This is a genomic window from Ensifer aridi, assembly GCF_002078505.1.
In the GTDB taxonomy this organism is placed as follows: Bacteria; Pseudomonadota; Alphaproteobacteria; order Rhizobiales; family Rhizobiaceae; genus Sinorhizobium; species Sinorhizobium aridi.
The window spans coordinates 7,689-64,418 of sequence record NZ_LUAV01000002.1 but is presented as its reverse complement, the minus strand read 5'-3'; the positions used below and the strand labels follow the sequence as shown (position 1 = coordinate 64,418).

Here is a 56,730-nt window from a genome sequence, read left to right as displayed (position 1 = left end):
CTTGGTCAAGCGATCAAGCACCATGACGAGCGAGCGCAGCGAGTTGCCATGGGCGGCGACCAGCACTTTCTCGCCTGCGAGCACGCGTGGCAATATGTCGGTGAGATAATAGGGCCAGACGCGGGCGCCGGTGTCGCGCAGGCTTTCGCCGCCGGGCGGCGGCACGTCGTAGGAGCGGCGCCAGATGTGCACCTGCTCCTCGCCCCACTTCGCACGCGCATCGTCCTTGTTGAGGCCGGAAAGATCGCCGTAGTCGCGCTCGTTCAGCGCCTGATCGCGGATCGTTTCCAACGACGATTGGCCGACCGCATCGAGCACGAGCTGGCAAGTGCGCTGTGCGCGGACGAGAGCGGAGGTGAAGGCGATGTCGAATTTGATGCCGTATTCAGCGAGTGCCTTGCCGCCGGCCATTGCCTCCTCGATGCCGAGCTCGGTGAGGTCAGGATCGCGCCAGCCGGTGAAGAGGTTCTTCAGGTTCCAGTCGCTCTGGCCGTGCCGGACAAGGACGAGGGTGCCGCTCATTTCGTTTTCCTCTTGAATATGTAGATGTTCAGTTGAGCCCGAGAACGTCGAGCATGGTATAGAAGCCCGGCTTCCGGCCGCGGCCCCAGAGGGCGGCGGCGATCGCGCCGCGCGCGAAGATCGAGCGATCCGTGGCGCTGTGCGAGAGCGTCACCATCTCACCCTCGCCGGCGAGGATGACGGAGTGCTCGCCGACGACCGAACCGCCGCGCAGCGTGGCAAAGCCAATCGTCCCTCGAGACCGCGCGCCGGTATGGCCGTCGCGCACGCGCACGGAATGTTGCGCGAGGGAGATGCCGCGTCCCTTCGCCGCCGCCTCGCCGAGAAGCAGCGCCGTGCCCGATGGCGCATCGACCTTGTGCTTGTGGTGCATTTCGAGGATCTCGATGTCCCATCCTGCGGCCGGAAGCGCGCGCGCCGCCTTTTCCGTGAGGACCCCGAGCAAGTTGACGCCGAGGCTCATATTGCCGGACCTGATGATGCGGGCATGGCGGGCGGCGGCGAGAATCTTCGCATCGTCGTCCGCCGAGCAGCCGGTCGTGCCGATGACATGGACGATGCGCGCCTGCGCCGCGAGCGCGGCAAATTCGACGGAGGTCGCCGGCGACGTGAAATCGAGCACGCCTTCGGCATCGAGAAAGGCTTCGAGTGGCTTATCGGTGACGGGAACGCCGATCGGCCCAAGCCCCGCGATCTCGCCTGCGTCGCGGCCGATGACGGGCGAGCCGGGCCGCCCGATTGCGGCGTGGAGACGCACGCCGTCCATCTCATGAACGATCCGGATCAGCGTCTGGCCCATACGGCCGGCCGCGCCGACCACCACGAGCTTCATGTCCGTTTCGCTCATCGTCGAATTCCTTCGTTCTACAGGATTTGGACCTCGGCGGGCGTGTCGGCGCTGCCCTGAAGATTGTGCAGGCGAGCGTAAAGACCGTCCGGACGCCGCGCAAGCTCCTCATGCGTGCCCTCCTCGACGACGGTGCCGTCCTTCATGACGACGATCTTGTCCGCGTTGACGACGGTCGAGAGCCTATGGGCGATGACGATAACTGTGCGGCCGCTCATCGCCTGTTCGAGCGCCTTCTGCACGGCCGCCTCCGACTCGGTGTCGAGCGCCGAAGTGGCCTCGTCCAGAAGCAGAATGGGCGCATCACGCACGAGCGCACGAGCGATCGACAGGCGCTGGCGCTGGCCGCCCGAAAGCGTGATGCCATGTTCGCCGACGGGAGTGTCGTATCCCTCCGGCTGCGCCAGAATGAAATCATGCGCGTAGGCGAGCCGAGCCGCTTCCTCGACTTCTGCATCCGTCGCCTCGGGCCGGCCATAACGGATGTTGTCCCGGATCGAACCCTCGAAAAGATAGGGCTGCTGCGAGACATAGGCGAGGCCGTTGCGCAGCGACTGCTTGGTGACGCCGGCGATATTCTGCCCGTCGATGAGGATCTCGCCCGCGTGCGGATCATAGAAGCGCGGGATGAGGCTGATGATCGTCGACTTGCCGGCGCCGGACGGACCAACGAGCGCCGTCGTCTTGCCGCCTTCCGCCCGGAAACTGACCCCTTTGAGGATTTCCTCGCCGTTTCCGTAGGCGAAGCGCACGTCGCGCAGCTCGACCGTCGCCTCGCCGAGCTTGATTTCGGTCGCGTCGGGCCGGTCACGCTGATGCGGCACCGTGTCGAGGATCTCGTAGATCATCCGGGCATTGACGACGGCGCGCTCGAGCGACACCTGCAGGCGCGCTAGGCGCCGGGCCGGGTCGTAGGCCATGAGGAGCGCGGTGACGAAGGCGAAGAAGGCGCCCGGCGGGATATTGCTATAGATCGTGCGGAAAGCCGCGTAGGCGAGCACGCTCGAGATCGCGAAGCCAGCGAAGGTCTCGGTCATCGGCGCCGTGCGCTCGCTGAGGCGAGCGATGCGGTTGGCGCGGTTTTCTGCGCGCTCGATGATTGCCTCGACCTTGCGGCGCAGCTCCTCTTCCATCGTAAAGGCCTTGACGATGGTGATGCCCTGGATGGTCTCCTGCATCGCACCCAGGACGCGGCTGTTGACCTCGATCGCCTCGCGCGTCGCCAGGCGCAGACGCTTGGAGATGTAGCGCAGGCCGAGGAGCAGTGGGGGAGCCACGAAGAAGACGATCAGCGACAGGAGCCAGTCCTTGCTGAACATGACGCCGACCAGGGCGACCAGCGTCAGGAAGTCGCGGGCAATCGACGTCACCGTCATGTTGAGCACGTCGCGGATACCGCCGACGTTCTGGCTGATCTTGGCGGCGAGCTGGGCGGAGCGTTGCTCGTGGAAATAGCCGACGCTGAGCGCCATCAGGTGCGCATAAAGGCGTCGCTGATAACGCGCGACGATGTTGTTGCCGATCTTCGAAAGCGCGACGGCCTGCCCGTAGGTCGCAAGGCCCCGGAGAACGAAGGCGGCGAAGATCGCTACGCAGATCACCAACACGATGTCCGCGCGCCGGTTGGCGAAGGCCTCGTTGATCACGGTTTCCATGATCCAGGCGGTGAAGCCCGTCGTTGCCGCCACCACGACAAGGCATGCGATGGCGAAGGCATAGCCCCGGATGTGGTCGCGGCCGTTTTCGGCGATAACGCGCCGCAGGATTCCGGTGATTGTTTCGGAATCGACTGCGCGCTGGTTTCTATCCTTGGCGTTCAATAAGCCCGTCTTCCCTGAGCCCGTGTGCCGGATGCCGGCGTCGTCTGCCGGGCTCTATAGTGGTTTGAAGCCGCTTTGGCGAGTCTTTGCCGTGAGCGGCGCTTTAGCTTCTCCAGCGTCGTCCCTCCAATGCAACACCGAAGTCGCTCGGCGCACGTGCGAAGGCGGCAAGGCCGGAGAGCGCCGCCATCGGATGAATGACGGCGAAGGTCGGAATCGTCCGCATCAGCGCCGAATGCGGCGCCTTGTCCTCGAAGGCGACGCGGAATTCCGGCTTCATCAGCGCCGGCAGGATCTTCTGAGAAATGCCGCCGGACAGGAACACACCGCCACGCGCCATGAAGATCAAAGCCATATCGCCGGCAACGCGCCCAAGATAGGTCGAGAAGAGCGATACGGTCTCCACCGCCGCCGCATCGCTGCCCGTAAGCGCGCTCGTCGTCACTTCGGCCTGATCCGCGAGAGCAGGCTCCTCGCCATTGGCGGCGCAGACCGCGCGATAGAGATTCATGATGCCGCGGCCGCACAGGATCTGCTCGCCTGCCATGCGCCCCTCGATCGGCTCGAGGAAAGGCCATATGCGGAAGTCGCGCTCGGTGCGCGGCCCGATATCGACATGGCCGCCCTCGCCGGGCACCGGAATCCAGGTGTTTTGCGCGAAAACGAGCCCCGCGACGCCGAGACCTGTCCCGGGGCCGAGGACGACGCGGGAACTCATCGCGCGGACGCTGCCGCCGCCGATCTGCACGACGTCCCCCTCGGCCGGCGTGGCGATCGCGAGCGCCTGGGCCTCGAAGTCATTGATGATCAGCACGTCCTCGAGCCGGAGGCTCGCCAGCATGTCCTTCGGCCGGATGACCCAGCCTGCATTGGTGAGCGGGATCTCGTCGCTCTTGATCGGCCCGGCCACCGCGAGGATCGCCGAGCGCGGCCTGACTGGGGTCTTGTCTAGGATGCATTTCTGCATCGCTTCTTCGATGGTCGCGAAATCCCCGGTCTTGATCGGCGGAAGCTGCTGCGGCAGGGCATCAACATCGACAAGCAACGCGAAGCGGGCATTCGTGCCGCCAATATCGCCGATCAATATCGGAAAGGGGAAGCTGGGGTCACTCGCATTGAGCATGGCAAATCCGTCCTGATCGCGCCGTGGGATATTCAGGGTTTAAAGCGCCTCGCATTTCTTGCAACGCGCTTTAGGTCCTTGTCTGTGCATGTTGTTGACCCAAAACCGCTGCACACTTTTGGGCGACATGCTTAGTATCAGTTGCGCCTGAAGGCGATCAACTCTTCGGCGGTCGCGCGATTGAGCGCCATGGGGATGTCGTAGACGATCGCGAGCCGCATCAGCGCCTTGACGTCGACATCGTGCGGCATCGGCGTCAGCGGATCGACGAAGAAGATAAGGCAGTCCACGTCGCCCGTCGCGATCAGCGCGCCGATCTGCTGGTCGCCGCCGAGCGGACCGCTCTTCAGCCGCGTGATGTCGAGCCCGGGGCAGACGTCGAGGACGCGCCCGCCGGTCGTTCCCGTCGCGACGATCTTGCAGGTGGCGAACACCGCCTCGTTCGCCTTGACGAAGGCGGCAAGGTCATCCTTCTTCTGATCATGGGCGATCAGGGCGAGACATTTCCGATCTGCCATGCGAGAGCCCCCGACAAGGATTTCATGATGCGCGAAGCCAGCGAGACGCTCCCCGCATCGACATTAAATCGATTTGATCGCCCTATACATGAGCGTCGTGAGATTGGGAAGGCTCGGCTTAGCTGCCGCTATTGCAGGCCGGGCCTGGGAGAGGGAACTGGTACGTTTGCGAGCGGCTCCTCCGCTGCCGCGCCGATCACCGCCTCGATGCTGGTCGCCGCGGCCGGGATCGCGGCCGGAGCGCGATAGGCGGTGCCGAAGGTCGCCTCCTGTTCGGTAGCCGGGGCCGGACCGTTCAGCACCAGGGCGCAGGCCTTCGGCAGATCGGCGAGAGTGGCGAATTTCGGCTTTACCGGCTTTTGCGGCTTCTTCGGCTTTGCCCAGGGCTCGTCCGTAAACCACCAGGCGAGCGATTTGTCGCAGCCATCGCCCGTGGGGACCGAAGCCTGATCCTTGCAGCCCTTGGAGCCCGGCGGGCACTTGATGCGGATGTGGAAGTGGTAGTCGTGACCGTAGATCGGCCGGACCTTGCCGAGCGCCGCGCGATCGCCTTTCCAGGTATCGCAGAGCTTCTTCTTGATGGCGGGATTGACGAAGACCCGCTCGACTTCCGGGTAACTCGCCGCCAGCATGATCAGCCTGGCGTGAGACGGCGTCCAGATGGAGCGGTCGATCGTCAGGAACTTGTTTTTGTCCAGCATCGACGTGGCGGAAATCGTCTCGCGCTCCTGGTAGCTAAGCGTCCTTTGCGGCATCGGCGTCAGCCAGATGTCGGCGTCGAGGCCGATCTGGTGCGAGGCATGGCCGGAGAGCATCGGACCGCCGCGCGGCTGCGAGATGTCGCCGAGCAGAAGCCCGGGCCAGCCGATCTTTTCCACCGCGTCATGAGAGAAGCGCTCGATCAGCGCGATCATCGCCGGATGCCCCCAGCGGCGATTGCGCGACAGGCGCATCGCCTGCCAGGTCGGACCATCGGTCGGGATGGCAACGCCGCCGGCGAGGCAGCCCTTGGAATAGAACCCGAACGAGGCGGGTGCGGCCTGCATCGGCAAGGCCTTGGCGCCGAAGAGTTCCTTGGCCGGCGGGCCGTCTGCCGCTGTCGCATCCGCTGAAAGGAGGCTCGCGCCCATGACCAACGCCAAGAGCGCTGAACCGCAACGTCGAAGCGCAGCACGCCCGAAAAATCCCATTCCATTCCCCTCAAGCAGTGACGAGCGGCAAAACAGCCGCCGACCTCTCCTACCCTGATTCGCCGCAGTTGCATCAGCCTTGCGACTCACCCGGATGTGACTCAAAAATTTCGCCTGATTTTGGGCAAGCCCTGTCAATTGCCCTGATTTGGCCTATTCTGGTTTTCAAGAATAATCGAAAACACAAGGAGAAGCGGCCGGGATGCAGCATGATAGCGCAAGGAAAGTGGGCAAACTGGCGTGTGCGCTTCTGGCATTGAGCCTCTTCCTTCCCTCGTTCGCTGCAAGCCAGGACGTGCAATGGCGCAGTGGCGTCTCGATGTTCGGGGAGCCGAAATATGACGACGGTTTCCCCCATTTCGACTACGTCAATCGCCACGCACCCAAGGGCGGAGAGCTTCGACTCACGGCGCTGGGCACCTTCGACACATTGAACCCCCTCCTTGCCAAAGGCGAGGCCGCCTCTGGCATCACACTCGTATTCGAGACGCTACTCACGCGCGCATTCGATGAGCTCGGTACGGATTACGGCCTCCTGGCTGAAGCGGTCGCCTTTCCCGACGACATATCCTTCGCCAAGTTCCGGCTGCGGCCTGAGGCAAAATGGGCCGACGGGAAACCGGTGACACCGGAAGATGTCGTCTTCAGTTTCGACAAGGCGAAGGAACACGACCCGCAGCGGCAGTTCTATTATCAGCACGTCGTAAGGGCGGAAAAGACGGGCGACCGCGAGGTCACTTTCACGTTCGACGAGAAGAACAACCGTGAACTGCCGCGGATCGTCGGCGAACTCGTGGTCGTGCCGAAGCATTGGTGGGAAGGCAAGACGGCCGACGGCAAAGAGCGCGACATCAGCAAGACGACGTTGGAAATTCCCATGGGGTCGGGGCCATATAAGCTGACGCAAGTCTCGCCCGGTTCGACATTGCGCTACGAGTTGCGAGACGACTATTGGGGCAAAGACCTCAACGTGAATGTCGGCAGCCACAACTTCAGTGCCATCACCTACACCTACTTCGCCGACCTCGACGTTGCATTCGAGGCATTTCGGTCGGGCAATGCCGACTTCTGGTCGGAGAACTCGGCCCGTCGCTGGGCGACCGCCTACGATTTCCCGGCCGTCAAGGATGGGCGCATCAAGCGCGAGAAACTCGAGAACGATTATCGCGACAGCGGCGTCCTCGTGGGCTTCATCTTCAATCTGCGCCGGCCGAAATTTCAGGACATCCGTGTACGGCGGGCAATCAACTATGCCTTCGACTTCGAGGAACTGCAGCGCACGATCTTCTTCAACGAGTATACGCGGATCGACAGCTTCTTCTACGGTTCCGAGCTTGCCTCGCGCGGCCTTCCCCAAGGCCGTGAACTGGAGATCCTAAACGAAGTAAAAGACAAGATACCGCCTGAAGTTTTCACAACGGAATACAAGAATCCCGTTAACGGGGAGCCGAAGAAGCTGCGCGACAACCTGCGCAAGGCGATAGCCCTGTTCAAGGAAGCCGGCTACGAACTCCGCGACAACCGCATGATCAACGTCAAGACGGGCGAACCGTTCGCTTTCGAAATACTTCTCGATGGACCGACGATCGAGCGCGTCGCGTTGCCCTTCGCGCAGAACCTGAAGAAGATTGGAATCAACGCCGCCGTGCGAACGGTCGATTCTTCGCAATACACTAATCGATGGCGTTCGCGGGACTTCGATGTCCTCTATCTTGGATGGGGGCAATCGATCAGCCCGGGCAACGAGCAGGCCGAGTACTGGGGCTCGGAGGCCGCCAAGCGCGAGGGCTCACAGAACTATTCCGGTATCAGTGACCCGGGAATCGATGCCTTGATCAACAAAGTCATCTTCGCCAAAGATCGCGACGACCTCGTTGCAGCAACGAAGGCTCTCGATCGCGTGCTCCTTGCCTATCAGTTCGTCGTTCCGAGTTACACCGCCCGACATGGTCGTATCGCCTATTGGAACACCGTTACCCGGCCAGAGACATTGCCACAGTACTCCACCGGATTTCCGACAATCTGGTGGTCGACGAAGGCGGGGGCCAAATGAAGCCCTTGCGCTCGGGCGGCGTCTCGATTCCAAATGCGGGAAACGAATCACGAAACACGAAAGGCTCCGCCGAGGCCGCAGCCGACGGGAGATGCAGGGATTGAAACACAATAAAGGGCATGCCGAGGCTTCGCGGGTCCGGTTCGCCGGCAACACGTCGATCCAGAGGTTCGCCTGATGGGTGCCTATATCCTGCGCCGGCTGCTCCTGATGATCCCGACGATCATCGGGATCATGGCCATCTCCTTTGCCGTCGTGCAGTTCGCGCCGGGCGGCCCGGTTGAACAGGTGATTGCCGATCTTACCAATGCCGCCGGGTCCGACAGGCTGTCCGGCGCCGGAGGCGATCTCGTGCAGGGGGGCGGCGAGGGCGGCCAGTATCGCGGCGCGCAAGGGCTCGATCCGGAATTCATCGCCAAGCTCGAGAAGCAATTCGGCTTCGACAAGCCGCCACTCGAGCGCTTCGTCACGATGATGTGGAACTATGCCCGCTTCGATTTCGGCGAGAGCTTCTTCCGCAACACGTCCGTCATCGACCTCATCATCGAGAAGATGCCGGTGTCCATCTCGCTCGGAATCTGGATTCTCATCTTTTCCTACGCGATCTCAATCCCGCTCGGCATCAAGAAGGCGGTGTCGGATGGCTCGACCTTCGACGTGTGGACCTCCGGCGTCATCATCGTCGGCTACGCGGTGCCGAGCTTCCTCTTCGGCATTCTCCTGATCGTGCTTTTTGCCGGTGGGTCCTTCTTCGACTGGTTCCCCTTGCGCGGCCTCGTCTCCGATAATTTCCACGAGCTTCCCTGGTACCAGAAGATTCTCGACTATTTCTGGCATATGACGCTGCCGCTGATCACGCTCCTGCTCTCGGCCTTCGCGACGACGACGCTGCTCACCAAGAACTCCTTCATCGACGAGATCAAGAAGCAATATGTCACCACGGCGCGGGCCAAGGGGCTCGGCGAGCGGCAAGTGCTCTACGGCCACGTTTTCCGCAACGCCATGTTGATCATCATCGCCGGCTTCCCGGGTGCTTTCATCTCCGCCTTCTTCACCGGCTCGCTGCTCATCGAATATATCTTCTCCCTCGATGGGCTCGGCCGCCTCGGCTATGACGCGGTCGTCAAGCGCGACTATCCGATCGTCTTCGCGACGCTCTACATCTACTCGCTGATGGGCCTCGTCGTCAGCCTCATCTCGGACCTCATCTACACCTGGGTCGATCCCCGCATCGATTTCGAGCGGAGGGACGTCTGATGAGCACCGTCGCGACCTATGCCAAGACACCGGAAAAAGGCTGGTTGACGCCGATCGGGCGCCGCCGCTGGCAGAATTTCAAGGCGAACCGCCGCGGCTACTGGTCGTTCTGGATCTTCCTCCTGCTCTTCGGCCTCAGCCTGTTTGCGGAATTCATCGCCAACGACAAGCCGATCCTCGCCTCCTACAAAGGCGAGATCCTGTTTCCGGTGCTGATCGACTATCCGGAAGAGAAGTTCGGCGGGTTTCTCGCCGAAACCGACTACCGCTCCGACTTCATCCGCGACGAGATCGAGGCGAACGGCTGGGCGATCTGGCCGCCGATCCGCTATTCCTACCAGACGGTCAATTCCAACATCCCGCATTCGGCGCCAACGCCGCCCTTCTGGCTGATGAGCGAGGAAGAACGCTGCTCCGCCTACCCGCAAGGAGCGGCCGATCCGAACTGCATACTCGGCAACCTCAACTGGCTCGGCACCGACGACCAGGCGCGCGACGTTATGGCGCGGATGATCTACGGCTTCCGCATCTCCGTTCTCTTCGGCCTCGCTCTGACGATCGCCTCCGCCGTGATCGGGGTTTCGGCTGGCGCCGTGCAGGGCTATTTCGGCGGCTGGACTGACCTCCTCCTCCAGCGCTTCATCGAGATCTGGTCGTCGATGCCGGTGCTCTACATCCTGCTCATCATCGCCGCCATCCTGCCGCCTGGCTTCTTCATCCTGCTCGGCATCATGCTGCTCTTCTCCTGGGTCGGTTTCGTCGGCGTGGTCCGTGCCGAATTCCTGCGCGCCCGAAACTTCGAATACGTCAACGCTGCACGCGCGCTCGGCGTCGGCAACGGCACGATCATGTACCGGCACCTCTTGCCGAATGCGATGGTCGCGACGCTCACCTTCCTGCCCTTCATCCTTTCGGGCTCGATCACCACGCTTACCTCGCTCGACTTCCTCGGCTTCGGCATGCCGCCGGGATCGCCCTCGCTCGGCGAGATGATCGCCCAGGGCAAATCGAACTTGCAGGCGCCATGGTTGGGGCTCACCGCCTTCTTCGCCATGTCGATCATGCTGTCGCTCCTGATCTTCGTCGGCGAAGCAACGCGCGATGCCTTCGACCCGAGAAAGACGTTCCGGTGAGCGCGACGATGACAGACACCCTTCTCTCCGTGCGCGATCTCTCCGTCGCCTTCCACCAGGGCGGCGAAACCTCCATCGCCGTCGACCATATTTCCTTCGACATCCGCCGCGGCGAAACAGTCGCGCTCGTAGGCGAGTCCGGCTCCGGCAAATCGGTCTCGGCCAACTCGATCTTGAAGCTGCTGCCCTATCCGGCCGCAAGCCACCCCAGCGGGGAAATCGTCTTCAACGGGAAGGACCTCCTGAAAGCGAGCGATGCGGAACTCAGGCACGTGCGCGGCAACGACATTACGATGATCTTCCAGGAGCCGATGACGTCGCTCAATCCGCTGCACACAATCGAGCAGCAGATCGGCGAAATCCTGGAGCTCCATCAGGACGTCAAGGGTGCCGCCGCCCGCACGAAAACGCTGGAACTCCTGAACCAGGTCGGCATTCGCGAAGCGGAAAAACGCCTCGGCGCCTATCCGCACCAGCTTTCCGGCGGCCAGCGCCAGCGCGTCATGATCGCCATGGCGCTCGCCAACCGTCCGGAGCTCTTGATCGCCGACGAGCCGACGACGGCGCTTGATGTGACCGTGCAGGCGCAGATTCTCGAGCTCCTGAAATCGCTCAAGGACCAGCACGGCATGTCCATGCTGTTCATCACGCATGACCTCGGCATCGTCCGCAAGATCGCCGACCGCGTGTGCGTCATGACCAAGGGCAAGATCGTCGAGGCCGGCCCGACCGCCGAGATCTTCGCCAATCCCCAGCACGCCTATACCCGTCATCTGCTCGCCGCTGAACCCAAGGGCGAGCCGCCGGCTTCCGACGTTTCGAAACCGATCGTCATCGAAGCGAAGGACATGAAGGTCTGGTTTCCGATCAAGGCCGGCCTCCTGCGCCGCGTCGTCGACCATGTGAAGGCGGTCGATGGCGTCGATCTGACGCTTCGCTCCGGCCAGACTCTTGGGGTCGTTGGCGAATCGGGCTCCGGCAAGACGACGCTCGGTCTGGCGCTGACGCGGCTCATCTCATCGCAGGGCCGAATCGCTTTCGTCGGCAAGGATATCGACGCCTACAGCTTCCGTGAGATGCGGCCGCTCCGCAACCGGATGCAGATCGTCTTCCAGGATCCTTACGGGTCGCTCAGTCCGCGCATGTCCGTCGCCGATATCGTCGGCGAGGGGCTGAAGATTCACGAAAAGGCGCTCTCGGATGAAGAGCGCGACGCCCGCGTCGCCGCCGCTCTTCAAGAGGTCGGGCTCGATCCCGCCACCCGCTGGCGCTACCCGCACGAATTCTCCGGCGGTCAGCGCCAGCGCATCGCGATCGCCCGGGCGATGGTGTTGAAGCCGCAATTCGTCATGCTCGACGAGCCGACCTCGGCGCTCGACATGAGCGTGCAAGCGCAGGTGGTCGACCTTCTGCGTGACCTGCAGCGCAAGCACAATCTCGCCTATCTCTTCATCAGCCACGACTTGAAGGTCGTGCGGGCGCTCGCCAACGAGGTGATCGTCATGCGGACGGGGAAAGTGGTCGAGCAGGGTCCGGCCGAGCGCATCTTCAACGCGCCTACGGAAGATTATACCAAAGCGCTGATGGCCGCCGCCTTCAACCTCGAAGCCGTCAACCTCGCCGCCGTTCGTCAGTAGAGTATCCCAATGCCCGTAAAGAGCCCCGTGATCGTCGACCTGAAATTCATTCCGGAGGAGGTCGAAGCGGCGCTCCTCGGCGCCTTTCCCGATCGCGAGGTGATCAATCTTGCCGATTCCGCCCATGAACGGCGCGATCTTTCTGGCATCGACTACGCAGTCGTGTGGAAATCTGCGCCCGACCTCTTCTCCCGTGCCCCGAACCTCAAAGTCGTCTTTTCCGGCGGTGCCGGCGTCGACCACGTGCTGACGCTGCCGGGCCTGCCCGACGTGCCGCTCGTTCGCTTCGTCGACCGGACGCTGACGACGCGCATGAGCGAATGGGTCGTGATGCAGTGCCTCCTGCATCTTCGCCAGCATCGGGCCTATGAGGCGCTGGCGAGAAAGCACGAGTGGCGCGACCTCATCCAGCCGGAGGCCGCCGATGTGACCGTCGGCATCATGGGCATGGGCGTGCTCGGCCAGGATGCCGCGCGCAAGCTCCCAATGATGGGCTTCAAGGTGATCGGCTGGTCGCGCACGAAGCGCGCCGTCGAAGGCGTCGAGACCTATGACGCCGCCGGATTGGATAGATTTCTCGGCAGGACGGATTTCCTCGTCGGCCTCTTGCCGCTGACGCCGGATACCAGAGGGATCTTCAATGCCGACCTCTTCAAGAAGCTGAGCCGCAAGGGTCCGTTCGGCGCTCCGGTCTTCATCAATGCCGGCCGCGGCGGCAGCCAGGTGGAAAGCGACATCCTGCAATGTCTCGATAACGGCACCTTGCTCGCGGCTTCGCTCGACGTCTTCGAACGGGAGCCGCTCTCACCGGAAAGCCGCTTCTGGGACATGCCGAATGTCTATGTGACACCGCACGTGGCGGCGGCGTCAGATATCAAGGCGCTCTTTGCGCATGTCGAACACCAGATCGAGCGTTTCGAAAGCGGCCTGCCGCTGGAGCATGTGGTGGACAAGGTAGCCGGCTACTGACCTGCCTCCGCCGAGAATCACTACGAAGGCAATCGCGAGCGCGCCCCGAGCATGACTGTGCGAAGGATTGCCCCAGGCCCCTAGGGGCGGCGATACCCCGTCGGCTGATCATAAAGCCAGCCGATGCGGCGGATGGCGTCTTCCAGCCCTTCGCGCGCGACCGTCATCGTGTGGCCGTTGGCATGCACCAGCGTCTTCTCGTCCTCCATGATGGCGACGTGGCCCTTCCAGAAGATGAGATCGCCGCGCCTGAGTTCGTCGCGGCTGATCACCCGGCCGAGGCCGCTTGCCTGCATGTCGGAATCGCGCGGCGCGTTTCCCCCCGTCATCTGCATCGCGAGTTGCACGAGGCCCGAGCAATCGATGCCGAAGCCGGAGCGGCCGCCCCAGAGATAGGGGGTTTCGAGAAAACGGGTCGCGACCGCAACGTAATCGTCGCCGAGCGGGCTTCCTACGGGCACGCAATGATTGGCGACGATGGCCAAACCGCCGTCCAGCAGAAGATAGCGTGTGCCGCGCTTCTCCGCTTCCCCGGCAACGCTGAGCCGGCTTCCCATCGAGAGCGCGAAGGCCTGAGGAAAGCGCAAATCGGCACCGCGATAGATGAAGGTGCGCGGCACCGCGACGATATGGGTCGCCGGAGCTTGCGGCGGCTTCACCGTATCCTCAGGCACGTAGCCGACATAGCCGTCGAGATCGGATTTGACCCACGCCCATCCGTCGGCGACATCGAGCACGCGAACGGTTTCGCCATAGAGCAATTCCGTGTCCGTGCCGCAGGCAAGCTCGGGCCTAGCCCTGAGCGGCGTCACCGGCGCCGCCATCTGCGCCGGCGTGCCTTCGACAAAGCGCTTTGCCTCTACCAGACCGCGCAGACGCTCCTCCGCGAGGTCTTCGCGATAGGCATTGAGACGACGATCAAGCGTTTCGGGCATGGCAGGTCTCATAGTTTCCGGCCCTGATTGATGATCAGATCGCCAAGTTTTTCAAGATAAAGCGCGCCTTCAACTGTGCGCTTAATGATGACATTACGCCTGTCGCGCTCGTCGCGCACGCGATCGACGAGCCCGAGCGATCCCATCGTATCGAGCGCGCGCGTGATCACCGGCTTCGTCACCCCGAGCGTTGCGGCGAGACCGCGCACTGTATGTGGAGGCGGCACGAGATAGATCTGCAGGAGAATCGCCATCTGACGCAAGGTCAAATCGCGGCTGTCGACGCGCACCTGCTCGAGCGAGACGGCGTGCCAGAGCCTCAGCGCTTGGGAGGGCGTCAGTTCGACCGGCAAGGGAAACTCCTGCGTAAACCACGTCGCCGCACCATAGCGAGACGATCGTTACGCAAGCGTTTCTTTTGCCAGTCGATTTGCGGCGGAGAAGCTTACCCCGCGATCCGCCCAATATGATGGTAGAGCGCCCGGATCGCCTGCGCTTCGCCACCAACCAGGGAATGCGGGCGCTCCGATTGTGCCCAGCCGAAAATGTCGAGATGCACCCAGCTCTTCGCATTGGTGACAAAGCGCTTGAGGAAGAGCGCCGCCGTGATCGAGCCCGCCATGCCGCCGGAAGGCGCATTGGTGAGGTCCGCAATGCGCGCGGATATATCCTTGTCGTAGCCCATGTAGAGCGGCATTCGCCAGATCGGGTCGTCGACGTCAAGGCTCGCCTCGGCAAGATCGTGGGCCAGTTCCTCGTCGTCTGTGAAGAAGGGCGGCAGATCGGGGCCGAGGGCGACGCGGGCAGCACCCGTCAGTGTCGCCATGTCGATGATGAGATCGGTCTTCTCCTCGTCGGCATAGGCGAGCGCGTCGGCAAGGATCAGGCGACCTTCAGCATCGGTGTTGTCGATCTGCACCGTCAGACCCTTGCGGCTCCGGTAGATGTCGCCCGGCCGGAAGGCGTTCCCCGAGACCGAGTTCTCGACGACCGGGACGATGACACGCAGATCGACCTTGAGCTTCGCGTCCATGATCATCAACGCGAGACCCATCACATTGGCCGCACCGCCCATGTCCTTCTTCATCAGAAGCATCGAGGCTGCCGGTTTGATATCGAGGCCGCCGGTGTCGAAGCAGACGCCTTTGCCGACAAGCGTCACTTTCCTGTGCCCCTTTTTGCCCCAGCGCATTTCGAGGAGCCGCGGCGCCTCGGCGCTGGCGCGGCCGACAGTGTGCACCAGCGGGAAGTTCTGGGTGAGCAGAGCTTCGCCGGAGATGACCGAAACATCGGCCTTGTAGTGGCCGGCGAGCGCCCGGAAGGCGGCCTCCAGCGCTTCCGGGCCCATGTCGTTGGTCGGCGTGTTGATCAGGTCGCGCGCGAGGAACACGCCGGCAAGCTGCCGTTTGATGTCTGTCGCGTCGGCGTCGGCCGGGATCAGCAGCGTCGGCGCCTCCGCCTTCGCCGCCTTGTAGCGCTCGAACCGGTAGGAGCCGAGACCATAGCCGAGCGCCAGGCGGTTGGCCGTAAGCGGCGCCGTTTCGATATGCCATTTACCGGCCGGCAGCGCACGGGCGAGCTTGCCGGTGAGGAAGGGCGCTTCGGAAGGATTGGCGCCAAGCCCGAACAGGGCGCCGCCGAGATGGCCGTCGGCCGACGGGATGAGCAGGACGGCGCCGGATTCCGCCTTGAAGCCCGCCTTCTTCGCCCAATCGAGCGCGATCGGATCGATGCTCCCCGTTTCGATATGCGCCGGCGTCACCGCGAAGATCGGCAGCGTCTTGCCGTTGCTGGTGTTGAACGGCGACGGCCGTTCGATGAACTGATAGGGAGCCATGGGAGTCCTCGACTGACGGATGCGGATTACTGCACGGATTGCCTCGACCGGACTCGATCGAGGCAATCCGTGCAGCGATTCAGAGTGCTGCAGCGACCTTTGCGCGTCCGATCAGACGCGGGGCGCTGTAGGTATTAACGCTCTGTTAGGGTTAACAGATTATTGCTGGAGTGAAAGTTGCGCCGCTGGTGTTCGGAGTTCCGGTGCGAATGCATGCTGGGGCTCGATTATTATGCAACACACTCCCTCCTCCCACCTGCGTCGCCTCGCACTGGGTACCGCCGTCGCGCTGATGGTGCTGACGCTTGGCGGCTGCGCCGGTCAGCAGGGCAAGAAGGAACTGACGACAGGCTCGATCCCGAAGCTCTCGAGGCCCGTGCAGTCGATGAATGCGACCGAGCTTGCCGCCGCAGCCGAAAGCATCGGCCAAGCCTATGAGCGCAATCCGAAGGACCGCGAGGCGGGCCTCAACTACGCCAACCTCCTGCGCATGACCGGGCGCAACGAGCAGGCACTTGCGGTTATGCAGCAGGTGGCGATCAACCATCCGACGGACCGCGAAGTGCTCGGCGCCTATGGCAAGGCGCAGGCCGCCGCGGGGCAACTGGAGCAGGCGCTTGCGACCATCAACCGGGCGCAGACGCCCGATCGGCCCGACTGGAAGCTGAAATCGGCGGAAGGCGCGATTCTCGATCAGCTCGGCCGCTCCGGCGAGGCACGCCTGCGCTACCGCGAGGCGCTCGATCTCAAGCCCAACGAGCCCTCGGTGCTCTCCAACCTCGGCATGTCCTATCTCCTGACGAAGGACTTGCGGACGGCCGAGACCTATCTCAAATCGGCGGCAAGCCAGCCGGGCGCCGACAGCAGCGTCCGGCAGAACCTCGCGCTCGCGATCGGCCTGCAGGGGCGCTTCCAGGAGGCCGAGACGATCGCGCGTGCGGAACTGACGCCCGAGCAGGCGGAAGCGAATGTCGCTTATCTGCGTTCGATGCTGTCGCAGCAGGGCGCCTGGAAGCAGCTCGCAAAGGCGGACGACGCGAATACGAATTAGGTCGGTTTAGGTCTTCCGCCCATTGCCATTGGCAGCAATTCCACCGTTATCGTCGGTCTCGGCTCGAGGCTTCAATTACAAGCCCCTGCATGGCGTATCGGATATGGCGCAAACGGCATTTCGAGCCTGCAGGGTCCGTACGTGGATCCTCGGGTCAAGCCCGAGGATGACAGCGCGGGAGGGACGCTCCAAACACACCTCTCGCGCCGGAATATGTCGCTGCTCTCGAAGGCCCTTGCGTGAATTGGCTTCCTCTGCATTCGTCATCCTCGGGCTTGACCCGAGGATCCACGCACAAGCATTGAAACGGCAAACACTCTAAAACTTATCCGCCACTTGTATCCCCGCCGGGCCGAGAATGACGGCGACGAGCACCGGCAGGAAAAAGAGGATCATCGGCACGGTGAGCTTCGGCGGCAGCGCTGCGGCCTTTTTTTCCGCCGCGGTCATTCGTTGGTCGCGGCTTTCCTGAGCCAGCACGCGCAAAGCTTGCGCCACCGGCGTGCCGTAGCGGTCCGCCTGGATCAAGGCCTGCGTCACCGATTTCACCTCTTCGAGGCCTGTGCGCAGGCCGAGATTCTCGAGGGCGACGCGCCGGTCGGGCAGGAAGGAGAGCTCCGCCGTCGTCAGCACCAACTCCTCTGCGAGCGGCGGCGATTGCGCGGCGATCTCATCGGCGACGCGGCGCATGGCGACCTCCATCGAGACGCCCGATTCGACGCAGATCAGCAGGAGATCGAGCGCGTCCGGCCAGGCGCGGCGGATGGAATGCTGACGCTTGGAAATGGCATTCGCGATGAAGATGTTCGGGGCATAGAAGCCGACATAGGCGAAGCCGATGGCGAAGCACAGCCTCAGCATGAACGGTTTCTCGGCAAAGGTCCCGAGGACGAAAATATAGAGGACCGCGAGGATGAGAAACAGGAACGGCAGGCAGAAGCGGGCGAAAAGGAAGGTGTTGAGCGCGTTCTGCGAGCGGTAACCGGCCGTCTTCAGGCGGTTGACGGTATTGTCGTCGACCAGCGCCTTTTTCAGGTTCAGCCGGTCCACGATCTCCCTGACCGACGTGTTGTGCTGCGTCCTGAGGCTCGCCCTGCCGTTCGTGACCTCGGCATTCAGGCGCGCGCGTTCACGGGCGCGGATCTGTTCGCGTTCGGTCGCGACCGATTTCATCCGCTTCGCAAGATCCCCGCGCTCGAAGAACGGAGTGACGAGCGAATAAAACGTCGCCAGCACGGCCAGCGACACGAGCGCGGCCATGATGACGTTCGGATCGGTGAGTGTCTCTATCCAGCCGTCCACCAGTAGCTCGCCCTTCAAATATCGAAGTTGATCATGTTGCGCATCACCCAGATGCCGATGCTCATCCAGACGGCAGAGGCGCCCATGATGATATGGCCGCGCGGGTCGGTGAAGAGGATCGTCATGTAGTCGGGCGAGGTCAGGTAGACGAGCGTCGCGACGATGAAGGGGAGCGCGCCGATGATGCAGGCGGACGCCTTGGCCTCCATGGAAAGCGCATTGACCTTGGCCTTCATCTTCTTGCGTTCGCGCAGCACCTTGGAGAGATTGCCGAGCGCCTCGGAGAGATTGCCGCCCGCCTGCGCCTGGATCGCGATGACGATCGCGAAGAAATTCACCTCCGGCAGCGGGACACTATGGATCATGCGGGCGCAGGCTTCGGGAACGTTGAGGCCCACCTGCTGGGATTCGACGACGCGGCGGAATTCCGTCCTCACCGGCTCCTGCCCATCGCTGGCGATCAGCCGCAGCGCGTCGTTAAGCGGCAGACCGGATTTGATCGAACGGACCATGACGTCGAGCGCGTTTGGAAATTCCTCCAGGAACTTCTTGCAGCGACGCTTGATCATCGAGCCGACGACCCAGCGCGGCAGGCCGGCGGCACCGACGAGGGCGACGCCCGCGGCAATCAGCGGCCCGGCGCCCGTCAAAAGGACCACGACGAAGGCGAAGAGGCCGAAAAGCGCGCTCACGACATAGAACTGCGTGAGCGACATCGAGAGATTGGCCTGGGCCAGGCGCTTCTTCATCGAAGTCGCCGTATTGGCGGATTTTTCCTGCTGCTTCTTTTCGAGTTCCTTCAGCGAATCCTGAACGGATTTCCGCCGCTTCGACATCTCGTTGACACGGTCACGCGCCGCTTTGATCTTGGTCCGGTCGGTTTCCGCGGCGCCGACGCGGCGCAGCCGGCCCTCGGCCTTCTTCTCGTTCTCGATGCGGGAATAGAGCAGACCATAGGCGAGCGCCGCCGCCGCCAGCGCGACGAGGCCGGCCAGTGCCAGGACGGTGATGTCTATGCCGAACATCGCTCGGTCTGTCCCTTCGGTCCATTGGCCGGCGCGGACGAAAGGCCGCGTAGGCTCAAGCCTGTTCTATTGCTTTTCCATCGCATCGAGGGTCGCGGCGAGCCGCTTGTCCTCGTTGAAATAGCGGGCCCGATCCCAGAAATGCGGCCGGCCGATGCCGGTCGAGACGTGGCGGCCGATGATACGGCCGTTGGCGTCCTCGCCGTCGATTTCGTAGCGCATCAGGTCCTGGGTGATGATGACGTCGCCTTCCATGCCGACCACCTCGGTGACGTGGGTGATGCGGCGCGAGCCGTCGCGCAGGCGCGAGGCCTGGATGATGACGTCGACCGAGCCGGAAATGATCTCGCGAACGGTCTTGGCCGGCAGCGTGTAGCCGCCCATGGCGATCATCGATTCCATACGGCTCAGGCACTCGCGCGGCGTATTGGCGTGGATCGTTCCCATGGAGCCGTCGTGACCGGTGTTCATCGCCTGGAGCAGGTCGAAGACCTCCGGGCCGCGCACTTCGCCGACGATAATGCGTTCCGGTCGCATGCGCAGGCAGTTTTTCACGAGGTCGCGCATGGTGATCTCGCCCTCGCCCTCGATGTTCGGTGGACGCGTTTCGAGGCGAACGACGTGCGGCTGCTGCAATTGCAGTTCGGCCGAGTCCTCGCAGGTGATGATCCGTTCGGTGCTGTCGATGTAGCGCGTCAGGCAGTTGAGTAGCGTCGTCTTGCCGGAGCCGGTGCCGCCGGAGATGACAATGTTACAGCGGACGCGGCCGATGATCTGCAGGAGGACGGCGCCTTCGGGCGTGATCGAGCCGAAGCGCACCAATTGCTCCAGCGTCAGCTTGTCCTTCTTGAACTTGCGGATCGTGAGCGCCGCGCCATCGATCGCGAGCGGCGGAGCGATGACGTTGACGCGCGACCCGTCCGGCAGGCGCGCGTCGCAGATCGGGCTCGATTCGTCGACGCGTCGGCCGACCTGGCTGACGATGCGCTGGCAGATCGACAAGAGCTGCGCGTTATCGCGGAAGCGAACCTCCGATTCCTCCACCTTGCCGCCGACTTCGATGAAGGTCTGGCCGGCGCCGTTGACCATGATGTCGGCGATGTCGTCGCGCGCCAAGAGCGGTTCGAGCGGCCCGTAGCCGAGCACGTCGTTGCAGATGTCGTCGAGCAGTTCCTCCTGCTCAGCGATCGACATCGCGAAATTCTTGATGGTGATGATGTCGTTGACGATATCGCGGATTTCTTCGCGGGCGCTCTCGGTGTCGAGTTTTGAGAGCTGCGAGAGGTCGATCGTGTCGATCAGCGCGGAAAAGACCTGCGACTTGGTATCGTAATAGTCCTCCGCCCGCGGTGCACGCCGGCGCGCTGGCTGCGCGGCCGGTTGCGGCCGCGACGGTTGAGCAGCCGGCTCACTCAGGACCGGCGCGGCGGAACGCTCCATGATCGCCGTCGGTGCGGCCGGCGGCGCAGCCACGGGAGCTTTCGCGCCGCCCTTGCCAAAACCCTCGTTTCCGCGTTTGCCAAACATCACTTAATTCCGGTTGCTTCAGATGGAGCTCGAGCAGATGCGGGCGCCTACCGCCTGCCGAGCTTTGCCAAGACCTTGCCGAGGCCGCCGCGGCGCGCCTTCTTGATTGCAGTACGCCCGGTGAGGAGATGGGCGAGCTGCGAGAAGGTTTCCGCCGCCGGCGATTTCCTATCGATTTCCGCGATCATGCGGCCGCTGTTGGAGGCATTGCCGAAGAGCACCGCGTCGAAGGGGATGATCGCCGCTGCCTCCACCTCCAGCGATTCGCAGAACTCATTGGGAGCGATTTCCGGACGCTTGGGCATGCCCACCTGGTTCAAGACGAGATGCGGGACCCGGTCGTTCGGCCGGAGCTTTTTGAGGGCATCGAGCAGGTTCTTCGTGTTCCTGAGGGTCGCAAGGTCGGGAACGGCGGTGATCACGACTTCGTCGGCTTCGCCGAGGACCGTGCGGGTCCAGTCTGACCAGGCATGCGGAATGTCGAGCACCGAAACCGGGGCGCTACGCTGGAGGACTTCGAGAATCGGATGAAAGGCGCCGGCCTCGAAATCATAGGCGCGGTCGAGCATCGAGGGTGCGGCGAGCAGCGACAGATGCTCGGAGCACTTGGTGAGGAGCCGGTCGACGAAGACTTCGTCCAGTCGCTCCGGCGCGAAAACCGCCTCGGCGATCCCCTGCGGCGGATCCTGGTCGAAGTCGATGTTCGCAGTGCCATAGGGCAGGTCGAGATCGGCGAGGATCGTCTCGGTCGAAAACAGGTTGGAGATGCCCCAGGCGCAATTGTGCGCGATGACGGACGAACCGCAGCCGCCCTTCGCGCCGATGAAGGCGAGGCTGCGGCCAAGCGGCTCGGCCTCCGGATCGACGAAGATCGCCGAGACCGCCGTCAGGATATCGGCCATTCCGACCGGCGCGACCATGTATTCGGAGATGCCGTTCTTGATCAGCTCGCGATAGAGCGCGATATCGTTGTGACGGCCGATGATGACGACCTTCGTGCTCGGGTCGCAGACTTGGGCAAGCGGCGCGAGTTCGGAAAGCAGCAATTTGGGCTCGGTCCCGGTTTCGAGGATGATCAGGTTGGGCGTCGAGACGCTCGCAAACATGTTCGCCGCGGCAGCGATGCTGCCCCCGGTGATGCGCAGGCTCACCTTCGCCATGCGGCGGTCCTGGCCGCAGCGCTCCATCAACCGCTGTACTGCCTCGCTCTCGCAGAAGGCATGAATCGAAATGCGCGGCAGCGGCCGGAGCTGGTCGAGATCGCCCGGACGCGTCGCGTCCGCGGAAAAGTCGGCCGCTCCGCCATTGTCGATCGTGTATTCAATAGCGCTCATCGCTTTTCCTCGAAGAAGCTTCGCATCAGTTGAAGACGATCGTCGTTCCGCCGTCGTCCGTATCGGTGCCGCGCCAGGTCTTGATCACTTCGCCGCGCTGCTCCGCGTCGATCGGCGACATCTGGCGCGGACCGATGAGGTCCGTCGGATTGGCAATCTGGGCGGCGAGATTGGACTGCGAGGCGCAGCCGAAATTGTAATAGTTACGATTCTCCAGCGTATTCAGCGTCACATCTTCCGGCCATTCGCCACAGGGCGCCGTCTGTGCAGTAATCGCGACATAGCTCAGGCGGATAGGCGCGGCGTCACCCGTCGCGCCGGCATCGTAGCTGGTTTCGAGGATCTTCTTCGGCGACACGCCCGTTGCCGCGAGCAGACGCCGGATTTCCTTGCGGACGATCTGCGCAGCATGGCTGTTCACCGATCCGCGCGGCAGCATGATCTGGATGACGCCGCTCGACGCGTTTCGGTATTCGGCGGCAAAACCGCGGATCACATCGCGCGTGCCCTGGGTGAGCCGTGTGTCGCCGGAGGCGACGGGTATGTCGATCGTCCGCTCTCCCTCGGCAATGACGATCGGGTGGCGCGTACGGTAGTCGTCGGCGATCGAGCCGGTCGCGAGCTTGTCCTTGTTGGCGCAGCCCGCAAGCAGGCCGGCGAGAATGGCGACTGCGGCCACGCGGAACGGAAAGCGGTTCAGGGCCATTGGACGCTGCCTTTCAAGGCTGTTTGGAGCTGCGCTTCGCTTCTTCATGACCCGACCTATTTGTAGATGAAGCCGACATTGCCGTGATAGCGGCCGACGGGGGGCTGGACTTCCGGTCGACCATAGATCCGGTTGACTCGGCCAAGGAAAAAGCTCTCGACATCATTGGCCGGATTGAAATTGTCGTCCGGACGAGAAATCGCGCTGCGGGCGACCGGGCGCACGAGATAGGGTGTCGCGATGATGACGAGCTCCGTCTCGTTGCGCTGGAAGTCCTTGCTGCGGAAGAGCGTGCCGAGGATCGGGATCTTCGAAGCGGCAGGCAGGCCCGACATCGCCTGACGGATATTGTCCTGCACGAGACCGGCGATGACGATCGAGCCGCCGGACGGCAGTTCGACGCTGGTGGAGGCTTCGCGTCTGCGGATGCCGAGGAAGGTATTGCCGGGGATGCTGGCCGTACTGTTTCCGGTGACGACCGAGCCTTCATAAGTCGGCTCGGACACATCCGTCTGGATCTGCAGGCTGATGCGGCCAGGGCCGAGAACGACCGGCTTGAAGTTCAGCCTGATGCCATATTCGACGTCGTTGACCTCGCGCGCGACAGTGGGTACGCCCGTGTCTTCATCCGTGCTGACTTCCTGAACGCCCGCAAGCCGAAATTCGCCGCCAACGTAAAACTTCGCCTCCTGGCCGGAGATCGCCGTGAGACTCGGCTCGGCCAGAGTGCGCATGACCCCGGCCTGCTCCATCGCGTTGATGTAGCTGGAAATAGTGGTGGGGCCGATCGAGCCCTTGATGAGCGCGTTCGTTCCGACTGCGATCGCGTCGCCGAGATTGGCGGGGTTGCGGAAACTGATGCCGCTTTCGCCGTCGGAGACGCGTCCGTTGAAGCCGAGCTGTTTCAGCACCTGACGGCTGACCTCTGCCACGGTCACCTTCAACGTGACCTGGTCATCACCCTCGATCGTCAGCAGGTTGACGATCTGCGAGGTCTGGCGATCTTCGGCGAAGATGTCGGCGTCGCCGTTGTTGCCTTGGGCAGTGATGTTGCGGGTCGTCGCCTCGCCGCCTTTCAGGAAGGCGCGGGCGAGATCGACTGCCTTGGTGGAGTCGAGCGGCGTGCGCACCGTGCCGGTCAAGACGACGTTGTCGGAGATGATCTCGACGTTGATGTCGGAATCGGGGATGAAACGGCGCAGGTTCGTCTCGAGGCCGGAGACATCGCGCTCGACGGCGACCTCGAGGCTGACGATCTCCTCGCCTTGAGGACCGAAGACGAAGATATTCGTCTGGCCGACCGACTTGCCGAAAAGATAGATTCGCCGGGAGGTGCGTGTGACCGCATCGGCGAGCGACGGGTCGGCAACGAGGATATCATGGGCATCCGCCGGCAGGTCGACGACGACCGCCTTGTTGAGGCCGAGATTGATGATCTTCCGTGCGCCCGGCCCGCTTTCGACAATCCGGACGACAGACGAGGCCGCCGCCTCGGCCGTCGGAATCCTCATGCCCGAAAACGCCAGGCAGAAGGAGAGGCCGGCTGCGAGTGTGGCCCGAAATTTATGTCCGTTCCGCTTCACCTTACGACCCGCCTGTTCTTATTGCTGGTTCTGGACAGCGGCGCCGTCGCTTTTGACGATAGAGCCCGATTTGATGAGCTGGATGCTCGGCCGGCCGTCGCCACTTAGGAGGTGGTCGGCAACGTTGGTATCGGGTTCCTGTGCATCGGCGACGCTGCGAAGTGCCAGCGAGATGCGCTCCGCCATCTGCTGCGCGACCGTCATGACCTTCGATTGATCCGGCGTCAGTTCCAGCGTCGCCGTGGTGCCGACGACCGCCTTCGAGCCGTCCTCCTTCTCCTCGACCTGCTGGTCAATCGCGAGAACCCGGACATTGCTCAGCACCGTTTCGGTCAGGTAGAGGTCGCCATCGGACTTGCGCACCATGATCACGTCGACGCGGTCGTTCGGCAGGATGAAGCCGCCGGCACCGGTCGCCACCGTGATCTCGGTGGCGACCGCGCGCTTTCCGGCCGGCAGCAGCGACGACATGATGCGGTTCGAGGCGTCGGCGATCTTCTCCTGCCGGACCGGTTCGCCGGTGAAGAGCGGCAAGCGCACGACGGCGCCGGCAAGATCGTCAACGGCGGCGGGCCGGGTTTCCTCGGTGATCATGCCCTCGACCACGCCGTCCTTCGGCCAGGCTCTCCAATGGATCGAATCGGCGCCGAGGCGGGAGCCCACGGGCAGGCTCTTGGTGGCGACGAGAACATTGACGGTCGGCGCCTGCTCGATGACAGGTTCCGCCATGTGCGGCGCGGGCGCGCGGGTGAGCTTCATCGCCAGCAGCCCGGCCAGGGCGGCCGAGCCGACGGCCACCGCCAGAATGAATATGCGCACCGGTTTCATGATCGCCCCAAACCCGAAGAATTGCCCAGGGCCAGATTGATCAGGAATTGGTGTAATTATGGTTAACGGATTGCTTATGTACGTGGTTAACGAAAGGCTTCGCGCTAGTTCGACACTTACAACCGCCTATTTTAGAAAGAATTGCGGAATGCGGCCTGCATTAGCGGCGAAGATGGATAGGCCGCAAAGCCGCCGAGGGCGATGGCAATGCCATAGGGAATTTTCTTTGCGGTCAGCAACAGGCGCGGAACTGGGATACGAGCTGCGAGGATCACGTTCTCCTGGCTGCGCAACAGCAGAACGACCAGCGTCAACAGGCCGCCAAGAACGGAAACGTACAATAGGAAAGTGGCGAGCGACGTGTTGAGACCGAACCATATCGCACTCGCCGTCAGGAGCTTTGCGTCTCCGCCCCCCATCACGTGTGCCGCGAACAGGCAGAAGCAAACGGCAAAGACCACCACCGCCGCCGCGACGTGAAGGCCAATCTGCGCCAGATCTAATCCGGCGAGGGGTGCCACAAGAAGGAAGGACGCAAGCAGAACCGCGGAAACGCGATTCGGAATCGTCATCGTGAACAGGTCGGAAAAGGCGGCCAGCGCAAGGCAAAAGGGGAAAACGATAAGGATGACGGCATAGATCATCGGTACGCCTCCGCTAGTAGATTCGATAACGAGAACACGATAATGAGAAACCGCGCCGGCGGGGCGCGGTTTCTTGTCTTAGTAGGCGAGAGATTACTGCGTGCCGCCGGTGCCGCCGGTGCCGCCTGTACCAGACGTAGTAGCGGTGTATTTCAGCTGCTTACCAAGCTCCTCAAACTGAGTGTTCAGCTTGCCGCCGAGGGTCGTTGCGCCGCCGATCAGCGCCACAGAGATCAGCGCTGCGATCAGGCCGTATTCGATTGCGGTTGCGCCGGATTCGTCCTTCTTCAGACGGGCGAAAATGGTCTTCATGGCGATTCTCCTACTTCACGTGATTGTTGTTCAGCACTTCCGCCAACTGTTGCCGTTGATCGGATACCCTGAAATTAGCGGGGCCTAATTTCTTTCCGCTTAAGGAAACCGGTTACCGTGACGTTAAAGCCGCACCGCTCTTTCTTGGGTAAATGTGCGGAAAACGGACGAGTTAAATTGCAGCGCTTCGGCGTAACCTTTCATTCACCAAAAGGCGCCAAGATGGGCAATATTCGCCATCAGGACGCGCCATGAACACGCCCTTTACGACCAAGCGGGTCGCCACGCTTACCGTCGCTGCCCTTCTCGGGCTTTTCGCACCGGCGATCGCGGAGGCGGCTGAGGAAATGATGCGCGTCTATATGGATCACGCGCGCGTGCTGAAACTCGACAGGCCGGTCAGCAAGGTGATCATCGGCAATTCCGATGTGGCGGATGCGACGGTCGCGGATGCGAAGACGATCGTGCTCACGGGACGCAATTTCGGCACGACCAATCTCGTCATCCTCGACCAAGACGGAAACGCCATCGTCGACGAGCGCATCCTGGTATCGATCGACGAGGGCAATACGCTGCGCGTCTACAAGCAGACGGCACGCACCGTTCTCTCCTGCACGCCCAATTGCGAGCGTGCCGAGCGGCAGGCATCCACCTCAAACAGCAGCAACTAACCGATCACGCAATCCAAACCACTAAAATTCTTCGGGTTGTTGAAAACGATTTTTCAACAGTCCCGGCGTATTTTGCACCGATCCAGTTGACATGACGGAACGGCGCAATGTCGATCGAAGAGAAAGCATCCACCTCTCGGGCGCGCTCATTCCGCGGCCCGTTTCGGCGTCTCCTCGGCGATCGGAAGGGCGCGACCGCGATCGAATTCGCGATCCTCGCCCTGCCCTTCTTCATCGTGGTCTTCGCATCGATCGAGACATTCGTCGCCTTTGCCGGCGAGCAATTGCTCGCGAATGCGACGGACACGTTGGCACGCAAGATCCGCACCGGCGAGATCACCTTCAATCAGGGCAAGCCGACGGATGTGACCGAGGCTCAATTCCGCCAGGCTTTCTGCGACGAGATCGCCATCATGATGACGTGCTCGACGACCGAAGCGACCGAGCCTACCAAGCTTTATCTCGACGTCCGCGAGATCGCCGATCTCGGCGATTTTCCGGACGCCGTCCCGCGCGTGGGCTCCGATCTCGACACCAGCGGCTTCCAATTCGCTCCCGGCGGTCCCCGAGATTTCACCATGGTGCGCGCCTACTACCGTTGGGAGGTGATCACTGATCTCGTTCGGCCCTATGTCACCAAACTCAGGGCCGCCGGGGACAGCATGCCGCGGGACTATCTGATGGTCGCGACCGCCACCTTCCGCAACGAAGACTATTGAGGACGCCATGAGACGCTTCCACGGATCTTCGCTCGTCCGGCGCACTCGCCGCCCGCTTCGCCGCCTGCTCAAGGACCGGCGCGGCGTCGGTGCCGTGGAATTCGCGATCATCGCGCCACTGCTGATCGGCGCCTATATCGGCGCCTTCGAGCTTTCGCTCGGCTTCACCGTCGCGCGCAAGGTCGCACGCGCTTCGAGCGCGGTGAGCGATATCGTCACGCAGCAGCAGGGCGTGGACAAAGCCTTTCTGGACGACATGCTGAACGTCGCGAAGAACATGCTCGTGCCCTATGACGGCTCGGACTACGATTTGAAAATCACGGGCATCCAGGTAACCGGCACGACGGAAGGCAAGGTCGTCTGGTCCCGCGGCTGGTCGGACGGGAACGAGGGCGCGACGGTGCCCTATGCCTTCAATTCGGTCACGAACGTGCCCTCGGAGCTCGACGCCTTGAATGCATTCGTCGTGCGCACCGAACTCACCGTCAATCACCAGCTTACGCTTTTCGGCTCCGACACGACCACGATTCCGCTTTCCAAGACCTCCTATTATCGTCAGCGCTTCGGCACGATGATCGAGTGCACCGACTGCTAAGGTCGACTCCTCGCTCAATTGCAATGGAGGGGATGGCGCGCTATTTCTGCCGGGCTGCGCGGGACTTGCCCGCGTGAGCTTAGCAGCACCGGGTTCGTCGCCCTTTGGGCGCGCCGGTCATCAGGTGTTTCATGGCGCGTGCTTTTCTCTTCGTCCTCGATTCCTTCGGCATCGGCAACGCGCCCGATGCGGAGGCCTTTGGCGATCTCGGCGCCGACACGCTCGGCCACATCGCCGAGTTCTGCGCGGCGGGTGCCGCCGACCGCGCGGGACTGCGCGAAGGGCCGCTCCATCTCCCCAACATGTCCGCGCTCGGTCTCGTGCATGCGGCGAAGCTCGCAACGGGCCGGATTCCGGCGGGCATGGTACTGCCGGAGCGCGTCTACGGCATCTACGGCGCCGCGAGCGAAGTCTCGCGCGGCAAGGACACACCGTCCGGCCATTGGGAGATCGCCGGCACGCCGGTCATGTTCGACTGGGGTTACTTTCCGGCGGAGGGCGATGCCTTCCCCCCGGAGCTCGTCGAGGCGATCTGCCGTGAGGGCAATGTGCCCGGCATCCTCGCCAATTGCCACGCGTCCGGCACGGAAATCATCGCGCGCCACGGCGAGGAGCACATGCGGAGCGGCAAGCCGATCTGCTACACCTCGTCCGACTCGGTCTTCCAGATCGCCGCGCATGAAGAGACCTTCGGCCTCGAACGATTGCTCGAGCTCTGTCAGACCGTTCGCCGGCTCGTCGACGACTACAATATCGGTCGCGTCATCGCCCGACCCTTCATCGGCGACAATGCCGGCAATTTCATCCGCACCGGCAATCGCCGCGATTATTCGGTACTGCCGCCGGAGCCGACCATCCTCGACCGGCTGAAAGAAGCGGGCCGCACGGTCCACGCGATCGGCAAGATCGGTGATATTTTCGCCCATCAGGGCGTGACGAAACTCACCAAGGCGAACGGCAATATGGCGCTCTTCGATGCGAGCCTTGCGGCGGTCGAGGAAGCAGAGGACGGTGATCTCGTCTTCACCAACTTCGTCGATTTCGACATGCTTTACGGCCATCGCCGCGACGTGCCCGGCTATGCCGCCGCGCTCGAAGCCTTCGACGCCCGCCTGCCCGATCTCGACCGTCGGCTCAAGCCCGGCGACATGGTGATCCTCACCGCCGACCATGGCTGCGATCCAACTTGGCGGGGCACCGACCACACCCGCGAGCGCGTGCCGGTCCTGATGTTCGGCCCAACGCTCAGGAGCCGCTCCTTCGGTATCGCCGACAGCTTCGCGCATATCGGCGAGACCGTCGCCAGACATCTCGGCATCGCGCCGGGCCCACATGGGAGAAGCCTTATTTGACCGCACATCTGAAGAAAGCCGAACTGCATTGCCACATCGAAGGCGCCACACCGCCGGAACTGGCGCTCAGGCAGGCGCGGAAATACGGCATCGACACCAGTTCGATCATCCGCGACATGGCCTATGTCTGGGAGGATTTCACCAGCTTCGTCAGATGCTACGACGCCGTCGCCTCGCTGTTTCGCACCGAGGGCGATTATGCGCTGCTCGCCGAGGCCTATCTGACGGAGCTCGCGGAAGCGGGCACGTTCTATAGCGAGATCATCGTCTCGCCCGATCATGGCGAGACGATCGGGCTCGGAGCCGACGCCTATATCGAAGGCCTTGCCGCCGGCATGGAGGCGGCGAGAGCCAAGACCGGGATCGAATCCCGCATGCTGATCACCGGCATTCGCCATCTCGGACCGGAATCGGTGATCAGCACCGCGCAATATGCCGCCATGCGCCGCCACCCGCTCGTGACCGGTTTCAATCTCGCCGGTGAGGAGCGCATGCACAGCGTCGCGGAATTTTCTCGCGCCTTCGACATCGTCCGCGACGCCGGGCTGGGCTTGACCATCCACGCCGGCGAGCTTTCCGGCGCCTTCAGCGTGCGCGATGCGCTCGATCACGTGCGGCCGAGGCGCATCAGCCATGGCGTGAGGGCGATCGAAGACGCGGATCTGGTGAAACGCCTTGCCGATGAGGGCGTCGTGCTCGAAGTCTGCCCGGGCTCGAACATCTCACTCAAGGTATTCCCCGACTTCGCCTCGCACCCGCTGCGGCCGCTCTACGAGGCCGGCGTGCGCGTCACGCTCAATTCGGACGATCCGCCCTTCTTCCACACGTCACTCGCCCAGGAATACCAAATCGCCTTCCACGTGATGGGGTTCGAGGACGGCGATCTCAACCGGATGACGAAAACGGCGGTCGAAGCCGCCTTCGTGGACGAGCCGACGAGAGAGAGATTGCTGGCGGCCTTGCATGTCTAGCCGGGAGGGGGATTGCTCCTCACCCTAGCCCTCTCCGCCTGGGGGGAACTTGGGAGCGTGCGCGAGTCCCTTCTCCCCGTCAAAAAGGGGAGAAGGTCGCGGCAGCGGGATGAGAGGCGCAATCCGCAACCAAGTGGACGAACACCCTTGCAGCCCCGCCCTTTCCATGGAAAAGAGGGCGGATAATGCCAAAATTTGTGCGGGGAAGGTGAGCCATGGACGGCGTTACAGTGATCGATCATCCGCTGGTGCAGCACAAGCTGACCATCATGCGCAAGAAGGAGACGTCGACCGCAGGCTTCCGCCGGTTGCTGAAGGAAATCTCGACGCTGCTTTGCTACGAGGTGACGCGCGATCTGGAACTGACGACCGAGCGGATCGAGACGCCCCTTCAGGAAACGGACGCGCCGGTGCTCGAAGGCAAGAAGCTTGTTTTCGCCTCGATTCTGCGCGCCGGCAACGGCCTGCTCGAAGGCATGCTCGAACTCGTGCCGTCAGCACGCGTCTCGCATATCGGCGTCTATCGCGATCACGAGACGCTGCAGCCGGTCGAATATTATTTCAAGGCGCCGGAGAGCCTCAACGAGCGGCTCGTCATCGTCGTCGATCCGATGCTTGCGACCGGCAACTCCTCGATCGCGGCGATCGAGAAGCTCAAGGAGCGCGGCGCGAAGAACATCCGCTTTCTCTGCCTGCTCGCCGCCCCGGAAGGCATCCGCAATTTCAGGAACGCACATCCGGACGTGCCGATCTTCACCGCCGCGATCGATAGCCATTTGAACGAGAAAGGCTATATCATGCCCGGCCTCGGCGACGCGGGCGACCGCATGTACGGTACGAAGTAAGTTTTCGCTTTCTTAACCAGACTGACAAACAGCGGCAAAGCCGCCGGTCTTTCCGGCGGCTTTTTTGCATGGCGTTAGCGATGATCGGCTTAGGCTAGACTCGTTTCCGCTTGCTCCGCCGGAGCCCCAATGATTACACGCCTCCTCGCCTTTGCGGCTGGACTTGCCGCTCTCGCACTCGTCGTTCCTGAGCTTGCCTCGACCTATCTCGCTCGGCAGAGCGAAAGCGCAGTAGAGCGCTCGGTAGGCGCCGCGGCGCCGGCGGCGACGGCACGCTACGCGGGCAGCAAAGGTGTGGTGCTCGAAGGGGATCGCGCCGGCCACTTCTTCGGCACGTTCCGGATAAATGGGCGATCGGAACGGGGGCTCGTCGACACCGGCGCGAGCACGATCGCCATCAACGCCTCGGCGGCCCGGCGCTTCGGCATCGCCGTCGGCAGCCTCGCCTTCAATGCACGCGTGCAGACGGCCAACGGCATCGTAGAGGCTGCCCGCGTCAGTCTGGACCGCGTCGAGATCGGTAACATCTCGCTCAAGAACATCGATGCCATGATCCTGCCCGACAAGGCACTCTCCGGCATGCTCGTCGGCATGTCCTTCCTGAGCCGGCTATCATCCTATCGCGTCGAGGGCGGCGCGCTCCATCTCGTCAGGTAATCCCGGATATGACGACGGGGCGCGGATCGGGTGCAACGTCCCCGATCGTGTAGAGGCCCCCAATCCTCTCCCGCATCGCTTCCGCTTGGCTCAGATCGGCAGCATGCACGAAGGCGACCGGCTCACCTTTCTGCACCTCGGTCCCAAGTGGCAACAAATCGGAGAGACCGACGCGGTGATCGATCCGGTTATCGGGACGGCTGCGCCCGCCGCCAAGTGCGATGACCGCCATTCCGATCTCGCGCGTCTCGCAAGCCGTCAGGTAGCCCTCCCGCGCGGCCGGCACCGGTACGACGGCCGGCGCCTTTTCGAGGTAGGCCTCGGACCGATCGACGAAATCGGCGGGCCCGCTAAGCCGATGGACCATGAGCGCGAAACGCTCCATCGCGGCACCACTCTCTAGAGCGCGGCGGACCAAGGCCTCGGCCTCGACCTTGTGTGTCGCAATGCCCGCTGCGACGAGCATTTCCGCCGCGAAAGCCACGACGACCTGATCGAGGCGGGTTCCCGCCTTCTCGCCGCGCAGATAAGCAAGGCAGGTCTCGATTTCGAGCGCGTTTCCGGCCGCGTCCGCCAGCGGTTCATTCATGTCGGTGATCAATGCGGACGTGCTCACGCCCGCACCGTTTGCCACGTCGACGAGCGAGCGCGCGAGGATCTTGGCTTCGTCGGGATCCGTCATGAAGGAACCGTTGCCGAGTTTGACGTCGAGCACCAGCGACTGGAGGCCGGCGGCGAGCTTCTTCGAAAGGATCGAAGCCGTGATCAGCGGCACCGAGTCAACCGTCGCCGTTACATCGCGGATCGCATAGAGGCGCTTGTCGGCCGGAGCCAGATTGGCCGTCTGGCCGATGATGGCGCAGCCGACCTCGTCGACGACCTTGCGAAACAGCTCGGGCGATGGCTGGATATTGTAGCCGGGGATCGATTCGAGCTTGTCGAGCGTGCCGCCGGTGTGGCCGAGGCCTCGGCCCGAGATCATCGGCACATTGGCACCGCAAGCGGCGACGATCGGCGCGAGCATAAGAGAGACATTGTCGCCCACGCCGCCCGTCGAGTGCTTATCGACCACCGGGCGCCCGAACTCGCTCCAGTCGAGCGTCTCGCCGGAATCGCGCATCGCCAGCGTCAGCGCGACGCATTCGTCGCGATTCATGCCGGAGAACCACACGGCCATGGCGAAGGCGGCGGCCTGCCCTTCCGAGATCGAACCGTCGGTCACGCCCTTGATGAAGCCGGCGATTTCCGCCGGATCGAGCTCTCCGCCATCCCTCTTCTTCCGGATCACTTCCTGAGGGAGCATGGCCATGTCAGCCTCCGCTCGCGATCATCTCTTTCAGAATCGCTGCCAGGCGCTGACCGCCGAGCGGCGCCATCTGCTTCGTCTCCTCATGGCTGAGCTCCGCCCCGGTCATGCCGGCGGCGAAATTGGTGATGACGGAGGCTGCCGCCACCCTGAGCCCGAAGAACCTCGCGAGGATCACCTCGGGAACCGTCGACATGCCGACCGCATCGGCACCGAGAATGCGCGCCATGCGGATTTCCGCCGGCGTTTCGAAGCTCGGGCCGGAGAACCACATATAGACGCCGCGCGCGAGCGGGATGCCGAGGCGCTCGGCGGCCTCCTCCATCCCTATGGAAAGCGCCGCATCATAGGCGTTCGTCATGCCGACGAAGCGCTCGTCGCTTTCGACGCCGATCAGCGGATTGGCACCGGCAAAGGCGATGTGATCGGCGATGCGCATCACGGAGCCCGGCGGCATGTCCTCGCGCAGCGAGCCGGCCGAATTGGTGAGGATCAGGTTTTCGACCCCGATCCGCTTCATCGTCTCGATCGGCACGCGCATCGCATTGGCGTCGCCGCGCTCGTAAAAATGGGCGCGGCCGGAGAGCACGGCGACGGGAATATCGCCGAGCCTGCCCGCGACGAGTTCGCCGGCGTGGCCGGAAACGCTGCTCACCGGAAAACCGGGTATCTCCGCATAGGGAATGCGGACCGGTTTCGCCACCGCCTCGACGAGCGAGCCAAGCCCGGAGCCGAGCACGATGCCGTAACGCGGCATAAGCGCGCCGAGTTTGTCTTTCAGGAATTCCGCCGCCGCCGTCATCCGAGGATCTCGGTCTCGAAGCTGTGCGGCAAGAGATCGGAGAGGGCAAGCGTCTTCTTGATCCCCGTCTCGTCGCAGAGATAGATACGGGTGCTCGCGCCGGAAAATTCCGCTAAGCGCTGACGGCAGCCGCCACATGGCGGGCAGAGCGCGAGCTTCTCGGCAACGACGGCCACTTCCATGATCTTGCGCTGGCCGGCCATCACCATGTGGCTGATCGCTGTCGTCTCCGCGCACCAGCCTTCCGGAAAGGACAGGTTCTCGATGTTGGCGCCCGTGTAGATCTTGCCGTCCTCGGCACGGATGGCGGCGCCCACCGGAAACTTGGAATAGGGCGCATGCGCCCTTGCCATGGCTTCACGTGCCGCGACGAAGAGCTCGTCCTTGGACATTGTCTAGCGCTCCTTCACATAGGGTACGCCGCCGGCCTTGGGCGGTATCGCCTTGCCGATGAAGCCGGCAAGCAGGATCACCGTGAGAATATAGGGCAGCGCCTGCATGAATTGCACCGGAACCTGTCCGATAAGCGGCAAGGGCGTGCCTTGCAGACGGATCGCCAGCGCATCGAGGAAGCCGAAGAGCAGGCAGGCGAACATGACGTTCTTCGGCCGCCACTTGGCGAAGATCAACGCCGCGAGCGCGATATAGCCCTTGCCCGCCGTCATGCCCTTGACGAAGCCGGCCGTCATCGCCAGCGACAGATAGGCGCCGGCGAAACCACAGAGAATGCCGCAGCAGATGACGGCGCGGTAGCGCAGCCAGATCACCGAGATGCCGGCGGTGTCAACGGCACCCGGGTTCTCGCCGACGGCCCTGAGCCGGAGGCCGAAGCGGGTGCGATAAAGAATCCACCAACTGATCGGCACCATCGCGAAGGCCAGATAGGTAAGCAGAAAATGCCCGGACAGGAGGTCCGCATAGATCGGACCGAGCAGCGGCACCTCGCGGATCATGTCCGCATCCGGGAAGCTGATCGTCTGGAACCTGGCGCCTTCGGCGAGCGCCGGTGTGCGTCCGCCCTGGCGGAACCAGGCCTCGCCGAGGATCACGGTGGAGCCGGCGACGATGAAGTTGATCGCGACACCCGAGACGATCTGGTTGCCGCGCTGGGTGATCGAGGCATAGCCGTGCACCAGCGACAGGGCCACGGAAATGAGGATCGCCGCGATCAGCCCGATCCAGACCGATTGGGTGACGGCGGCCGCGGCGCCGGCCGCGAAAGCGGCGCCGAGCATCTTGCCTTCGAGGCCGATGTCGAAGACGCCGGCGCGCTCGGTGAAGAGGCCGGCGAGCGCCGCGAAGACGAGCGGCACCGAGACGCGAATCGTCGATTCCAGGAGCACGACGAGAACGTGGAAGAAATCCATGACTCAGGCTCCCCTGGTCTGAACGACGGCAGCCGCACGCTGGCCGCGCATTGCGAAGGCGCGCGCAATGGCTGGGCGGAACATGTTCTCGAGCGCACCGGCAAAAAGAATGACGAGACCCTGGATGATGACGATCATGTCGCGCGAGATCGACGGCATCTCGAAGGCGATTTCCGCGCCGCCCTGATAGAGCACGCCGAAGAGGATGGCGGCGGGGATGATACCGCCCGGATGTGAGCGGCCCATCAGCGCTACCGCGATGCCGACGAAGCCCGCGCCCTGGACGAAATCGAGCTGCATGCGGAATTGCTCGCCCATGATCGGGTTCAAGGCCATCATGCCGGCAAGGCCGCCGGAAATCATCATGGTGATGACCGTGATGCGGCTTTCGCGAATGCCGGCGTAGCGCGCGGCTGACGGGCTGTGGCCCATTGTGCGCATCTCGTAGCCGAGCCTGGTGCGCCAGATCAGCGCCCAGACGCCGAAGGCCGCCACCAGCGCCAGCAAGAAGGAGATGTTGAAGGGTGCCGTTCCGACATCGAGACCGAAGATCGAGAGCAGCCAGTCGAGCTTCGGCAATTGCCCGCCTTCGGCGAAGGTCCGCGTCTGCGGCGCCATCGACCCGAGCGGCTTCAGGACGCGCGTCAGGAGATAGACCATCAGGCTCGACGCGATGAAGTTGAACATGATGGTGGTGATGACGATGTGACTGCCGCGCTTGGCTTGCAGCCAACCGGGCAGGAAAGCCCAGAGCGCGCCAAAGAACACCGAGCCGAGGATGGCGAGCGGGAAGACCACATACCAGGGCATCGTCTGGTCGAGCCACAGACAGGCAAGCGCCACGCCGATGCCGCCGACATAGGCCTGGCCTTCACCGCCGATGTTGAAGAGCCCGGCATGGAAGGCGACCGCCACGGCAAGCCCGGTGAAGATGAAGGTCGTCGCGTAATAGAGCGTGAAGCCGATATATTCGCCGCGGCCGAAAGCGCCGTTGATCAGGTGATAAGCCGCCTCCAGCGGATTTTCGCCGACGAGCAGCACGACGAGACCGGCTACGAGGAAAGCAACGGCGAGATTGATCAGCGGGATGAGGCCATATTCGACCCAGCCCGGGAGTTTCGCATAAGGGGTGCTCATTCTGCGGCCTCCTTGCGGCCTTCGACGCCGGCCATCAGGAGGCCGAGCTCGCCTTCCGTCGCATCCGGGCTGCGCTCGCCGACGACGCGACCCGCAAACATCACGAGAATGCGGTCGGAAAGGGAGCGGATCTCGTCGAGCTCGACGGAGACGAGCAGCACGGCCTTACCTTGGTCGCGCATCTCGATGATCCGCTTGTGGATGAATTCGATCGCGCCGACGTCGACGCCACGGGTCGGCTGACCAATGATCAGCACGTCCGGATCGCGCTCCATCTCGCGGGCAAGGACGATCTTCTGCTGGTTGCCGCCGGAGAAATTGGCGGTTTTCAGCCGCGCATTCGGGGGGCGGATGTCGTATTTGGCGATCTTTTCCTCGGCATCCTTGCGGATCGCATCGATGTTCAGGAAGACGCCGTTGAGGTACCGCGGATCATGGTGGTAGCCCAGAATGGCGTTCTCGCTTTCCTCGAATTTGAGGACGAGCCCGACATGATGCCGGTCTTCCGGTACGTGCGCCAGGCCACGAGCCCTGAGTTCGGCCGGATCCCTATGGCCCATGACATCGACGGACTTGCCGTTCAGAAGCACCGTTCCTGCGGTTGCCTTGCGGATGCCGGCGATCGCCTCGAGCAGTTCCGACTGGCCGTTGCCGGCGACACCGGCAATGCCGACGATCTCGCCGGAGCGAACCTCGAAGGAGACGTCGTCGACCATGGTGACGCCGCGGCTGTCCTTGACCGTCAGGCCTTGGACCGCGAGCTTCACGTCGCCGGGGCTCGCTTCGCCCTTATCGACGCGAAGCAGCACGCGGCGGCCAACCATGAGCTCGGCCAGCTCCTCGACCGAGGTTTCGCGCGTGTTGCGCGTGGCGACCATCTCGCCGCGGCGCATCACCGAAACTTCGTCGGTGATCGCCATGATCTCCCGCAGCTTATGAGTGATGAAAATGATCGTCTTACCCTGCGACTTGAGCTGGCCGAGAATGCGGAAGAGATGGTCGGCTTCGGCCGGCGTCAGCACGCCTGTCGGCTCGTCGAGGATCAGGATATCGGCCTTGCGATAAAGCGCCTTCAGGATCTCCACGCGCTGCTGGAGACCGACCGGCAGCTCCTCTATCAGGGCGTCGGGATTGACCTCCAGCGCATATTCGTTCTCGAGCCGCTTCAATTCCGTGCGCGCCTTGGCGATGCCCTTGTTGAGGACCTGGCTGTCCTCGGCGCCGAGCATGACGTTTTCGAGCACCGTGAAATTTTCCACGAGCATGAAGTGCTGATGCACCATGCCGATGCCGACGGAGATCGCCGTATTCGGATCGCGAATGGCAACCGGCTTGCCGTCGACCAGGATCTCGCCGCTATCGGCCTGATAGAAGCCGTAGAGGATCGACATCAGCGTCGACTTGCCCGCGCCGTTTTCGCCGATGATGCCGTGGATCGTGCCCTTGCGAACCTTGAGATTGATGTCCTTATTGGCGTGGACCAGTCCGAAGCTCTTGTCGATCCCATGCAATTCGATGGCAATATCGTCCATATTGGCTTGCGATCCCCTTCCTGCCCGCTTCGGCTCATCGCAGGAACCGTGCCGACAATTTTTTTACCATTTGGTATAAGTTTATCATCGATTTCCGGGCGTGAAAGCCCTCAATCGCGATCTCCTTATACTCTCCCCGGATCACTGGTGAGAGTCCAGCGCGAATATACACAGGGAGATTGTGCGTGAAATGAGCACGGGGAATGGAGTTGCGCTCGCGTTTCTCGGCCTTCCTGCCGGCATCCATCGGCCGTTTACTTCTCAGGCAAACGCAGCAGCCGCAGCGCGTTCATCGTCACGAGCACGGTGGCGCCGGTGTCGGCGAGGATGGCCGGCCAGAGGCCGGTTACGCCGGCGATGGTCGTCACCAGAAACACGGCCTTGAGCCCGAGCGCGGCCGTTATGTTCTGATAGATGTTGCGCAACGTTGCCCGCGACAGCTTGATCATCGCATCGATGTCGGCAACGCGCGCGTGGAGGCTTGCGGCATCCGCCGCTTCAAGCGCGACATCCGTTCCGCTGCCGATAGCGATGCCGACATCCGCTGCCGCCAGTGCCGGCGCATCGTTGATGCCGTCGCCAACCTTCGCAACGGCAAAGCCTTCGGCCTTGAGTTCGCCGATGATGCGCTGCTTGTCCTCGGGCAGGAGTTCGGCGCGCACCTCAATGCCGCCGAGCCGGTCGGCGATGGCGCCGGCGGTGCGCCGGTTGTCGCCGGTCAGCATCACGACGCGAAGCCCAGCCTCTGTCAGCGCCTTCACGCCCTTGACGGCATCGGCGCGCGGCTCGTCGCGCACGGCGAGCGCCCCGGCGACGGCGCCGTTCGCGAGAAGCACAGACACGGTTTTGCCCTCGCCTTGCAGGGCCTCGATCCGCGCCTGCTGCTCTCCGGTGAGCGGCGCGCGCGCGCCGGCGGCCTGAGGCGAGCCGAGGAAAAGTGCCGTGTTGCCCACCGAACCGGACATGCCCCTGCCGCCGAGGGCCTTTGCGCCTTCCACGGCAGGCAGCGTCAAGCCGTCGGATTCGGCACGCGCAAGGATCGCCTGCGCCAGCGGATGGCTGGAGACCTGCCCGAGCGCGGCGGCGTGAGCGATGACCTCGGATTCCGGCCGGTCGAAGCCGATGACATCGGTAAGCTTGGGCTTGCCCTCGGTAAGCGTCCCGGTCTTGTCGAAGGCGACCGCCGTGATCTTGCCGATCGTTTCAAGCACGGCGCCGCCCTTGATCAACAGGCCACGGCGCGCCCCGGCCGACAGGCTCGCGGCGATTGCCGCTGGCGTGGAAATGACGAGCGCGCAGGGGCAGCCGATCAAGAGAAGCGCCAGCCCCTTGTAGATCCAGTCCTGCCAAAGACCGCCGAATAAAAGCGGCGGGACGATCGCAACCAACGCGGCGACGAGTACGACGGCCGGCGTGTAGTAGCGCGAGAACCGGTCGATGAAACGCTCGGTCGGCGCCTTCATCTCCTGCGCTTCTTCGACGAGCCTGATGACGCGGGCGATGGTGTTGTCCGCCGCGGCGGCAGTAACGCGCACGCGAAGCGCACCCTCGCCGTTGACCGTGCCGGCGAAGACGCCATCGCCCGCTTCCTTCAGGACGGGCGTGCTCTCTCCGGTGACCGGCGCTTCGTCGACGCTGCTGTCACCGGCGACGACTATGCCATCGGCCGGGAGCCGGTCGCCGGGGCGAACGAGGATGACGGCGCCGACGGAGAGGCTTTCCGCCGGCACTTCGACCATTTTTCCATCCATTTCGATGAGCGCCGATTTCGGCACGAGGGCCGACAGCGCCTGAATGCTCGCCCGCGCCTTGCCGGCGGCGACCCCTTCCAGCAGTTCGCCGATCAGGAAGAGAAAGACGACCATCGCCGCTTCTTCGCCGGCGCCGATCACAACGGCACCGGCGGCCGCGACGGTCATCAGCATCTCTATCGAAAACGGAGTGCCGAAACGCGCCGCCATGACCGCCCGTCTCGCGATCGGCAGCAGGCCGACGAGCATGGCAAGCGTGAATACCCAAGGCTCGGTTGCAGGCATGAGCTTGCCGATGCCGTAGGCGGCTGCAATTGCGATGCCGCAGGCAATGGTGAGCCTGCCCTTTGTCGTCTGCCACCACGGCGCGGCTCCGTAAGAGCCAGCGGGCTGCGAAGCGGAAATGCTGACCGTGTTTGTCGGGGACCCGGAAGGCCCGTCATGCGAATGCGCGTGACCATGCCCATGACTATGCAGGGCGTGATTGCCGTGATCGTGGCCGCAGCAAGCATGGTCGTCTAACTGCGCCGGATCCGGCTCCGGCACGACCGAGAGCGGAGCCAGCCCATAGCCGAGGCTGCCGACCTTCTTAACGATCGCCGGACCGACATCGCCGCCGTCCGCATGCAGTACCGTCAGCGTTCCGACAGTCACCGAGACCGTGACGTCTTCCACGCCGGCGACACGCCTGACGGCGGTATCGATCTTCGCTGCGCAGGATGCGCAATCCATGCCGTCGACGCGATATCTGGTTTCCCGAATGCTGCTGCTTGCCATGCCTTGCTCCTTGGGGACTTCGAGAGCAAGCTACGACCTCTAGTGACTAGAGGTGCAAGACGAAAATTGCGTCAGGCGGATTCCTTCGCGGCGTGGCGTCGGCGCCAGGCAAGCTCGGATGCGGCCGGTTGGCGGCATCAGCCCGCATTCGCCGCGACCTTGCGCACCGCCGGAACCCCCTCGGTGAAGAGCTCGGGCATCAGGCTGGCGAGGCGCACGAGCCTGCCCGTGCGCGAACTTTCAAGCGCCGCGATGCCGCAGAGGACGGACATCGCGCCGGCGCGCGCTCCCGCCCGCTGTCCGAGCGGGTCGCTCGCGTCGGGCTTGAACAGCATGTTCCGCAACCTATCGTCGCCGCCATAATGCCCGCCCGGGAAATGCGGCACCGTGATGCGCTCCATCGCCGGCTTGCCTTTTGGAAAGTTGCGGACGAGCAGGATAACGTCCTCCGGCGGCGTCTCCCACGGCTGGTCCTCGTATTGGCGCAGCTCGATCCGGCCCTTCGTGCCATTGAAGGCGATGTGGTGGCCCTCGATCGGCTGGAAAGTGTTCAAGGAATAGGAGACGTGAACGTCGTTGCGGTAGCGGATATTCGCGACCATCGTGTCCGGAATGTCGATGTCTTCGCGGAAGACGCAGCCGTCGCGGAAATAGCCGTCGATCTCGGAAGGCTCCTCGTAAAGCGCATCGAGGAACGGATCGGCTTTGAGGTCGAGATAGAAGTCGCACTCGCCCTTGTGGGGACAGAGCTTGCAGCGGGGCCCACGGAATGGACCCTTGCGGCCATACATCTGCAGGTCGGCAAAGGCGGTGACCGCTTCCGGATCGCTATCGAGATACCAGTTCAAAAGATCGAAATGGTGCGTCGCCTTGTGCACGAAGAGGCTGCCCGAGCGCGCCGTATAGGCGTGCCAGCGGCGGAAATAGTCGGCCCCGTGCCGCGTGTCGAGATACCAGTGGAAGTCGACGGAAGTGACGCGGCCGATTTCGCCGGCGGCGAGCAGCTCCTTGATGCGCGCAGCCGTCGGCGCGAAGCGGTAGTTGAAGGAGACGTCCACTCGCCGGCCGGTGCGCTTCTCCGCTTCCAGGATGCGGCGGATCTTTTTCACGGTGGTGGACATCGGCTTTTCGGTGATGACGTCGGCGCCGGATTCGAGCGCCTTGACGACAATGTCATCATGCGTGTCGTCCGGTGTGCAGACGATGACGAGATCCGGGCGCGCCTCGGCAAGCATCCTGTCGACATTGCCGTAGATCGGCGCATTGGTGGCGATCATCGTGCGGGCCCGCTCGGCCCTCAGCGAATTCGTGTCGGCAATGGCGACGAGATCGACGAGGCCGCGCCAGCCGGCCAGCAGATCCTTGCCCCACATGGTGGTTCCGCGATTGCCGGTGCCGACCAGCGCAAAACGACGCTTGTTGTCCATCATTTCCTCACGCAATCCTGTCTGGGGTGAAGCCGCGCGACCGGCGGTAACGGTACTGGCATGTAAACTTATAATACATGTTAGCGATCAGATTTCACGAAAGTCAAGGCGATCTCCGGCAATCTGGCGAACCGACTTGTAAGGAACATAGCCATCATCCATCTCAACAGCAGCTTCGATAACGCTCTACACAGGTGGCGATCACCTCTTCGGCCGGACGCTTCCACCAGTTCTCGGCCGAAAAGATCTCCACCTCCTGAGGTCCATGGAAACCGGCGGCTTCGACCCGGCGCCGGATGCCTTTGAGGTCGATGACCCCGTCGCCCATCATGCCGCGGTCCGTGAGCATATCCTTGGTCGGAACCAGCCAATCGCAGATGTGGTGGGCAAGGATCGCCTCCATTCTGCCGGCGCGCGCGATCTGATTTGCGAGGTCGGGATCCCACCAGACATGATAGACGTCGATCGCGACACCGACGCCTCGGCCGAGCGCTTCGCAGATATCGAGCGCCTGGCCGAGCGTGTTCACGCAGGCGCGGTCCGCGGCGTACATCGGGTGCAGCGGCTCGATCGCGAGCGGCACTTGCGCCGCACGAGCATGCGGCAGGACCGCGGCAATGCCCTCCTCGACCATGCGGCGGGCCGCATCGATATTCTTCGAGCCGCCGGGCAAGCCGCCGACGACGAGCACGAGACAATCCGCGCCGAGCTCCGCCGCCTCGTCGATCGCGCGCCTGTTATCGTCGAGGGCCTTTTCCCGGCCCGCCGCGTCGCCGGCCAGAAAGAAGCCGCCGCGGCAGAGCCCGGTGAGCTTGAGCCCGTTGGTCTTGACGATGCGAGCCGCCTCCTCGAGACCGATCGCGGCCACCTGGTCGCGCCAGGGAGCAATCGCCGTGATCCCGTGCTTGAGGCAGATATCCACGGCCTCGGCGAAGCTGCACTGCGCGCGGATCGTCGCCAGATTGATCGAAAGGCCCTCGACCTGCATTGGATTCCCTCCCCCATTTCTCATGAGCGCAACATAGCCGCCCAGTCCGGCTCGACCGCGGAGCCGAGGCCGGCTGCTCGCAGCACGGACGCAAAGCTGATCTCGCCCGCTTTGATCGCGAGTCGCGCGCGGCCATTCCCGTTCTCGTAAAGATCGCCATGCGCAGCGAGATAGGCGGCCTGCTCGCTCGCCGGGGCTCCGGCCATGCCGTCGACATAATGATGGCCGTTGCGTTCGACGTGCCCGGCGCCGACGAGCGCGGCGAGGACAAGGTCCTGCTGCAGGCCGATGCCGCCTTGTGTCGTCAGATCCTCGGCTGAGACGAAATAGCGGGAAGAGCCGACCTCGCTATTCCACTTCTCGACCCGGGCGCGATTGAGCAGCGACCGATAGAAGCCCTTGCAGGACTTCGACGAAATGCCCGCATAGCCGAGTTCGCGGGCGCGCAGGAAGGCTCCGACATCGCCGTCGGACTCGTCTACCTCCAGCGGTATTCGTTCGCTTACGGCGGCGACCGATCGCGACAGCGCCTCTGCCCGCGCTATCGGCTGTTCGAAGAAGAGAAGCGAATGGCGGAGCCTTGCGAGGCGCGGTTCTCTTTGCACACGTTCGAGGAAATCAACCGCGACATCGGCGCTCTCGAACTGCTCGTTGCCGTCGAGCGTCGCCCGGTAGTCGCCAATGGCACGGTCGAGCACCGCCGTGACGGCAAGCAGTCGCTCCACGTCCTGTTCGGGCCGGCCGGACACCTTGATCTTGAAATAGCGGTGACCATAGGCCGCGATCACCTCCTCCAACGTCTGCGGCAGGCCGTCCTCCAGCCACTGCGCCGGCTCGACATCGGCGGCCGTCAGCGCGTCGGCGAGACCGATCGTATGCCGTACCGCAAGGCGCGGCGAAGGCTCCAGCCGCGAGAGGAAACCCGGCAGGTCGAAGCCCGCGAGGTCGGGCGCGGTCGCGTCGGTGATACCAAGGAGATCGTTCCGGACGGCCGCGGCAGCACTCGTTGCCTCGAGCCGGCACAGCGCGTCGATAATGGCGCGGTCGACGAGCGCCAGCCCATAGGAGGCGACCAGCGCCGGAAGGCCCTCATGCGCGGCCATGCGGTGATGATCGGCCTCGGCGGCGGCGTGAAGGCCGAAAGCGGTATTCGCGGGCAGGGATTTGAGCCCTTCGATCGCCAGATGCAGCGACCTGCGAAGCTGCCCGACATTGTCGTCCGGCGAAAGCGTCGGGCTCTTGTCGAACCATTTCGGCATCATCATCTCGGCCGCCCAGCCGGCGGCGGAGCGGCCGCCTTCGTCCTCGATCCGCACCCGAACGAAAGCCTGCGGTGCGCGCTCGACACGCGCCGCACCGAAACGGAAGGGGAAGCGAAAATCGACCGGACGCTCAAATATTTCCGCTTCGACGAGTCTGACGCGCGGCGCTTCGCTCATGCCGCGCCTCACGCAACACCGTGAACGGCGAGAACGCGCTGCATCCTAGCAACCGCGAGGTCCGGATCGGCGAGAGCACCGGCTTTGTCCGCCAGGCGGAAAAGCTCGGCGAGATGGGCGAGCGAGCGGGCGCTCTGCTGGCCGCCGATCATGATGAAATGATCCTGCAGGCCGTTCAGATAAGCGAGGAAGACGACGCCGGTCTTATAGAAACGCGTCGGCGCCTTGAAGATATGGCGCGAGAGCGGCACCGTCGGCTCGAGCAGCTCGAAGAATTCGCCGTTCCGCCCCTTGCCGAGCGCCTCGAGCGCCGCAGAGGCGACCGGCGCAATCGCATCGAAAATGCCGAGCAGCGCATCCGAATAGCCTTCGGCATCACCGGCAATGAGCTCCGCATAGTTGAAGTCGTCGCCCGTATACATGCGCACGCCCTTCGGCAATTGCCGCCGCATCACGATCTCCTTTTCCTTGGAAAGGAGCGAGATCTTGATGCCGTCGACCTTCTCGGCATGCGCCTCGATCACCGCCAGGCAGGTCTTCATCGCCTCCATGTGATCGGCATTGCCCCAATAGCCATCGAGCGCCGGATCGAACATTTCGCCGAGCCAATGGATGATCACCGGCTCTTTCACCTGGGAGAGAACGCGGTCGTAGACGCGGATATAGTCCTCCGGTCCCTTTGCCGCGGCGGCGAGGGCCCGGCTCGCCATCAGAATGATGCGGCCCCCTTCGGCTTCGATCGCTTCGATCTGGCTCTCGTAGGCCTTGAGGATATCGTCGATCGACACATCCGGCCCGGGCGCCAGATGGTCGGTGCCGGCGCCGCAGGCGATCAACGCGCCGGAGCGGCCGCGCGCCTCGGCAAGGGAGCGGCGAATGAGCTCGCGCGCCTCCGGCCAGCCGAGCCCCATGCCGCGCTGCGCCGTATCCATCGATTCGGCGACCCCGAGGCCGAGATCCCATAGGCGGTGACGGAAGGCGAGCGTGCGCTCCCAATCGATCGCCGGCATGAGCCATGGATCGTTGTCCGCCAGCGGATCGGCGACGACATGGGCCGCGGCGAAGGCGACCCGCGCGAAGGCGGCCGCGTCACGCTTCTTCAGGGGAACCGGCCGGCCCGTCAGTTCGTAACGGGCGAGGCGGCCTTCCTGGGGGAGATCGATTCTGACCATGGCTCAGAACTCCAGTGCCGGAACGTCGAGCCAGCGGCGCTCGGCCCAGGACTTCAGACCCAACTCGGCGAGTTGCACGCCCTTGGCGCCGGCCTCGAGCCCGTAGGGCCAGGGAGCGTCCTCGGCGACGTGGCGCAGGAACATCTCCCACTGAGCCTTGAACCCGTTGTCGAAGGCCTGCGTGTCCGGCACCTCGTCCCAGGTCTTGTAGAAATCGATGGTCTGCGGCTGGTCCGGATTCCAGACCGGCTTTGGCGTATTGACGCGGTGCTGGGTCCAGCATTTCGTCAGCCCGGCGACGGCCGAGCCATGCGTGCCGTCGACCTGGAAAGTGACGAGGTCGTCGCGGCGCACGCGCACCGCCCAGGAGGAATTGATCTGCGCAATCACGCCGCCTTCGAGCTCGAAGGTCGCATAGGCCGCGTCATCGGTGTCGCACTCATAGGGCCGCCCCTGCTCGTCGATGCGGGTCGGAATATGCGTTGCGCCGAGGCAGGAGACCGCCTTGACCTCTCCGAAGAGGTTGTCGAGCACATAGCGCCAGTGGCAGAGCATATCGAGGATGATGCCGCCACCGTCTTTCTTGCGATAATTCCAGGAGGGCCGCTGGGCCGGCACGCCCCAATCGCCCTCGAAGACCCAATAGCCGAACTCGCCGCGCACGGACAGGATCTTTCCGAAGAAGCCGGAGTCCCTCAAGAGCGCCAGCTTGCGCAGCCCGGGCAGGAACAGCTTGTCCTGCACCACGCCGTGCTTCAGGCCCGAGGCGCGCGCCTTCCGCGCCAGCTTCACCGCGGTCCTCAGATCATCCGAAATCGGCTTCTCACAATAGACGTGCTTGCCGGCGTCGAGCGCCCTGCCGATCAGTTCGGCACGCATCAGCGTCGTGCCGGCATCGAAGAATATCTGATCGTTTGCATCGGCGAGTGCGGCGTCGAGGTCGGTCGACCAGCGAGCGATGTTATGACGCTTGGCCAATTGCTCGATCTTGTCGCGGTTGCGCCCGACAATGATCGGATCGATCTCCAGCCGCTCGCCGGATTTGAGCGTTAGCCCGCCCTGATCGCGGATGGCCAGAATAGAGCGCACCAGATGCTGGTTATACCCCATCCGGCCGGTGACGCCGTGCAATATGATCCCCAAACGCGGCATGCGGTCTCCTCCCTGCCAGGCTTTCCAAGGGAGCGGACCAGCCCTCCCAAGCCAGTAACTAAACGGTTACTTTGTGACAGACGAAAAACACACTTGTCAACAGAAAAAACGACATCGGGTCGATTCAGCGCCTGATGGATGCCAGGGTCACGTGGACGATGTGGCGCTCCCAGGCCTCGACATTGGCCTCTTCCATGAGGTCGCGGCCGAAGATGGTCGAAAGGGTGTACTGGTTCGAGACGTAGAAGTAGCCGAGTGCCGCAATGGTCAGATAGACGTTCAGCGGGTCGATGTCCGCCCGGAAGAGACCCTTCGCCTTGCCGCGGTCGAGCAGGTCGGAAAGCTTGCCGATGAAGTGCGAATGCAGTTCCTTGAGCCGCGTCGACTGGCGCAGCCAGCGGGCGCGATGCAGGTTCTCGGTGCCGAGCAGGCTCAGGAATTCCGGGTGCTCCAGGAAATACCTCCAGGTGAACATGGCGAGTTCCGCTATGCCCTGCTCGGGCTCCAAGTCACTGAGATTGACCGATTTTTCCGCCGTTCTGATGCCGACATAGGCCTCTTCCAGAACGGCGAGGTAAAGCTGCTCCTTGTCGCCGAAATAGTGATAGAGCATGCGCTTGTTCGTGCCCGCGCGCTCGGCGATCGCATCGACCCGCGCCCCGCCGATCCCGTTTTCCGCAAACTCCTTCGTGGCCGCGGCGAGGATCGAGGCGCGCGTGCGCTCGGGATCGCGCTGCGTGGGCCGCTCGGCACGACCGCCCGCCCTGCGCCTGACATCCTCTTGCATCTTGTCCATTCACATCACCTCCGGCACATCTTGCCTTTGGCGGCACTCGATGCGGCTTTGTAAAGATACATTACAAGATAATGACAGCATTTCACACAAGTGCTTGACACGATCATTGCTTGCCCATAATTTGTAACCAATTAGTTATTTAATGCAAGAGGACTCAACAAGACGACGATGACACGGAGCGTTGTGGAGGCGCTCCCGAGGGAGGAGGAACAAATGACGCATCGCATCAGCAGACGCACGGTGCTCGCAGGAGGAGCGGCACTTCTTTCCTACGCGGCGTTCGCGCCGCGCGCTTTTTCGCAGGAGGCGCGGCTGCGCCTGCTCTGGTGGGGATCGCAGACCCGCGCCGACCGCACCAACAAGGTGAGCGAGCTTTTCAAGAAGGCGAATCCCGGGGTTGACATCAACGGTGAATTTCTGGGCTGGAGCGACTACTGGCCGCGCTTGGCAACCCAGGTCGCGGGTGGCAATGCGCCCGACGTCATCCAGATGGACTATCGCTATATCGTCGAATACGCCCGGCGCGGCGCGCTCGCGCCGCTCGACAGCTATCTCGGCTCGGTGCTGAAAGTCGAGGATTTCGACGAGGTGCAGATCAAGGGCGGCAGCGTCGATGGCAAGCTCTACGGTATCAGCCTCGGCGCCAATTCGACGGCGATGATGGTCAATACGGTCGCCTTCGAGGAAGCCGGCGTCGACCTGCCGACACCGTCGACCACCTGGGAAGAACTCGCCCGGATGGGTGTCGAGATCACCAAGGCCGGCAAGCGCAAGGGCTATTACGGCCTCTCGGACGGCAGCGGCGTCGAGCCGCTCCTCGAAAACTGGCTTCGCCAGCGCGGCAAGGCGCTCTTCACCGCGGACGGCAAGATCGCCTATGACGCGAATGACGGCGCCGAATGGTTTGCCATGTGGCAAAAGATGCGCGAGGACAAGGCCTGCGTGCCGGCGGATATACAGGCGCTCGACCAGTTCAATATCGAGACGAGTCCCTTGTCGCTCGGAAATGCGGCGACGTCCTACGCCCATTCCAACCAGCTCGTCGGCTATCAGGCGATCAACAAAGACAAGATCGTGCTCAAAAGCCATGCGCTGATCAGCAAGGATGCCAAGGGCGGTCATTACCGCAAGCCATCGATGTTCTTCTCGGTATCGGCCAAGAGCAGCGATCCGGAACTCGGCGCCAAATATGTCAACTTCTTCGTCAAGGACCCGGAAGCCGCCAAGATCCTCGGCGTCGAACGCGGCGTGCCGGAATCGGCCTCCGTGCGCGAAGCGCTCGCGCCCTCGCTCGATGAACTCGGGCGGGCGGCGCTCGACTATGTCTCCGGGCTCGGAGCGCTCGCCGGCGACCTGCCGCCGCCGCCTCCGTCGGGCGCCGGAGAGGCGGAGCTCGCCCTGCGCAGCGTCGCCGAACAGGTAGCCTTCGGCCAGCTCGATGCCAAACAGGGCGGCGAGACGCTGGTGAACGAGGTCACGCAGATCCTGTCGCGAGGCTAAGGAGATGGCGACCGTGCAGGATTCCGCTGTCGCGATCGGTGGGGGCGCCCAGGCGCGCCCCGCCGCACAGGGCCGCTGGGCCAGCCTCTGGGCGAAACACGGAGCAGGCTACATGTTCCTGTTGCCGTGGCTCATCGGCTTCTTCGGCCTGACGCTCGGGCCTGCCATCGCCTCGTTCTATCTCTCTTTCACGAGCTTCGACCTGATCCGCTCACCGGAATGGGTCGGAACTGCCAATTACGTCCGCATCGCGACGGCCGATCCGAAATTCGCCGCCGCGATGCAGGTGACCTTCCTCTATGTCGTGCTTTCGGTACCGTTCAAGCTCACCTTCGCGCTGCTTGTCGCCCTACTTCTGGACCGCGGTGTGAAGGGCCTCACCTTCTACCGCGCCCTCTTCTACCTGCCGTCGCTGCTCGGCGGCAGCGTCGCGATCGCCGTGCTCTGGCGGCAGCTCTTTGCCGGCGACGGCCTGATCAATAGCCTGCTCGCCCAGTTCGGCATAGAAGGTCCGAGCTGGATCTCGCATCCGAACTATTCGATCTGGACGCTGGTTGTCCTGAGTGTCTGGCAATTCGGCTCGCCGATGATCATCTTCCTCGCCGGCCTCCGGCAAATCCCGACCGACATGTACGAGGCCGCAAGCCTCGACGGAGCGTCCAAGTTCCGGCAGTTCTACAAGATCACGCTGCCGCTCTTGACGCCGGTCATCTTCTTCAATGCGGTGGTGCAGACGATCGACGCCTTCAAGGCCTTCACCCCCGCTTTCATCATCTCCGGGGGCACCGGCGGGCCGATCAACTCGACGCTGTTCTACACGCTCTATCTCTATCAGGAGGCCTTTGGGAACTTCCGCATGGGTTATGCCTCGGCGCTCGCCTGGATCCTCGTGCTGATTATCGGCCTGTTCACGGCCTTCTCGTTCCTGACCTCTCGTTACTGGGTGCACTACGATGACTGATGCGACCATGCGCTCGGTAACCGCCCCGCCATCGGCACCGCCCGGCCGTCGCAGCCCCGTCGGATCGGTCCTCATCCACGCCGCCCTGATCGCCGCGTCGATCGCGATGGTTTATCCGCTCCTGTGGATGATCTCCGCTTCGGTCCGACCGGAGGACGAGATCTTCGCCTCGACCTCGCTCTGGCCTTCGTCGGTCGATTTCGCCTCCTATGTGCGCGGCTGGTTCGGGCTCGACGTGAGCTTTGGGCGCTTCACCTGGAACTCGCTCGTCGTGTCCGTCCTGACCGTCATCGGGAATGTGGTGGCCTGCTCGCTCGCAGCCTACGCCTTCGCGCGCCTGCGTTTTGCAGGCCGCAATTTCTGGTTCGCGATCATGCTGGGGACGATGATGATCCCCTACCATGTGACGCTCATTCCGCAATATGTGCTCTTCCTCAATCTCGGCTGGGTGAACACCTTCCTGCCGCTGGTGGTGCCGAAGTTCCTCGCAAGCGACGCCTTCTTCATCTTCCTGATGGTGCAGTTCTTCCGCGGCATTCCGCGCGAGCTCGACGAGGCGGCGATGATGGACGGCTGCGGCCCGTGGCGCATCTATTGGAAGATCATGCTGCCGCTCTCGCTTCCCGTTCTGGCGACGGCGGCGATCTTCTCCTTCATCTGGACCTGGGACGATTTCTTCGGGCCGCTCATCTACCTGAACGACATGAACACCTACACGATCCAGCTTGGCCTCAGGACCTTCGTCGACTCGAGCAGCACCTCCGACTGGGGCGGCCTCTTCGCCATGTCGACGCTGTCGCTCGTGCCGGTGTTCTTCTTCTTCCTGTTTTTCCAGCGCCTTCTGATCGAAGGCATCGCAACCACGGCATGAAGCGCTGATCGACGGAGTTTGGAAATCATCATGGACGAATTGCGTTTCGCCGCCGTCGGGCTCAACCACAACCACATCTACGGCCAGGTCAATTGCCTCATCAGGGCCGGCGCCCGCCTCGTCGGATTCCATGAGAAGGACGATACGCTCGCGGCGGAATTTACAGGCGTCTACAAGGACGCGCCCCGCATCGCGGCGCTCGAGGAAATACTCGAGGACAGGAGCATCGGCCTCATCGTCTCGGCCGCCGTTTCGGCCGAGCGGGCGGAACTGGCGATCCGGGCGATGCAGCACGGCAAGGACGTGCTCGTCGACAAGCCGGGCATGACGAGCCTCGATCAGCTCACCAAGGTCCGCCGTGTCCAGGCCGAGACGGGGCGCATCTTCTCGATCCTCTATTCGGAGCATTTCGAAAGCCCGGCGACGGTCAAGGCCGGCGAGCTTGTCGCGGCCGGCGCGATCGGCGAGGTCGTGCATATCGTCGGCCTCGGTCCGCACCGGCTTCGCCGCGAGACGCGGCCCGACTGGTTCTTCCGGCGTGAGGAATATGGCGGCATCCTCACCGACATCGCCTCGCACCAATGCGAGCAGTTCCTGTTCTTCACCGGCGCCAGCGACGCGACCATTCTTTCGGCAAATGTCGACAACCTCAGCGTGCCCGACAAGCCGGAACTGCAGGACACCGGCAACATCCATCTGTCGACGGGCCGGGCCACCGGCATGATTCATGTGAACTGGCTCACCCCCGACGGCATGCCGACCTGGGGCGACGGTCGGCTTTTCATCGTCGGCACGACCGGCACGATCGAGGTGCGCAAGACCGTCGATCTCGCCGGGCGCGAGGGCGGCAATCATCTGTTCCTCGCCGACCGAAACGGCGTCCAACATATCGACTGCTCCGCCGTCGACCTGCCCTTCGGTCGGCAGTTCCTCGCAGACATCCGCGACAGGACCGAGACCGCCATGCCGCGGGAACGCTGCTTCAAGGCGATGGAGCTTGCCCTTTCCGCCCAAGCGCTCGCCGAACAGAACCGGGAAAAGAACTGACATGAGTGTAAAGACAGTCGCCATTATCGGCTGCGGCATCGGCCGATCGCATATCGTCGAGGGCTATCTGCCACATCCGGAGAAGTTCCGCGTCGAAGCCCTCTGCGATTTGAACGAGGAGCGGCTGAACGAGGTCGGCGACGAATTCGGCATCGAGAAGCGGACGACCTCGTTCAAGGAACTCATTGCCGACGAGACGATCGACATCATCGATATCTGCACGCCGCCCGGCATCCATCTGGAGCAGGTGCTGGATGCTCTTGCTTCCGGCAAGCACGTGATCTGCGAAAAGCCGCTCACCGGCTCGCTCAAGGGCGTCGACCGGATCATCGAAGCGGAGAAACACGCGAAAGGCGTGCTGATGCCGATCTTTCAGTATCGCTATGGCGACGGCATCGAAAAGGCGAAGCGGATCATCGAGGCCGGCATCGCCGGCAAGCCCTATGTCGGCTCGGTCGAGACCTTCTGGCTGCGCACCCCGGAATATTACGCCGTGCCCTGGCGCGGCAACTGGGAGACGGAGCTCGGCGGTGTGCTCGTCACCCACGCGCTGCACCTGCATGACATGATGCTGCATCTCCTCGGCCCGGTCTCGAAAGTGTTCGGGCGGGTGGCGACGCGGGTCAACGACATCGAGGTCGAGGATTGCGCCTCGGCGAGCCTGCTCATGCAAAACGGCGCCTTCGTGTCGCTTTCCTGTACGCTCGGCTCCCAGGAGCAGATCAGCCGTCTGCGCCTGCATTTCGAGAACGTCACCTTCGAAAGCAGCCATGAGCCCTATGCGCCGGGCAAGGATCCCTGGAAGATCATCGCCGCCAACGGGGCGGTGCAGGCGCGGATCGACGAGGTGATCGGCGACTGGCAGCCGGTCGCGCCGCGCTTCACCACTCAGATGGCGCATTTCCACGACTTCTTGAGCGGCAAGGGGCCGCTCCCCGTGACAACGAAAGACGCGCGCCAGGCGCTGGAACTCGTCACCGCGATTTACCAGTCCGCCGATACGCGGCAGGAAGTATCGCTGCCGATCGGGCCGGAGAGCCCGAAATACGCAAATTGGCGCGCGAATACGAGATAGGGCGAAGGCCGCAGGGAGGAATTGCAATGGCTACCAGCGTCGTTCTTCAGAAGGTCGAGAAGCGCTACGGCGCACTCGATGTGATCCACGGCATCGACCTCACCATCGATCCCGGCGAATTTGCCGTCTTCGTCGGTCCGTCTGGCTGTGGCAAGTCGACATTGCTCCGCATGATCGCCGGACTCGAGGAAATTTCCGGCGGCACGCTGCTGCTCGACAACGACCGGATGAACGAGGTGGCGCCGGCCAAGCGCGGCATCGCCATGGTGTTCCAGTCCTATGCGCTCTACCCGCATATGTCGGTCTACAAGAATCTCGCCTTCGGCCTTGAAACGGCGGGCTACAGGAGGGCGGAGATCGAACCGAAGGTGCGCCGTGCCGCAGAGATCCTGCAGATCGAGAAGCTCTTGGACCGCAAGCCGAAAGCGCTTTCGGGCGGCCAGCGCCAGCGCGTGGCGATCGGCAGGGCGATCGTGCGCGAGCCGCGCATCTTCCTGTTCGACGAGCCGCTTTCCAATCTCGACGCCGAGCTCCGAGTGCAGATGCGCGTCGAGATTTCGAGGCTCCACCGCGATCTCGGCAATACGATGATCTACGTCACCCATGACCAGGTCGAAGCCATGACCATGGCCGACAAGATCGTCGTTTTGAATTCAGGCCGGATCGAACAGGTGGGCGCGCCGCTCGATCTCTACAACAATCCCGTCAACCGCTTCGTCGCGGGCTTCATCGGCAGCCCCAAGATGAATTTCCTGAAGGCGCGCATTGCTGGCGTGACGGAAAACGAGACGACGATCGAAGTCTGCGGCGGAACGATCCGCTTGCCCCGGCGCTTGGATCGCGCAACGCCCGGCGAGGACGTCACCTTCGGCATTCGGCCGGAGCACCTTTCCGCCCGCGAGGACGGCATCACGCTCGCGCCGATCAATGTCGAGATCGTCGAAAACCTCGGCGGCGAAACCATGCTTTACGGCATCACGCCGGATCGGCAGCAACTGACCGTCGCGCTGGAAGGTCAGCAGAAGGTCGAGCGCGGCACCAATCTCGCCGTCCACTTCGATCCCGCGCGCTGCCACGTCTTCGGCCCCGACGGCAGGGCGATGTAAGCGCTCATCCCGCAATCTCATCAGCGACTGTCGGCTTGCTATTCCTCTGTTCGTCCTCCGTAGGGCTCACTTCTGGAGGTGGATCATGGACGAATTACCGATCATCAAAACACGGCGGCAAGGCAAAAACCTTACGCAGAGCGTGCTGATTCCCAGCGAGCGGATGGTTGCCGATGCGCTGCGGGCTGCGCCACCCGGCCACTTGTCGGATCTTGCGGAGATCAGACGGATGCTTGCCGCCGAGCACGGGGCGGATATCTGCTGCCCGGTGACGATGCGGCGACACCTGGTGCGCATCAGCCAGGACGGCAGCGCCCCATTTTGGCGCGTTGTCGATCCCGATCGACCGTTCGCCCGACGGCTGACCGGTGGAGCGGAACAGATTCGCGACAAGTTGGCCGCCGAACGCTGATTGCCTACGGCAGCCGGCGCCGCTGATGAACTGTTCCGGGCTTGGGCTATGCCTGCCTGACCCCTCCAAACTCGCGTCCGCAACTTAGAGCCCGCGGTCGTCGAAGCGATGGACCGCGACGCCGGCCACCGGACTCGGGGCCAGGAAAATTCCGCCGGATCGGCTTTCCTCTCCGACCCCCGCCGGACGCAAAGAGGTGACGACGAGCGTCTTCAAGTCCGGCCCCGCAAAACAGGGCATGGTCGGCGCCGGCACCGGGAAGGGATGCGCCTCGATCAGCCGGCCCTCGGGCGAGAAGCGATTGAGGATGCCGGCAGAGACGCCGGCGCTCCAATAATTGCCCTCCGCATCCATCGCCGCCCCGTCCGGACGGCCGCTCGCTTCGTCGAGCACGACGAGGCGCCGGCGATCGGAGAGCGCACCGGTCGCGGGATCGAAGCGCCAACGGTCGATCCAGGGGCCGCGCGAATCGGAGTGAAAGAGAAGGATACCGTCGCCGCTCCAGGCGAGACCGTTGGAACAGATGATATCATCGATCTTGCGCTCTACCGCGCCCGCCGGCGAAACGCGATAGAGGGCCGCAACCGGCCGCCGGTCGGCCGCGACGTCATGCATGGTGCCGACCCAGAACGCGCCGTCCGGCCCGACCTTGCCGTCATTGAGGCGCGTATCGCGCCTTTCGGTCTCGATCGTGGCGATCTCCGCGGTGATCGCGCCGCTGTCGGGATCGAACAGAACGACGCGGTCGCGCTGCGCCAGCACCAGGCGCCCGGACCGGGCAAGGCCGATGCTGCAGGCGCCATGATCGAAGGTCCATTCGACATGGCCCGTGCCGGACAGATCGGCACGATGAACCGCGCCGCGGCCGATATCGACAAGGAATAGGCAATTGCGGCGCTCGTCGTAGACGGGGCTCTCGGCGACAGCGCAGCGCAGGTCGAGTGCGCATTCAAATGTTAACTCGAAAGACATGTCTTGCACCCTGGTCTGACAGCGCAGCTGAAGACGCGGCAAAACCTCCCGGTCGAGCCACTATTTTTGAAGCGCTTACGCTGCCGTTTTCTCTAACATCGCTATTGCCCTTGTTCAACTTGTAAATTAAAAATACAAGAAACTTGACAAGGAGCTTTCCATGAAGACGACCCCCGTAGACACGGCCGACCTCGCCTCCTCCGTTCTTTCCGTGCCGCCATTGGCGCGCGCGGCGGATGGCAAGCCGAGCAAGACGGAAAACCGCAGGATGGTCGACTGGCTGCGCTCGGGCGGCGTGACCACCTATCTCTATGGCGGCAACGCCAATCTCTACAATTTCGGCGTCGCGGAATTCTCGGGGCTTCTCGATCTCCTGGAAGAGATCGCTCCCGGCGGCGGCTGGATGATTCCCTCATTCGGCGCCGACTTCGGCAAGGCGATGGATCAGGCTGCGATCCTCCGCGAGCGCGCTTTTCCCACCGCCATGGTGCTGCCGCTCGGCTTCCCGGCGACGCCAGCGGGCCTCGCCTCCGGTTTCGGCAAGCTGGCGGACGCGGCCGGCAGACCGCTGATCGCCTATATCAAGAACGACGGCTTCCTCGACCCCGGGGACGTCGCCCGGCTTTTCCGCGACGGCGCGATCTCGGCCGTGAAATATGCGGTCGTGCGCCCGGAGCCGAGGAACGATGCCTATCTTGCCGCGATCCTCGATGCAGTCGGTTCGGGCGAGCGGATCGTCAGCGGCATCGGGGAGCGCCCGGCGATCGATCATCTCGAAATGGGCCTCTCCGCCTTCACCTCCGGTTCGGTGTGCATCGCGCCGCACCTGTCGACGGCGATCCTCAAGGCCTGCCAGGCCGGCCGGGTCGCCGAGGCCCGGGCGATCCGCGAGAGCTTCCTGCCGCTCGAGGACCTGCGCGACGCCCATTCGCCGATCCGCGTCCTGCATGAGGCGGTGAGACTCGCCGGAATCTGCGACACCGGGCCGATTGGCGAGTTCCTTTCCAATCTCGATGGCGCCGAGCGGCTCGAGGCCATCGCCCGCGCCGCGCGCGAGTTGAAGGCCAGAGCCGAAGCGTCGGCCGTGGAAAAGCCGCGGTCGGCGGCGGGCGCCTGATATGGCACCGGAGATGGCGCGGACAAGCCGCACTTTGCGAAAATCAGGAAAGCGGGTGCC

Annotated in this window: 53 protein-coding genes (1 of these 53 cut by a window edge); 21 read left to right on the top strand and 32 right to left on the bottom strand. The window is 63.3% G+C overall.

Features of this window, described 5'->3' with window-relative positions:
- From AYK65_RS00590 to mepA, 6 genes are all read right to left on the bottom strand, one after another.
- Positions 1-522 carry the 5' portion of a 2,3-bisphosphoglycerate-dependent phosphoglycerate mutase gene (locus AYK65_RS00590; RefSeq protein ID WP_026616707.1) on the bottom strand. 114 nt of this gene lie to the left of the window's left edge, so 522 of the gene's 636 nt are visible here — the first part of the coding sequence; its start codon is at positions 520-522; its stop codon lies off the left edge, out of view.
- Between the two features lie 28 nt (positions 523-550).
- A complete protein-coding gene (gene dapB / locus AYK65_RS00585; protein WP_046118100.1) occupies positions 551-1,369 on the bottom strand; it encodes a 4-hydroxy-tetrahydrodipicolinate reductase in 819 nt (272 codons plus the stop codon).
- A gap of 17 nt (positions 1,370-1,386) precedes the next feature.
- A complete protein-coding gene (locus AYK65_RS00580) occupies positions 1,387-3,189 on the bottom strand; it encodes an ABC transporter ATP-binding protein (protein ID WP_046118099.1) in 1,803 nt (600 codons plus the stop codon).
- A gap of 103 nt (positions 3,190-3,292) precedes the next feature.
- A complete protein-coding gene (locus AYK65_RS00575; protein WP_026616704.1) occupies positions 3,293-4,312 on the bottom strand; it encodes a glucokinase in 1,020 nt (339 codons plus the stop codon).
- 137 nt (positions 4,313-4,449) lie between these two features.
- Positions 4,450-4,830, bottom strand: coding sequence for a methylglyoxal synthase (locus tag AYK65_RS00570; RefSeq protein ID WP_026616703.1), 381 nt, complete (start codon positions 4,828-4,830; stop codon positions 4,450-4,452).
- Between the two features lie 128 nt (positions 4,831-4,958).
- Positions 4,959-6,020: a penicillin-insensitive murein endopeptidase gene (gene mepA, locus AYK65_RS00565; RefSeq protein ID WP_081157768.1), complete on the bottom strand. Its 1,062-nt coding sequence runs from the start codon at positions 6,018-6,020 to the stop codon at positions 4,959-4,961.
- A gap of 202 nt (positions 6,021-6,222) precedes the next feature.
- Between mepA and AYK65_RS00560 the strand changes: the two genes are divergently transcribed.
- The 5 genes from AYK65_RS00560 (at position 6,223) to AYK65_RS00540 (ending at position 13,069) form a co-directional block, all read left to right on the top strand.
- Positions 6,223-8,073 carry an extracellular solute-binding protein gene (locus AYK65_RS00560; protein WP_081157767.1) on the top strand — a complete coding sequence of 617 codons (1,851 nt, stop codon included), beginning with the start codon at positions 6,223-6,225 and terminating at the stop codon, positions 8,071-8,073.
- Positions 8,074-8,250: 177 nt separating this feature from the next.
- Positions 8,251-9,330 (top strand): microcin C ABC transporter permease YejB, encoded by a 1,080-nt coding sequence (locus tag AYK65_RS00555; protein ID WP_046118098.1) that lies wholly within the window; start codon positions 8,251-8,253, stop codon positions 9,328-9,330.
- Positions 9,330-10,463 (top strand): ABC transporter permease, encoded by a 1,134-nt coding sequence (locus AYK65_RS00550; RefSeq protein ID WP_026616699.1) that lies wholly within the window; start codon positions 9,330-9,332, stop codon positions 10,461-10,463. Before AYK65_RS00555 ends, AYK65_RS00550 begins: the two co-directional genes overlap by 1 nt.
- 8 nt (positions 10,464-10,471) lie before the next feature.
- Positions 10,472-12,100: an ABC transporter ATP-binding protein gene (locus tag AYK65_RS00545; RefSeq protein WP_046118134.1), complete on the top strand. Its 1,629-nt coding sequence runs from the start codon at positions 10,472-10,474 to the stop codon at positions 12,098-12,100.
- Positions 12,101-12,109: 9 nt separating this feature from the next.
- A complete protein-coding gene (locus AYK65_RS00540) occupies positions 12,110-13,069 on the top strand; it encodes a 2-hydroxyacid dehydrogenase (RefSeq protein ID WP_081157766.1) in 960 nt (319 codons plus the stop codon).
- 80 nt (positions 13,070-13,149) lie between these two features.
- On the opposite strand, the gene AYK65_RS00535 is transcribed toward AYK65_RS00540, so the two are convergent.
- From AYK65_RS00535 to AYK65_RS00525, 3 genes are all read right to left on the bottom strand, one after another.
- A complete protein-coding gene (locus AYK65_RS00535; protein ID WP_081157765.1) occupies positions 13,150-14,004 on the bottom strand; it encodes a C40 family peptidase in 855 nt (284 codons plus the stop codon).
- An 8-nt stretch (positions 14,005-14,012) separates the two neighbouring features.
- Entirely contained in the window at positions 14,013-14,357 is a 345-nt protein-coding gene (locus AYK65_RS00530; RefSeq protein ID WP_026616695.1) for a MarR family transcriptional regulator, read from the bottom strand.
- Between the two features lie 92 nt (positions 14,358-14,449).
- Entirely contained in the window at positions 14,450-15,841 is a 1,392-nt protein-coding gene (locus tag AYK65_RS00525) for a leucyl aminopeptidase family protein (protein ID WP_081157764.1), read from the bottom strand.
- 232 nt (positions 15,842-16,073) lie between these two features.
- Here AYK65_RS00525 and AYK65_RS00520 point away from each other — a divergent pair, with 232 nt between their 5' ends.
- Positions 16,074-16,892 carry a tetratricopeptide repeat protein gene (locus AYK65_RS00520; RefSeq protein ID WP_139015797.1) on the top strand — a complete coding sequence of 273 codons (819 nt, stop codon included), beginning with the start codon at positions 16,074-16,076 and terminating at the stop codon, positions 16,890-16,892.
- A gap of 318 nt (positions 16,893-17,210) precedes the next feature.
- Here the strand turns inward: AYK65_RS00520 and AYK65_RS00515 are convergent, their stop codons facing one another.
- The 9 genes from AYK65_RS00515 to AYK65_RS00475 form a co-directional block, all read right to left on the bottom strand.
- The gene (locus AYK65_RS00515; protein ID WP_081157763.1) at positions 17,211-18,194 is read right to left on the bottom strand and encodes a type II secretion system F family protein; all 984 of its coding nucleotides are present in this window, start codon (positions 18,192-18,194) and stop codon (positions 17,211-17,213) included.
- 14 nt (positions 18,195-18,208) lie between these two features.
- The gene (locus AYK65_RS00510; RefSeq protein WP_046118095.1) at positions 18,209-19,219 is read right to left on the bottom strand and encodes a type II secretion system F family protein; all 1,011 of its coding nucleotides are present in this window, start codon (positions 19,217-19,219) and stop codon (positions 18,209-18,211) included.
- A 66-nt stretch (positions 19,220-19,285) separates the two neighbouring features.
- The gene (locus AYK65_RS00505) at positions 19,286-20,746 is read right to left on the bottom strand and encodes a TadA family conjugal transfer-associated ATPase (protein WP_046118094.1); all 1,461 of its coding nucleotides are present in this window, start codon (positions 20,744-20,746) and stop codon (positions 19,286-19,288) included.
- Positions 20,747-20,793: 47 nt separating this feature from the next.
- The gene (locus AYK65_RS00500) at positions 20,794-22,080 is read right to left on the bottom strand and encodes a CpaE/TadZ family protein (RefSeq protein WP_046119740.1); all 1,287 of its coding nucleotides are present in this window, start codon (positions 22,078-22,080) and stop codon (positions 20,794-20,796) included.
- A gap of 25 nt (positions 22,081-22,105) precedes the next feature.
- Positions 22,106-22,786 (bottom strand): CpaD family pilus assembly protein, encoded by a 681-nt coding sequence (locus tag AYK65_RS00495; protein WP_081157762.1) that lies wholly within the window; start codon positions 22,784-22,786, stop codon positions 22,106-22,108.
- A gap of 56 nt (positions 22,787-22,842) precedes the next feature.
- Entirely contained in the window at positions 22,843-24,297 is a 1,455-nt protein-coding gene (locus tag AYK65_RS00490; protein WP_234706783.1) for a type II and III secretion system protein family protein, read from the bottom strand.
- Between the two features lie 90 nt (positions 24,298-24,387).
- Complete coding sequence (cpaB, locus tag AYK65_RS00485; protein ID WP_046119737.1) at positions 24,388-25,197, bottom strand: Flp pilus assembly protein CpaB; 810 nt, start codon at positions 25,195-25,197, stop codon at positions 24,388-24,390.
- Between the two features lie 131 nt (positions 25,198-25,328).
- A complete protein-coding gene (locus tag AYK65_RS00480; protein WP_046119736.1) occupies positions 25,329-25,841 on the bottom strand; it encodes an A24 family peptidase in 513 nt (170 codons plus the stop codon).
- Between the two features lie 93 nt (positions 25,842-25,934).
- On the bottom strand, positions 25,935-26,153 hold the full coding sequence (locus AYK65_RS00475; RefSeq protein WP_046119735.1) for a Flp family type IVb pilin: 219 nt from the start codon (positions 26,151-26,153) through the stop codon (positions 25,935-25,937).
- A gap of 251 nt (positions 26,154-26,404) precedes the next feature.
- Between AYK65_RS00475 and AYK65_RS00470 the strand changes: the two genes are divergently transcribed.
- The 7 genes from AYK65_RS00470 to AYK65_RS00440 all read left to right on the top strand — a co-directional run bounded on the left by AYK65_RS00470 (position 26,405) and on the right by AYK65_RS00440 (position 31,963).
- Positions 26,405-26,824, top strand: a complete 420-nt coding sequence (locus tag AYK65_RS00470; protein ID WP_046119734.1) for a pilus assembly protein N-terminal domain-containing protein — start codon at positions 26,405-26,407, stop codon at positions 26,822-26,824.
- A gap of 107 nt (positions 26,825-26,931) precedes the next feature.
- Positions 26,932-27,543 (top strand): TadE/TadG family type IV pilus assembly protein, encoded by a 612-nt coding sequence (locus AYK65_RS00465; RefSeq protein WP_081157760.1) that lies wholly within the window; start codon positions 26,932-26,934, stop codon positions 27,541-27,543.
- Positions 27,544-27,550: 7 nt separating this feature from the next.
- Entirely contained in the window at positions 27,551-28,138 is a 588-nt protein-coding gene (locus tag AYK65_RS00460) for a TadE/TadG family type IV pilus assembly protein (protein ID WP_046119732.1), read from the top strand.
- A gap of 131 nt (positions 28,139-28,269) precedes the next feature.
- Positions 28,270-29,490 (top strand): phosphopentomutase, encoded by a 1,221-nt coding sequence (locus tag AYK65_RS00455; RefSeq protein WP_046120668.1) that lies wholly within the window; start codon positions 28,270-28,272, stop codon positions 29,488-29,490.
- On the top strand, positions 29,487-30,461 hold the full coding sequence (locus AYK65_RS00450; protein ID WP_081157759.1) for an adenosine deaminase: 975 nt from the start codon (positions 29,487-29,489) through the stop codon (positions 30,459-30,461). Before AYK65_RS00455 ends, AYK65_RS00450 begins: the two co-directional genes overlap by 4 nt.
- A 215-nt stretch (positions 30,462-30,676) precedes the next feature.
- Positions 30,677-31,306 carry a uracil phosphoribosyltransferase gene (gene upp / locus AYK65_RS00445; protein ID WP_026616678.1) on the top strand — a complete coding sequence of 210 codons (630 nt, stop codon included), beginning with the start codon at positions 30,677-30,679 and terminating at the stop codon, positions 31,304-31,306.
- A 129-nt stretch (positions 31,307-31,435) separates the two neighbouring features.
- Complete coding sequence (locus AYK65_RS00440) at positions 31,436-31,963, top strand: retropepsin-like aspartic protease family protein (protein ID WP_081157758.1); 528 nt, start codon at positions 31,436-31,438, stop codon at positions 31,961-31,963.
- On the opposite strand, the gene deoA is transcribed toward AYK65_RS00440, so the two are convergent.
- From deoA to AYK65_RS00370, 13 genes are all read right to left on the bottom strand, one after another.
- Positions 31,956-33,272 carry a thymidine phosphorylase gene (gene deoA / locus AYK65_RS00435; RefSeq protein ID WP_081157757.1) on the bottom strand — a complete coding sequence of 439 codons (1,317 nt, stop codon included), beginning with the start codon at positions 33,270-33,272 and terminating at the stop codon, positions 31,956-31,958. The two genes, AYK65_RS00440 and deoA, sit on opposite strands and share 8 nt — an antisense overlap.
- A gap of 1 nt (position 33,273) precedes the next feature.
- The gene (locus tag AYK65_RS00430; RefSeq protein ID WP_081157756.1) at positions 33,274-34,071 is read right to left on the bottom strand and encodes a purine-nucleoside phosphorylase; all 798 of its coding nucleotides are present in this window, start codon (positions 34,069-34,071) and stop codon (positions 33,274-33,276) included.
- Complete coding sequence (locus AYK65_RS00425; RefSeq protein WP_026616674.1) at positions 34,068-34,463, bottom strand: cytidine deaminase; 396 nt, start codon at positions 34,461-34,463, stop codon at positions 34,068-34,070. Before AYK65_RS00425 ends, AYK65_RS00430 begins: the two co-directional genes overlap by 4 nt.
- A 3-nt stretch (positions 34,464-34,466) precedes the next feature.
- Complete coding sequence (locus tag AYK65_RS00420) at positions 34,467-35,438, bottom strand: ABC transporter permease (protein ID WP_046120664.1); 972 nt, start codon at positions 35,436-35,438, stop codon at positions 34,467-34,469.
- Between the two features lie 3 nt (positions 35,439-35,441).
- Positions 35,442-36,575 (bottom strand): ABC transporter permease, encoded by a 1,134-nt coding sequence (locus AYK65_RS00415; RefSeq protein WP_026616672.1) that lies wholly within the window; start codon positions 36,573-36,575, stop codon positions 35,442-35,444.
- Entirely contained in the window at positions 36,572-38,107 is a 1,536-nt protein-coding gene (locus AYK65_RS00410) for an ABC transporter ATP-binding protein (protein WP_046120663.1), read from the bottom strand. The genes AYK65_RS00415 and AYK65_RS00410 overlap by 4 nt, the downstream gene beginning before the upstream one ends.
- Positions 38,108-38,361: 254 nt before the next feature.
- Positions 38,362-40,635, bottom strand: a complete 2,274-nt coding sequence (locus tag AYK65_RS00400; protein WP_081157754.1) for a heavy metal translocating P-type ATPase — start codon at positions 40,633-40,635, stop codon at positions 38,362-38,364.
- A 137-nt stretch (positions 40,636-40,772) separates the two neighbouring features.
- Positions 40,773-42,062 (bottom strand): Gfo/Idh/MocA family protein, encoded by a 1,290-nt coding sequence (locus AYK65_RS00395; RefSeq protein WP_081157753.1) that lies wholly within the window; start codon positions 42,060-42,062, stop codon positions 40,773-40,775.
- 163 nt (positions 42,063-42,225) lie between these two features.
- Positions 42,226-43,050 (bottom strand): sugar phosphate isomerase/epimerase family protein, encoded by an 825-nt coding sequence (locus AYK65_RS00390; protein WP_046120659.1) that lies wholly within the window; start codon positions 43,048-43,050, stop codon positions 42,226-42,228.
- 20 nt (positions 43,051-43,070) lie between these two features.
- On the bottom strand, positions 43,071-44,489 hold the full coding sequence (locus tag AYK65_RS00385; protein ID WP_081157752.1) for an enolase C-terminal domain-like protein: 1,419 nt from the start codon (positions 44,487-44,489) through the stop codon (positions 43,071-43,073).
- 8 nt (positions 44,490-44,497) lie between these two features.
- The gene (locus AYK65_RS00380) at positions 44,498-45,661 is read right to left on the bottom strand and encodes a dihydrodipicolinate synthase family protein (protein ID WP_081157751.1); all 1,164 of its coding nucleotides are present in this window, start codon (positions 45,659-45,661) and stop codon (positions 44,498-44,500) included.
- A gap of 3 nt (positions 45,662-45,664) precedes the next feature.
- Positions 45,665-46,813, bottom strand: coding sequence for a Gfo/Idh/MocA family protein (locus AYK65_RS00375; protein ID WP_081157750.1), 1,149 nt, complete (start codon positions 46,811-46,813; stop codon positions 45,665-45,667).
- A 124-nt stretch (positions 46,814-46,937) separates the two neighbouring features.
- Positions 46,938-47,609 (bottom strand): TetR/AcrR family transcriptional regulator, encoded by a 672-nt coding sequence (locus AYK65_RS00370; protein ID WP_081157749.1) that lies wholly within the window; start codon positions 47,607-47,609, stop codon positions 46,938-46,940.
- 213 nt (positions 47,610-47,822) lie between these two features.
- Between AYK65_RS00370 and AYK65_RS00365 the strand changes: the two genes are divergently transcribed.
- The 7 genes from AYK65_RS00365 (at position 47,823) to AYK65_RS00335 (ending at position 54,581) form a co-directional block, all read left to right on the top strand.
- A complete protein-coding gene (locus tag AYK65_RS00365) occupies positions 47,823-49,109 on the top strand; it encodes an ABC transporter substrate-binding protein (RefSeq protein ID WP_081157748.1) in 1,287 nt (428 codons plus the stop codon).
- A 4-nt stretch (positions 49,110-49,113) separates the two neighbouring features.
- Positions 49,114-50,070 (top strand): carbohydrate ABC transporter permease, encoded by a 957-nt coding sequence (locus AYK65_RS00360; RefSeq protein ID WP_081157747.1) that lies wholly within the window; start codon positions 49,114-49,116, stop codon positions 50,068-50,070.
- Positions 50,063-50,941, top strand: a complete 879-nt coding sequence (locus AYK65_RS00355; RefSeq protein WP_081157746.1) for a carbohydrate ABC transporter permease — start codon at positions 50,063-50,065, stop codon at positions 50,939-50,941. Before AYK65_RS00360 ends, AYK65_RS00355 begins: the two co-directional genes overlap by 8 nt.
- A gap of 30 nt (positions 50,942-50,971) precedes the next feature.
- Complete coding sequence (locus AYK65_RS00350; protein ID WP_081157745.1) at positions 50,972-51,988, top strand: Gfo/Idh/MocA family protein; 1,017 nt, start codon at positions 50,972-50,974, stop codon at positions 51,986-51,988.
- Position 51,989: 1 nt separating this feature from the next.
- A complete protein-coding gene (locus AYK65_RS00345) occupies positions 51,990-53,063 on the top strand; it encodes a Gfo/Idh/MocA family protein (protein WP_081157744.1) in 1,074 nt (357 codons plus the stop codon).
- 26 nt (positions 53,064-53,089) lie between these two features.
- Complete coding sequence (locus tag AYK65_RS00340) at positions 53,090-54,169, top strand: ABC transporter ATP-binding protein (RefSeq protein ID WP_026616658.1); 1,080 nt, start codon at positions 53,090-53,092, stop codon at positions 54,167-54,169.
- Between the two features lie 85 nt (positions 54,170-54,254).
- On the top strand, positions 54,255-54,581 hold the full coding sequence (locus AYK65_RS00335) for a hypothetical protein (RefSeq protein ID WP_081157743.1): 327 nt from the start codon (positions 54,255-54,257) through the stop codon (positions 54,579-54,581).
- An 84-nt stretch (positions 54,582-54,665) separates the two neighbouring features.
- Here AYK65_RS00335 and AYK65_RS00330 read toward each other — a convergent pair whose 3' ends face one another.
- Entirely contained in the window at positions 54,666-55,553 is an 888-nt protein-coding gene (locus tag AYK65_RS00330; RefSeq protein ID WP_081157742.1) for an SMP-30/gluconolactonase/LRE family protein, read from the bottom strand.
- Between the two features lie 160 nt (positions 55,554-55,713).
- Here AYK65_RS00330 and AYK65_RS00325 point away from each other — a divergent pair, with 160 nt between their 5' ends.
- Positions 55,714-56,670 (top strand): dihydrodipicolinate synthase family protein, encoded by a 957-nt coding sequence (locus AYK65_RS00325; protein WP_081157741.1) that lies wholly within the window; start codon positions 55,714-55,716, stop codon positions 56,668-56,670.
- Positions 56,671-56,730: the final 60 nt, after the last annotated feature.

Bases quoted from the DNA above. Each gene is read 5' to 3' on its own strand.
- AYK65_RS00330 (WP_081157742.1), bottom strand. From the start codon at position 55,553: ATGTCTTTCGAGTTAACATTTGAATGCGCACTCGACCTGCGCTGCGCT.
- AYK65_RS00575 (WP_026616704.1), bottom strand. From the start codon at position 4,312: ATGCTCAATGCGAGTGACCCCAGCTTCCCCTTTCCGATATTGATCGGC.
- AYK65_RS00365 (WP_081157748.1), top strand. From the start codon at position 47,823: ATGACGCATCGCATCAGCAGACGCACGGTGCTCGCAGGAGGAGCGGCA.
- AYK65_RS00340 (WP_026616658.1), top strand. From the start codon at position 53,090: ATGGCTACCAGCGTCGTTCTTCAGAAGGTCGAGAAGCGCTACGGCGCA.
- AYK65_RS00410 (WP_046120663.1), bottom strand. From the start codon at position 38,107: ATGGACGATATTGCCATCGAATTGCATGGGATCGACAAGAGCTTCGGA.
- mepA (WP_081157768.1), bottom strand. From the start codon at position 6,020: ATGGGATTTTTCGGGCGTGCTGCGCTTCGACGTTGCGGTTCAGCGCTC.
- AYK65_RS00380 (WP_081157751.1), bottom strand. From the start codon at position 45,661: ATGGTCAGAATCGATCTCCCCCAGGAAGGCCGCCTCGCCCGTTACGAA.
- cpaB (WP_046119737.1), bottom strand. From the start codon at position 25,197: ATGAAACCGGTGCGCATATTCATTCTGGCGGTGGCCGTCGGCTCGGCC.
- AYK65_RS00470 (WP_046119734.1), top strand. From the start codon at position 26,405: ATGAACACGCCCTTTACGACCAAGCGGGTCGCCACGCTTACCGTCGCT.
- AYK65_RS00490 (WP_234706783.1), bottom strand. From the start codon at position 24,297: ATGAGGATTCCGACGGCCGAGGCGGCGGCCTCGTCTGTCGTCCGGATT.
- AYK65_RS00540 (WP_081157766.1), top strand. From the start codon at position 12,110: ATGCCCGTAAAGAGCCCCGTGATCGTCGACCTGAAATTCATTCCGGAG.
- dapB (WP_046118100.1), bottom strand. From the start codon at position 1,369: ATGAGCGAAACGGACATGAAGCTCGTGGTGGTCGGCGCGGCCGGCCGT.
- AYK65_RS00390 (WP_046120659.1), bottom strand. From the start codon at position 43,050: ATGCAGGTCGAGGGCCTTTCGATCAATCTGGCGACGATCCGCGCGCAG.
- AYK65_RS00455 (WP_046120668.1), top strand. From the start codon at position 28,270: ATGGCGCGTGCTTTTCTCTTCGTCCTCGATTCCTTCGGCATCGGCAAC.
- AYK65_RS00535 (WP_081157765.1), bottom strand. From the start codon at position 14,004: ATGCCCGAAACGCTTGATCGTCGTCTCAATGCCTATCGCGAAGACCTC.
- AYK65_RS00440 (WP_081157758.1), top strand. From the start codon at position 31,436: ATGATTACACGCCTCCTCGCCTTTGCGGCTGGACTTGCCGCTCTCGCA.
- AYK65_RS00425 (WP_026616674.1), bottom strand. From the start codon at position 34,463: ATGTCCAAGGACGAGCTCTTCGTCGCGGCACGTGAAGCCATGGCAAGG.
- AYK65_RS00555 (WP_046118098.1), top strand. From the start codon at position 8,251: ATGGGTGCCTATATCCTGCGCCGGCTGCTCCTGATGATCCCGACGATC.
- AYK65_RS00500 (WP_046119740.1), bottom strand. From the start codon at position 22,080: ATGAGCGCTATTGAATACACGATCGACAATGGCGGAGCGGCCGACTTT.
- AYK65_RS00460 (WP_046119732.1), top strand. From the start codon at position 27,551: ATGAGACGCTTCCACGGATCTTCGCTCGTCCGGCGCACTCGCCGCCCG.
- upp (WP_026616678.1), top strand. From the start codon at position 30,677: ATGGACGGCGTTACAGTGATCGATCATCCGCTGGTGCAGCACAAGCTG.
- AYK65_RS00480 (WP_046119736.1), bottom strand. From the start codon at position 25,841: ATGATCTATGCCGTCATCCTTATCGTTTTCCCCTTTTGCCTTGCGCTG.
- AYK65_RS00350 (WP_081157745.1), top strand. From the start codon at position 50,972: ATGGACGAATTGCGTTTCGCCGCCGTCGGGCTCAACCACAACCACATC.
- AYK65_RS00370 (WP_081157749.1), bottom strand. From the start codon at position 47,609: ATGGACAAGATGCAAGAGGATGTCAGGCGCAGGGCGGGCGGTCGTGCC.
- AYK65_RS00325 (WP_081157741.1), top strand. From the start codon at position 55,714: ATGAAGACGACCCCCGTAGACACGGCCGACCTCGCCTCCTCCGTTCTT.
- AYK65_RS00520 (WP_139015797.1), top strand. From the start codon at position 16,074: ATGCAACACACTCCCTCCTCCCACCTGCGTCGCCTCGCACTGGGTACC.
- AYK65_RS00465 (WP_081157760.1), top strand. From the start codon at position 26,932: ATGTCGATCGAAGAGAAAGCATCCACCTCTCGGGCGCGCTCATTCCGC.
- AYK65_RS00395 (WP_081157753.1), bottom strand. From the start codon at position 42,062: ATGGACAACAAGCGTCGTTTTGCGCTGGTCGGCACCGGCAATCGCGGA.
- AYK65_RS00375 (WP_081157750.1), bottom strand. From the start codon at position 46,813: ATGCCGCGTTTGGGGATCATATTGCACGGCGTCACCGGCCGGATGGGG.
- AYK65_RS00570 (WP_026616703.1), bottom strand. From the start codon at position 4,830: ATGGCAGATCGGAAATGTCTCGCCCTGATCGCCCATGATCAGAAGAAG.
- AYK65_RS00360 (WP_081157747.1), top strand. From the start codon at position 49,114: ATGGCGACCGTGCAGGATTCCGCTGTCGCGATCGGTGGGGGCGCCCAG.
- AYK65_RS00385 (WP_081157752.1), bottom strand. From the start codon at position 44,489: ATGAGCGAAGCGCCGCGCGTCAGACTCGTCGAAGCGGAAATATTTGAG.
- AYK65_RS00355 (WP_081157746.1), top strand. From the start codon at position 50,063: ATGACTGATGCGACCATGCGCTCGGTAACCGCCCCGCCATCGGCACCG.
- AYK65_RS00475 (WP_046119735.1), bottom strand. From the start codon at position 26,153: ATGAAGACCATTTTCGCCCGTCTGAAGAAGGACGAATCCGGCGCAACC.
- AYK65_RS00415 (WP_026616672.1), bottom strand. From the start codon at position 36,575: ATGAGCACCCCTTATGCGAAACTCCCGGGCTGGGTCGAATATGGCCTC.
- AYK65_RS00345 (WP_081157744.1), top strand. From the start codon at position 51,990: ATGAGTGTAAAGACAGTCGCCATTATCGGCTGCGGCATCGGCCGATCG.
- AYK65_RS00560 (WP_081157767.1), top strand. From the start codon at position 6,223: ATGCAGCATGATAGCGCAAGGAAAGTGGGCAAACTGGCGTGTGCGCTT.
- AYK65_RS00430 (WP_081157756.1), bottom strand. From the start codon at position 34,071: ATGACGGCGGCGGCGGAATTCCTGAAAGACAAACTCGGCGCGCTTATG.
- AYK65_RS00420 (WP_046120664.1), bottom strand. From the start codon at position 35,438: ATGGATTTCTTCCACGTTCTCGTCGTGCTCCTGGAATCGACGATTCGC.
- AYK65_RS00400 (WP_081157754.1), bottom strand. From the start codon at position 40,635: ATGGCAAGCAGCAGCATTCGGGAAACCAGATATCGCGTCGACGGCATG.
- AYK65_RS00545 (WP_046118134.1), top strand. From the start codon at position 10,472: ATGACAGACACCCTTCTCTCCGTGCGCGATCTCTCCGTCGCCTTCCAC.
- AYK65_RS00525 (WP_081157764.1), bottom strand. From the start codon at position 15,841: ATGGCTCCCTATCAGTTCATCGAACGGCCGTCGCCGTTCAACACCAGC.
- AYK65_RS00495 (WP_081157762.1), bottom strand. From the start codon at position 22,786: ATGGCCCTGAACCGCTTTCCGTTCCGCGTGGCCGCAGTCGCCATTCTC.
- AYK65_RS00510 (WP_046118095.1), bottom strand. From the start codon at position 19,219: ATGTTCGGCATAGACATCACCGTCCTGGCACTGGCCGGCCTCGTCGCG.
- AYK65_RS00550 (WP_026616699.1), top strand. From the start codon at position 9,330: ATGAGCACCGTCGCGACCTATGCCAAGACACCGGAAAAAGGCTGGTTG.
- deoA (WP_081157757.1), bottom strand. From the start codon at position 33,272: ATGGCCATGCTCCCTCAGGAAGTGATCCGGAAGAAGAGGGATGGCGGA.
- AYK65_RS00335 (WP_081157743.1), top strand. From the start codon at position 54,255: ATGGACGAATTACCGATCATCAAAACACGGCGGCAAGGCAAAAACCTT.
- AYK65_RS00505 (WP_046118094.1), bottom strand. From the start codon at position 20,746: ATGTTTGGCAAACGCGGAAACGAGGGTTTTGGCAAGGGCGGCGCGAAA.